The 54,424-nt window shown below is 44.7% G+C and carries 54 protein-coding genes and 1 riboswitch; of the genes, 17 read left to right on the top strand and 37 right to left on the bottom strand.

Going from position 1 to position 54,424, the window contains the following annotated elements:
* The first annotated feature begins 562 nt into the window (after nucleotides 1–562).
* On the top strand, nucleotides 563–1,015 hold the full coding sequence (locus BTO10_RS23060; protein WP_004740566.1) for an RNA recognition motif domain-containing protein: 453 nt from the start codon (nucleotides 563–565) through the stop codon (nucleotides 1,013–1,015).
* Here BTO10_RS23060 and murI read toward each other — a convergent pair.
* The 3 genes from murI to btuB are packed head-to-tail and all read right to left on the bottom strand — an operon-like array spanning nucleotide 978 to nucleotide 4,394.
* Nucleotides 978–1,784, bottom strand: coding sequence for a glutamate racemase (gene murI, locus BTO10_RS23055; protein WP_219846861.1), 807 nt, complete (start codon nucleotides 1,782–1,784; stop codon nucleotides 978–980). The genes BTO10_RS23060 and murI overlap by 38 nt on opposite strands.
* Nucleotides 1,785–1,844: 60 nt before the next feature.
* Nucleotides 1,845–2,510: a Dph6-related ATP pyrophosphatase gene (locus BTO10_RS23050; protein WP_105025917.1), complete on the bottom strand. Its 666-nt coding sequence runs from the start codon at nucleotides 2,508–2,510 to the stop codon at nucleotides 1,845–1,847.
* 48 nt (nucleotides 2,511–2,558) lie between these two features.
* Complete coding sequence (gene btuB / locus BTO10_RS23045) at nucleotides 2,559–4,394, bottom strand: TonB-dependent vitamin B12 receptor (RefSeq protein WP_105025916.1); 1,836 nt, start codon at nucleotides 4,392–4,394, stop codon at nucleotides 2,559–2,561.
* 40 nt (nucleotides 4,395–4,434) lie between these two features.
* Nucleotides 4,435–4,637: riboswitch (cobalamin riboswitch) on the bottom strand.
* A 154-nt stretch (nucleotides 4,638–4,791) separates the two neighbouring features.
* On the opposite strand from btuB, the gene trmA reads away from it, so the two are divergent.
* A complete protein-coding gene (gene trmA / locus BTO10_RS23040; RefSeq protein ID WP_105025915.1) occupies nucleotides 4,792–5,901 on the top strand; it encodes a tRNA (uridine(54)-C5)-methyltransferase TrmA in 1,110 nt (369 codons plus the stop codon).
* A gap of 86 nt (nucleotides 5,902–5,987) precedes the next feature.
* Here the strand turns inward: trmA and BTO10_RS23035 are convergent, their stop codons facing one another.
* Nucleotides 5,988–6,359 carry a YijD family membrane protein gene (locus BTO10_RS23035; RefSeq protein ID WP_004740556.1) on the bottom strand — a complete coding sequence of 124 codons (372 nt, stop codon included), beginning with the start codon at nucleotides 6,357–6,359 and terminating at the stop codon, nucleotides 5,988–5,990.
* Nucleotides 6,359–7,000 (bottom strand): HTH-type transcriptional repressor FabR, encoded by a 642-nt coding sequence (gene fabR, locus BTO10_RS23030; RefSeq protein ID WP_004740554.1) that lies wholly within the window; start codon nucleotides 6,998–7,000, stop codon nucleotides 6,359–6,361. The genes BTO10_RS23035 and fabR overlap by 1 nt, the downstream gene beginning before the upstream one ends.
* A 327-nt stretch (nucleotides 7,001–7,327) precedes the next feature.
* Here fabR and sthA point away from each other — a divergent pair, with 327 nt between their 5' ends.
* Nucleotides 7,328–8,728, top strand: coding sequence for a Si-specific NAD(P)(+) transhydrogenase (gene sthA, locus BTO10_RS23020; RefSeq protein WP_102424011.1), 1,401 nt, complete (start codon nucleotides 7,328–7,330; stop codon nucleotides 8,726–8,728).
* A 171-nt stretch (nucleotides 8,729–8,899) separates the two neighbouring features.
* Here sthA and dinF read toward each other — a convergent pair whose 3' ends face one another.
* From dinF to BTO10_RS22995, 4 genes are all read right to left on the bottom strand, one after another.
* Nucleotides 8,900–10,255 carry an MATE family efflux transporter DinF gene (gene dinF, locus BTO10_RS23015; protein ID WP_181144017.1) on the bottom strand — a complete coding sequence of 452 codons (1,356 nt, stop codon included), beginning with the start codon at nucleotides 10,253–10,255 and terminating at the stop codon, nucleotides 8,900–8,902.
* Nucleotides 10,256–10,374: 119 nt separating this feature from the next.
* Entirely contained in the window at nucleotides 10,375–11,253 is an 879-nt protein-coding gene (locus BTO10_RS23010; protein WP_105025914.1) for a class I SAM-dependent methyltransferase, read from the bottom strand.
* 97 nt (nucleotides 11,254–11,350) lie between these two features.
* The gene (lexA, locus tag BTO10_RS23005) at nucleotides 11,351–11,971 is read right to left on the bottom strand and encodes a transcriptional repressor LexA (RefSeq protein ID WP_004740541.1); all 621 of its coding nucleotides are present in this window, start codon (nucleotides 11,969–11,971) and stop codon (nucleotides 11,351–11,353) included.
* Between the two features lie 94 nt (nucleotides 11,972–12,065).
* Nucleotides 12,066–12,428 carry a diacylglycerol kinase gene (locus tag BTO10_RS22995; protein WP_102424013.1) on the bottom strand — a complete coding sequence of 121 codons (363 nt, stop codon included), beginning with the start codon at nucleotides 12,426–12,428 and terminating at the stop codon, nucleotides 12,066–12,068.
* Nucleotides 12,429–12,649: 221 nt separating this feature from the next.
* Between BTO10_RS22995 and plsB the strand changes: the two genes are divergently transcribed.
* Nucleotides 12,650–15,073, top strand: coding sequence for a glycerol-3-phosphate 1-O-acyltransferase PlsB (plsB, locus tag BTO10_RS22990; protein ID WP_004740539.1), 2,424 nt, complete (start codon nucleotides 12,650–12,652; stop codon nucleotides 15,071–15,073).
* 100 nt (nucleotides 15,074–15,173) lie between these two features.
* Here the strand turns inward: plsB and ubiA are convergent, their stop codons facing one another.
* Both ubiA and BTO10_RS22980 read right to left on the bottom strand, forming a co-directional pair.
* Nucleotides 15,174–16,028 carry a 4-hydroxybenzoate octaprenyltransferase gene (ubiA, locus tag BTO10_RS22985; protein ID WP_008224247.1) on the bottom strand — a complete coding sequence of 285 codons (855 nt, stop codon included), beginning with the start codon at nucleotides 16,026–16,028 and terminating at the stop codon, nucleotides 15,174–15,176.
* Entirely contained in the window at nucleotides 16,029–16,568 is a 540-nt protein-coding gene (locus BTO10_RS22980) for a chorismate lyase (protein ID WP_181144016.1), read from the bottom strand.
* A 161-nt stretch (nucleotides 16,569–16,729) separates the two neighbouring features.
* On the opposite strand from BTO10_RS22980, the gene BTO10_RS22975 reads away from it, so the two are divergent.
* Nucleotides 16,730–17,137: a flagellar basal body-associated protein FliL gene (locus tag BTO10_RS22975; protein WP_004740536.1), complete on the top strand. Its 408-nt coding sequence runs from the start codon at nucleotides 16,730–16,732 to the stop codon at nucleotides 17,135–17,137.
* Nucleotides 17,138–17,208: 71 nt separating this feature from the next.
* On the opposite strand, the gene glpG is transcribed toward BTO10_RS22975, so the two are convergent.
* From glpG to ftsY, 6 genes are all read right to left on the bottom strand, one after another.
* Nucleotides 17,209–18,051, bottom strand: coding sequence for a rhomboid family intramembrane serine protease GlpG (gene glpG, locus BTO10_RS22970; protein WP_105025912.1), 843 nt, complete (start codon nucleotides 18,049–18,051; stop codon nucleotides 17,209–17,211).
* Between the two features lie 48 nt (nucleotides 18,052–18,099).
* On the bottom strand, nucleotides 18,100–18,420 hold the full coding sequence (glpE, locus tag BTO10_RS22965; protein ID WP_004740534.1) for a thiosulfate sulfurtransferase GlpE: 321 nt from the start codon (nucleotides 18,418–18,420) through the stop codon (nucleotides 18,100–18,102).
* A gap of 425 nt (nucleotides 18,421–18,845) precedes the next feature.
* The gene (gene rpoH / locus BTO10_RS22955; protein ID WP_004740532.1) at nucleotides 18,846–19,703 is read right to left on the bottom strand and encodes an RNA polymerase sigma factor RpoH; all 858 of its coding nucleotides are present in this window, start codon (nucleotides 19,701–19,703) and stop codon (nucleotides 18,846–18,848) included.
* A 177-nt stretch (nucleotides 19,704–19,880) separates the two neighbouring features.
* On the bottom strand, nucleotides 19,881–20,849 hold the full coding sequence (ftsX, locus tag BTO10_RS22950) for a permease-like cell division protein FtsX (RefSeq protein WP_105025911.1): 969 nt from the start codon (nucleotides 20,847–20,849) through the stop codon (nucleotides 19,881–19,883).
* Entirely contained in the window at nucleotides 20,839–21,513 is a 675-nt protein-coding gene (gene ftsE / locus BTO10_RS22945; RefSeq protein WP_004740528.1) for a cell division ATP-binding protein FtsE, read from the bottom strand. Before ftsE ends, ftsX begins: the two co-directional genes overlap by 11 nt.
* A gap of 77 nt (nucleotides 21,514–21,590) precedes the next feature.
* Nucleotides 21,591–22,841 carry a signal recognition particle-docking protein FtsY gene (gene ftsY, locus BTO10_RS22940; protein WP_105025910.1) on the bottom strand — a complete coding sequence of 417 codons (1,251 nt, stop codon included), beginning with the start codon at nucleotides 22,839–22,841 and terminating at the stop codon, nucleotides 21,591–21,593.
* Between the two features lie 230 nt (nucleotides 22,842–23,071).
* On the opposite strand from ftsY, the gene rsmD reads away from it, so the two are divergent.
* On the top strand, nucleotides 23,072–23,674 hold the full coding sequence (rsmD, locus tag BTO10_RS22935) for a 16S rRNA (guanine(966)-N(2))-methyltransferase RsmD (protein WP_105025909.1): 603 nt from the start codon (nucleotides 23,072–23,074) through the stop codon (nucleotides 23,672–23,674).
* A gap of 10 nt (nucleotides 23,675–23,684) precedes the next feature.
* Nucleotides 23,685–23,951, top strand: a complete 267-nt coding sequence (locus tag BTO10_RS22930; protein WP_105025908.1) for a DUF1145 domain-containing protein — start codon at nucleotides 23,685–23,687, stop codon at nucleotides 23,949–23,951.
* A gap of 79 nt (nucleotides 23,952–24,030) precedes the next feature.
* On the opposite strand, the gene BTO10_RS22925 is transcribed toward BTO10_RS22930, so the two are convergent.
* From BTO10_RS22925 to BTO10_RS22905, 4 genes are all read right to left on the bottom strand, one after another.
* On the bottom strand, nucleotides 24,031–24,615 hold the full coding sequence (locus tag BTO10_RS22925; protein ID WP_105025907.1) for a YhgN family NAAT transporter: 585 nt from the start codon (nucleotides 24,613–24,615) through the stop codon (nucleotides 24,031–24,033).
* Nucleotides 24,616–24,786: 171 nt separating this feature from the next.
* Nucleotides 24,787–25,023 (bottom strand): YecH family metal-binding protein, encoded by a 237-nt coding sequence (locus BTO10_RS22920; RefSeq protein ID WP_008221868.1) that lies wholly within the window; start codon nucleotides 25,021–25,023, stop codon nucleotides 24,787–24,789.
* 90 nt (nucleotides 25,024–25,113) lie between these two features.
* Nucleotides 25,114–25,734, bottom strand: coding sequence for a lysoplasmalogenase (locus BTO10_RS22915; RefSeq protein ID WP_105025906.1), 621 nt, complete (start codon nucleotides 25,732–25,734; stop codon nucleotides 25,114–25,116).
* Nucleotides 25,735–26,661: 927 nt separating this feature from the next.
* The gene (locus tag BTO10_RS22905) at nucleotides 26,662–27,036 is read right to left on the bottom strand and encodes a hypothetical protein (RefSeq protein WP_004740517.1); all 375 of its coding nucleotides are present in this window, start codon (nucleotides 27,034–27,036) and stop codon (nucleotides 26,662–26,664) included.
* Between the two features lie 244 nt (nucleotides 27,037–27,280).
* Here BTO10_RS22905 and BTO10_RS22900 point away from each other — a divergent pair, with 244 nt between their 5' ends.
* Nucleotides 27,281–27,610, top strand: a complete 330-nt coding sequence (locus tag BTO10_RS22900) for a DUF2500 domain-containing protein (protein ID WP_004740515.1) — start codon at nucleotides 27,281–27,283, stop codon at nucleotides 27,608–27,610.
* A gap of 69 nt (nucleotides 27,611–27,679) precedes the next feature.
* Here BTO10_RS22900 and BTO10_RS22895 read toward each other — a convergent pair whose 3' ends face one another.
* The 7 genes from BTO10_RS22895 to rhtB all read right to left on the bottom strand — a co-directional run bounded on the left by BTO10_RS22895 (nucleotide 27,680) and on the right by rhtB (nucleotide 34,019).
* Nucleotides 27,680–28,693 carry an acyltransferase gene (locus BTO10_RS22895; RefSeq protein ID WP_105025905.1) on the bottom strand — a complete coding sequence of 338 codons (1,014 nt, stop codon included), beginning with the start codon at nucleotides 28,691–28,693 and terminating at the stop codon, nucleotides 27,680–27,682.
* Between the two features lie 124 nt (nucleotides 28,694–28,817).
* On the bottom strand, nucleotides 28,818–30,038 hold the full coding sequence (gene arsJ, locus BTO10_RS22890; protein WP_105025904.1) for an organoarsenical effux MFS transporter ArsJ: 1,221 nt from the start codon (nucleotides 30,036–30,038) through the stop codon (nucleotides 28,818–28,820).
* Nucleotides 30,039–30,134: 96 nt separating this feature from the next.
* Nucleotides 30,135–30,626, bottom strand: a complete 492-nt coding sequence (locus tag BTO10_RS22885; RefSeq protein WP_105025903.1) for a cyclin-dependent kinase inhibitor 3 family protein — start codon at nucleotides 30,624–30,626, stop codon at nucleotides 30,135–30,137.
* A 25-nt stretch (nucleotides 30,627–30,651) separates the two neighbouring features.
* Nucleotides 30,652–31,653, bottom strand: coding sequence for an ArsJ-associated glyceraldehyde-3-phosphate dehydrogenase (locus BTO10_RS22880; protein ID WP_105025902.1), 1,002 nt, complete (start codon nucleotides 31,651–31,653; stop codon nucleotides 30,652–30,654).
* A gap of 41 nt (nucleotides 31,654–31,694) precedes the next feature.
* Nucleotides 31,695–32,036, bottom strand: a complete 342-nt coding sequence (locus BTO10_RS22875; protein WP_004740493.1) for an ArsR/SmtB family transcription factor — start codon at nucleotides 32,034–32,036, stop codon at nucleotides 31,695–31,697.
* Between the two features lie 99 nt (nucleotides 32,037–32,135).
* Nucleotides 32,136–33,356, bottom strand: coding sequence for an EAL and HDOD domain-containing protein (locus BTO10_RS22870; RefSeq protein WP_004740491.1), 1,221 nt, complete (start codon nucleotides 33,354–33,356; stop codon nucleotides 32,136–32,138).
* A gap of 45 nt (nucleotides 33,357–33,401) precedes the next feature.
* On the bottom strand, nucleotides 33,402–34,019 hold the full coding sequence (gene rhtB / locus BTO10_RS22865; RefSeq protein WP_105025901.1) for a homoserine/homoserine lactone efflux protein: 618 nt from the start codon (nucleotides 34,017–34,019) through the stop codon (nucleotides 33,402–33,404).
* An 80-nt stretch (nucleotides 34,020–34,099) separates the two neighbouring features.
* On the opposite strand from rhtB, the gene BTO10_RS22860 reads away from it, so the two are divergent.
* Complete coding sequence (locus tag BTO10_RS22860; protein ID WP_004740487.1) at nucleotides 34,100–35,080, top strand: alpha/beta fold hydrolase; 981 nt, start codon at nucleotides 34,100–34,102, stop codon at nucleotides 35,078–35,080.
* A gap of 187 nt (nucleotides 35,081–35,267) precedes the next feature.
* A complete protein-coding gene (locus BTO10_RS22855) occupies nucleotides 35,268–36,095 on the top strand; it encodes a Cof-type HAD-IIB family hydrolase (protein WP_004740482.1) in 828 nt (275 codons plus the stop codon).
* Nucleotides 36,096–36,161: 66 nt separating this feature from the next.
* Here BTO10_RS22855 and BTO10_RS22850 read toward each other — a convergent pair whose 3' ends face one another.
* Entirely contained in the window at nucleotides 36,162–36,629 is a 468-nt protein-coding gene (locus BTO10_RS22850) for an EVE domain-containing protein (RefSeq protein WP_004740480.1), read from the bottom strand.
* A gap of 39 nt (nucleotides 36,630–36,668) precedes the next feature.
* Between BTO10_RS22850 and BTO10_RS22845 the strand changes: the two genes are divergently transcribed.
* Together BTO10_RS22845 and BTO10_RS22840 are read left to right on the top strand one after the other, a co-directional pair.
* Nucleotides 36,669–38,204 (top strand): COG3650 family protein, encoded by a 1,536-nt coding sequence (locus tag BTO10_RS22845; RefSeq protein ID WP_105025900.1) that lies wholly within the window; start codon nucleotides 36,669–36,671, stop codon nucleotides 38,202–38,204.
* Nucleotides 38,205–38,206: 2 nt separating this feature from the next.
* Nucleotides 38,207–38,803, top strand: a complete 597-nt coding sequence (locus tag BTO10_RS22840) for a tRNA-uridine aminocarboxypropyltransferase (protein ID WP_105025899.1) — start codon at nucleotides 38,207–38,209, stop codon at nucleotides 38,801–38,803.
* Between the two features lie 125 nt (nucleotides 38,804–38,928).
* Here BTO10_RS22840 and BTO10_RS22835 read toward each other — a convergent pair whose 3' ends face one another.
* The 7 genes from BTO10_RS22835 to lptM all read right to left on the bottom strand — a co-directional run bounded on the left by BTO10_RS22835 (nucleotide 38,929) and on the right by lptM (nucleotide 46,206).
* Entirely contained in the window at nucleotides 38,929–41,427 is a 2,499-nt protein-coding gene (locus tag BTO10_RS22835; RefSeq protein ID WP_004740470.1) for a bifunctional diguanylate cyclase/phosphodiesterase, read from the bottom strand.
* Between the two features lie 153 nt (nucleotides 41,428–41,580).
* Nucleotides 41,581–42,297, bottom strand: a complete 717-nt coding sequence (gene yigB / locus BTO10_RS22830) for a 5-amino-6-(5-phospho-D-ribitylamino)uracil phosphatase YigB (protein ID WP_105025898.1) — start codon at nucleotides 42,295–42,297, stop codon at nucleotides 41,581–41,583.
* 10 nt (nucleotides 42,298–42,307) lie between these two features.
* Nucleotides 42,308–43,240 (bottom strand): tyrosine recombinase XerC, encoded by a 933-nt coding sequence (xerC, locus tag BTO10_RS22825; RefSeq protein ID WP_105025897.1) that lies wholly within the window; start codon nucleotides 43,238–43,240, stop codon nucleotides 42,308–42,310.
* Nucleotides 43,209–43,907, bottom strand: coding sequence for a DUF484 family protein (locus BTO10_RS22820; RefSeq protein WP_105025896.1), 699 nt, complete (start codon nucleotides 43,905–43,907; stop codon nucleotides 43,209–43,211). The genes xerC and BTO10_RS22820 overlap by 32 nt, the downstream gene beginning before the upstream one ends.
* 45 nt (nucleotides 43,908–43,952) lie before the next feature.
* Nucleotides 43,953–44,783 (bottom strand): diaminopimelate epimerase, encoded by an 831-nt coding sequence (dapF, locus tag BTO10_RS22815; RefSeq protein WP_105025895.1) that lies wholly within the window; start codon nucleotides 44,781–44,783, stop codon nucleotides 43,953–43,955.
* Between the two features lie 11 nt (nucleotides 44,784–44,794).
* Nucleotides 44,795–46,048, bottom strand: a complete 1,254-nt coding sequence (gene lysA, locus BTO10_RS22810; RefSeq protein ID WP_105025894.1) for a diaminopimelate decarboxylase — start codon at nucleotides 46,046–46,048, stop codon at nucleotides 44,795–44,797.
* A 41-nt stretch (nucleotides 46,049–46,089) separates the two neighbouring features.
* Nucleotides 46,090–46,206, bottom strand: a complete 117-nt coding sequence (gene lptM / locus BTO10_RS23990; protein WP_063524726.1) for an LPS translocon maturation chaperone LptM — start codon at nucleotides 46,204–46,206, stop codon at nucleotides 46,090–46,092.
* 75 nt (nucleotides 46,207–46,281) lie between these two features.
* Between lptM and cyaY the strand changes: the two genes are divergently transcribed.
* Entirely contained in the window at nucleotides 46,282–46,596 is a 315-nt protein-coding gene (cyaY, locus tag BTO10_RS22800) for an iron donor protein CyaY (RefSeq protein ID WP_004740462.1), read from the top strand.
* 70 nt (nucleotides 46,597–46,666) lie between these two features.
* Here cyaY and BTO10_RS22795 read toward each other — a convergent pair whose 3' ends face one another.
* Nucleotides 46,667–49,195 (bottom strand): class I adenylate cyclase, encoded by a 2,529-nt coding sequence (locus BTO10_RS22795; RefSeq protein ID WP_105025893.1) that lies wholly within the window; start codon nucleotides 49,193–49,195, stop codon nucleotides 46,667–46,669.
* 344 nt (nucleotides 49,196–49,539) lie between these two features.
* On the opposite strand from BTO10_RS22795, the gene hemC reads away from it, so the two are divergent.
* Genes hemC through BTO10_RS22775 form a run of 4 tightly spaced genes read left to right on the top strand, consistent with a single transcriptional unit; the run spans nucleotide 49,540 to nucleotide 53,627 of the window.
* Complete coding sequence (gene hemC, locus BTO10_RS22790; protein ID WP_004740458.1) at nucleotides 49,540–50,478, top strand: hydroxymethylbilane synthase; 939 nt, start codon at nucleotides 49,540–49,542, stop codon at nucleotides 50,476–50,478.
* Nucleotides 50,479–50,480: 2 nt separating this feature from the next.
* Complete coding sequence (locus BTO10_RS22785; RefSeq protein WP_105025892.1) at nucleotides 50,481–51,209, top strand: uroporphyrinogen-III synthase; 729 nt, start codon at nucleotides 50,481–50,483, stop codon at nucleotides 51,207–51,209.
* A gap of 19 nt (nucleotides 51,210–51,228) precedes the next feature.
* Entirely contained in the window at nucleotides 51,229–52,446 is a 1,218-nt protein-coding gene (locus tag BTO10_RS22780) for a uroporphyrinogen-III C-methyltransferase (protein WP_105025891.1), read from the top strand.
* The gene (locus BTO10_RS22775) at nucleotides 52,446–53,627 is read left to right on the top strand and encodes a heme biosynthesis protein HemY (RefSeq protein WP_105025890.1); all 1,182 of its coding nucleotides are present in this window, start codon (nucleotides 52,446–52,448) and stop codon (nucleotides 53,625–53,627) included. The genes BTO10_RS22780 and BTO10_RS22775 overlap by 1 nt, the downstream gene beginning before the upstream one ends.
* The last annotated feature ends 797 nt before the right edge of the window (nucleotides 53,628–54,424 follow it).

The following is a 54,424-nucleotide window of genomic DNA, read 5'->3' as shown; positions in this document are numbered from 1 at the left end:
TTTAAGATTTTGTCGACTCAATGAATACTGATTACATTCCCTATTCTTACGAATAGTGACTGTGAATTGACTGTGCCGAATCTTACGATTCGAATTGGTCACTCAGTTCATTGAAATCAAGTTGAAACCGAAGTTTCATTTTTTGATATTCATCAACGAGTGCCCACACAGATTGATAGGTTTAAATTGTTAAAGAACGCTAGCGTTTTGTGATTTGCATCTCAGTCGCTAGGGGTGCGTACTATACTCGCACCGTTTTGAGAGTCAAGGGTTATTTTCAAACTCTTTTTCTCGACCGATTTTGCTGTGTGACTTTCGTCTCACTCCGTGTCGGTGAGGCGGCATTATAGAGAGATTGAGTTAGAGCACAAGGGCTTTTTGAAATAAAAGTTTTATTCGCCTAAAAAGCCACCAGATCCGCATTTTTCGAATAAAAACTAAACATTTGAGACGTATCACAGCAATACATTGGAAAATTGCAAGGCATGAACGTAAGATTCATGTGTCTATTTTGTTAATGGTAGATGCGTCTATTTCGTTTATTAATATGTAGTATTCCGATATGAACTCAAAAAAATCGATGTTGTTAATTGTCGCACTGGCTGTATTAGGCGGCATTGTTTTCTCTCAGGTAGATATATCGCCTGCAATTACCTTTATCCTTGGTGTCTTGGCTTCCGCTTTTGTTGTTAACTTTTCAAGCACCGACTCAAAATCAGATTCAGAAACTAAAGCTTCAACGAAAACGCTTTATGTGGGTAACCTTCCATACAAGGCGAACGAATCGCATGTTCGTGAATTATTCTCAGAACATGGTGAAGTGTTTGCAGTACGCTTAATGAAAGACAAGCGTACTGGTAAAAGAAGAGGCTTTGGATTTGTTGTTATGGCAAGTAATGATGTGAATCATGCAATCTCTGCTCTTAACGACAAAGATTACATGCAACGCACTTTAAAAGTACGTGTTGCAAATGATCCTAAGCACCCTGAAGCGGACGAATCTGAACAGAACTAAACCCTAACTGCTTCAACATACTATTTAGTGCACTTTCTTTATTGGGAAGTGCACTACAAAAAACCTCTCGCACTCCCCCTTCTTCATGACCACTTTCTAAACCCAACAAATCTTGAACTCGTTTAGCTATCGCTTTGCCCGAATCAACCAATACCACGCTTTCGCCTAATACTTGCTGAATCTCAGGCTTTATTAGTGGGAAATGGGTACAGCCTAAAACAGCAACATCAATGACATTAATCATCGGCTGAAGGATTTGCTTGAGCTCTTCTAAGTTAATGGCCTCTCCTCTGAGCTTATCTTCGGCCATATCCACCAGCCGAGTCGAGCCCAAAAGTTCAACCCTCTTATTAATAGAGAAGTTCTTGATCAGTTCATGTGTGTATTCACGGGTGATGGTTGCCGGAGTAGCAATAAGGCCCAAAGCTTTATTCGCTAACAAGGAAGCCGGCTTGATCGCAGGGACTACCCCAACGATTGGAATGACATTATTAGCACGTAGTGTAGGGAGAACAATCGTACTGGCGGTGTTACATGCAATAACGACGATATCAATGGCATAACTCGCCACGAAACTGGCTACAATACTCTGAACCCGACGAATGAGAACCTGCTGATCGAGCTCGCCATACGGGTAAGCTTCGTTGTCGAATACATAGATATAGTTATGATTGGGTAATAGCTGACTTATCTCGTTATAGACAGATAACCCACCTACCCCAGAATCAAAGACCAATATGTTTTTTTGCAGACTATCCGACACAACGATTACCTATATGTAGTTTCGCAGCAATAATACCCCTTCACTTAGTTTTCGCCAATCCTCACGCTATACAATACAAGCTCGATAACGTTGATGTACAAAACGTTCACCTTGCTCTATTACTTCGAGCTCTATATCAAGCTTTCCTTTAAAGCATGGCGCAGAGGTCACTAAGGTATGGAACTCTCCATCTTCACCGCACGGATCAACATGGCTCGGTAAGCTCTCTACTAACTCATCGGTATATTTCAGCCCACAGTAGCTAATATCTAATACGTTACTGTCGACAGTGACGAGATAGGTTTCGATACCTCTATCTATTATCTCTTGTGCTAGCGCCTGACTGCTCTCCCCCATAAGAGGAAACACACACTCCCAGCCTGCGGGTTCAATATAGCTTCTTCGGTAGTCGGCAATACCATTGCAAAACATATCGCCGAATGCGACAGCATCAATCGAGAAACCTGAATCTTTAAGTTCCGAGACAATTGTACTTTGGTAAACCTCGTTGCTTGGGAACACTTCCGGAAGCTCGATGGTGATAAGTGGTAAACCGATTAATTGCGCTTGCATGGCAACCACATCAATAGGAGTGACTTGGAAAGGGACTTCATCTCCAACATAGGTAGTATAAAGAGCAACAACTTCATACCCATTACTCTCAAGCAAACGCTCTAGGGTTAAGGTTGAGTCTTTACCTGATGACCAACTTATGACGACTTTCTTTTTCATTGATATGCCCAATAAGAAAAAACCGCCCGAAGGCGGTTTAGGTGTTAATTAGAATTGGTAAGTAGCATTCACGTAATATGTACGCTCTGGCGATGGGTATCCACCAGCAGTTTCATACTCTTCGTCTGTTAAGTTATCTACTCGACCATTTAAGGTTAGGTTTTCATTCGCATAGTAGTTAACTGAAACATCGAACAAGCTATATGCCGCAAGCTCTTCAGACAAGTCAGGTCGTTCACCTACATATTGGTAACCTAACGAAACATCAACTTCATCGAAACTAGCCACTGCATTATATTTGTAAATCTTCTTAGCTCGGCGTGTCAGCTGCTCACCAAATTGATTTTCTGGATCTTGGAAGTTAGCGCTCACTTGGTGATTGATAAAGCTGGTATCAAATCCAACGACCATTTCCACACCACGCAGTTGGCTTTCGCCATCGGTATTGTAGTACTTGCTTGTCGCATAGTTGTAATCAATTAGGTCTTCGACATTTGTGTCGTAGCCAGTAATCGACCAGTCAACATCCTTGATTAAGCCACCAAAGGTCAGCTCAAATGAATCTGCCTTTTCAGCTTCTAACTGTGCATTACCGTAGTAGCTATATAGTTGATACAAGTTAGGTGCTTTGAAGGATGTACCATAAGCTGCTTTTACAACAAGCCACTCAGCATAACGATAGCCTAGCCCTGTGTTGTAAGTCGTTTCTGTACCGAACTGCTCATTGTCATCAACACGAAGACTCAGCTCTCCGAACACTTTATCCGCATCTGCGTTTAATGCAGCGAAGTACGCAACATTCGTTCTGTCGTATTCAGTATTCGAAGGCTTAACAATATAAGCCTCATCACGCCAATCTACACCGCCACTAAGAGTCAGTGCCGAAGTCAGTTTGTATGAATTCACCCATTGAACATTTAGCTGTTCAAGCTCATCAGATGTTGCTGACGCTGAGTTCTTGCCTAAAGACTGTTCGTAGTTCCAATTATCTTGATTCTGATAGTTAACGAGGAAATCAGACTTAAGCTTACTGCCACTATATTTTACTCCAGCAGCAAAGGTAGAGTTCTGAACTTCTGCCTCTTTGTAAGAATGGACAGGTGCTCCCGTTGTATAATCAACATATGAACCATCATATTGAGAGATAGTCTCGAACATGCGGAAGTTAGCAAAACCACTCCATTGCTGATCAAAATTATGAACATAACCAATTAGAGCATTTCGTGATTCAAAGCCATGTCGGTCACCATCATTGATTCCCGGCATAGGATGAACATTGTATCCCTCATCGGAGTCGTAGCCAACAGATACGTTTAAGTGACCATTTCCACCAACCTTGGTACCACTAACAAAGCTCAGCTCTTCGTAATCTAGACTTCCCAAGCCTGCACTTACCGCCGTTTCTTCATTATCAGAGTTTGCAACGGTAATAATATTGATAACACCGCCGATCGCTTCTGAGCCATACATAGCGGCACGAGCTCCTCGAACATATTCGACACGATCAACGAATGTAATTGGTAACTGGCTAAAATCGACACTACCTTTTGCAGCTCGCGCAAAACGAATGCCATCAATTAGAACAAGAACTTGATCAGAGTTAGCACCACGAACAAAGATCGAAGCCTGCTGACCTCGACCTCCATTTTGTGAAACCTGGATACCCGTCAATCGTCTAAACACATCTGTTAGAGACTTAGCTTGGATTCGATCGATATCTTGGCGTGTTACTACTTCAACTTGAGCGACAACACTTTCCGTGCTTTGCTCAAAACGGTTCGCCGTAACCACCATGGTTTCATCGGCAGATGCTTGTTGGGCGTGTAAATTGGAGATAGGTGAAAGCAGCGATGCTACAGCAACCGCTAAAAGGGATTTGTTCATGTTGTGATCCTAAATCGCGTAAATTCCTACCAAACCACATGTCATGGTTTAGCCGCTGGCAGGTATTCGGACTCAAGAGCACAACCTTATGGTTACCTGATATTCGACTTCCCACAAAAGCTATTTGCAGTGTCTGATGAATACTCGTTCTCTTTTACCGCTGCGCGTCAGTTCTGGATTCACACCAGATTCCCTCTTCAGCCATCTATACATCTAAATGGCACCAGCTTGCCGGAGATAGTATTGACCTATGAATCATTTGTCTAGTCTAAGATAGTTATAAGCTATAGTTTTCATGGTCGATTTACATTGAATGGCGCTCAACACTGGACAAGCGCCTGTGATTGAATAAAATCTGCGCTCTTGATTTAAAAGCACGACAGCAAAAGGCATAACCATGGCGAATTTAGATGTAAACCCGCAACGCTACCAAGAACAACTGGCAGAAAAGACAGAGCGTCTTACTGAAATGTTCTCAGAATATAATGTGCCTGAGCTGGAAGTGTATGAATCTCCAGAGCAACACTACCGCATGCGTGCTGAGTTCCGCGTGTGGCATGAAGGTGACGATATGTATTACGTCATGTTCAATCAAGAGACCAAAGAAAAATATCGTGTAGACCAGTTCCCTGCTGCTAGCCGTCTTATCAATGACTTGATGCCTTTGTTAGTCGATGCAATGAAAGACAACCACTCTCTACGCCATAAACTATTCCAAGTAGACTTCCTATCTACGCTTAGCGGTGAGATTTTGGTGTCTCTGCTTTACCACCGTCAGCTAGGTGAGCAATGGATTCAAGATGCTAAAGCGCTAAAACAGCAATTGAACGATGAAGGTTTTAACCTTAACCTGATTGGTCGTGCTCGTAAGATGAAGATCGTATTAGACTGTGATTACGTTATTGAGAAACTAGACGTAAATGGCGATAGCTACATCTACCAGCAAGTAGAGAACAGCTTTACTCAACCAAACGGTAAAGTGGCTGAGAAAATGTTGGAGTGGGCCGTTGACTGTACTCAAGACAGCAAAGGCGATCTGCTAGAGCTTTACTGTGGTAACGGTAACTTCTCACTAGCACTGGCACAAAACTTCGAGCGTGTATTAGCCACTGAGCTAGCGAAACCATCAGTTGAATCAGCGCAATACAACATTGCAGCCAACAAGATTGATAACGTTCAGATCATCCGTATGTCTGCGGAAGACTTTACGGTAGCGATGGAAGGCAAGCGTGAGTTCCGCCGCCTGCAACAAGCAAACATCGATCTGAAGAGCTACAACTGCAACACTATCTTTGTTGATCCACCACGTTCAGGTATGGATGTAGATACTTGTAAGATGGTTCAAGGCTACGAGCGCATCATGTACATCTCTTGTAACCCTGAAACATTGAAAGAGAACTTGGAAATTTTAAGCGAAACACACGATGTTACTCGTTTTGCTCTATTCGACCAGTTCCCTTACACACACCACATGGAAGCTGGTGTATTCCTAGAGCGTAAAGCGTAATACTCGCCTTCCTAATCTAGGTAAAAGCCAAACTGCTGATACAAAAAAACGAGCCAATCGGCTCGTTTTTTTATTTCTGAGTCAGCTTAAGCGGTTTTACCGATAAAGCCTAACTTCTTACCTACCCAAGCGAGCAGTAACATTGCGACGATAATCGCGAAGAAGTTTGAACCCGCATCTGGGTGTTGTGCTTTCACAAACGCAGAGTGACCAAATGCACCCACGAAGAAACACGCCAAACCTACTAGCGGGATATCTTCCGATACTGGGTTAGTTAAGTACTCCTGGTAAAGCGCTTGTACAGCTAAAACTAAAGCAATCAGTGGGAAGATTGAGAAGCCCACTTCGCTCATTGTTACCCAAGATAAAAGTGCATCGCCACACACACCAGCAATCAGAGCCAGTACCAGTGTTTTTCTTTCTGAGCCACGGTTTACAGTATTATTTTCATTCGACATTATTCTATCCCGCCTTTTAATCGGTTACGTTCACGTTCTTTACGATACCAAAAAGCCCCTTTGGCCATCATTCGCAATTGCATGATCAAGCGCTCAGCCAGTTCGTCTCGCTGACGTCGATCTAAATCTAATGCTTCTGCCCCTGAGTTAAAGACCAATATGACCGAAGCTTCGGCTTGCGTAAAAGCTTCATCTCGTGTCATGCCAGTCGTGATTAGGTATTCGGTTAACTCAGCAGAAAAGTGCTGTATCTCACGAGCCACCGCTGTACGAAACTCAAATGAGGTTCCTGAGCGCTCTCGCAATAACAGTCTGAATACGTTAGGACTGCTTTCAATGAACTCCATAAAGGTTTCAACCGATGTGCGAATAACACTGCCTTCTTTTACTATACGCTGCCTAGCTTGACGCATTAGCTGGCGCAGTAGTAAGCCGCCCTCATCTACCATGGTTAAGCCAAGCTCATCCATGTCTTTGAAGTGACGATAAAAGGAAGTCGGTGCTATTCCAGCCTCACGAGCGACTTCTCTCAAGCTTAGGTTGGAAAAACTACGATCTGCACTGAGTTGGCTAAATGCTGCATCGATTAAGCTGCGACGAGTTTTTTCTTTTTGCTGTGCGCGAATGCCCATTGGTTTCATACTTTATCAATTTCTTCTTTTACAGCCTAAACAGGCATGTCTAATACTCTGTTCAATATAACGCGAATCACTTATTTATATAAGATACTCCAGTTATATAAGACACCAAACACGCCTCTTTGTTCACGTACCGCAGTAAATACGTTCGCAGAAAAAATTTCAATATCCACACCGCCATTTGGAGACATACGACATACCAAATATTATTTTTTCGCTAGCACTGCGTGATCCCGCCGACTCTCTGATGTCCTTTTCATGTACGCAAGAACAGAATCAGTTAAAATCCCGCTACAGCAATGTTAATCAAATATAACAAGGAAGATATCTATGCCACACTCCAACCACTTTGATGTAATCGTAATTGGTAGTGGCCCCGGAGGCGAAGGGGCAGCGATGGGATTAACCAAAGCCGGGTTGAACGTTGCAATCATTGAAAAAGAGAGCAGCGTTGGTGGTGGTTGTACCCACTGGGGAACCATTCCTTCAAAAGCACTGCGTCATGCTGTTAGCCGTATTATCGAATTTAATAACAACCCTCTGTTCTGTCAGAACAACAAAAGCATTCACTCGACGTTTTCCAACATTCTGGGGCATGCGAAATCCGTTATCGATAAACAGACACGACTGCGCCAAGGCTTCTACGATCGTAACCAATGTACACTAGTATTTGGTACAGCGCGTTTTATTGATTCTCACTCTATTTCTGTAATGCAGAGTGATGGTACGGAAGAGCACTACAGTGCTGACAAGTTCGTCATTGCGACGGGTTCTCGCCCTTATCAACCAGAAAACGTCGACTTTCTGCATGAACGTATCTACGACAGCGACTCTATTCTTTCTCTTAAACACGACCCTCAACACATCATCATCTATGGTGCCGGTGTTATCGGTTGTGAGTACGCGTCTATCTTCCGTGGTTTGGGTGTAAAAACCGATCTCATAAATACACGAGACCGTCTGCTGTCATTCCTAGATAATGAAACCTCTGATGCGCTTTCTTACCACTTCTGGAACAGTGGCGTCGTGATTCGTAACGATGAAACCTTCGAGAAAATCGAGGGAACTGATGATGGCGTGATCATTCACCTAGAATCAGGCAAAAAGATGCGTGCGGACTGCTTGCTGTATGCCAATGGCCGAACCGGTAACACTGACAAGCTGAACTTAGGTGCGGTTGGTCTAGAAGCGGACTCTCGTGGTCAGGTATCAGTGAATACCAATTACCAAACCAACGTTGACCATGTATACGCGGTCGGTGATGTGATTGGCTACCCTAGCCTAGCAAGTGCTGCTTATGACCAAGGTCGTTTTGTTGCACAAGCGATTGTTAAAGGTGAAGCAGAAGGCCACTTGATTGAAGATATCCCTACGGGAATCTACACCATCCCTGAAATTAGCTCTGTTGGTAAAACCGAGCAAGAGCTGACAGCAGCGAAAGTACCTTATGAAGTAGGACGTTCTTCATTCAAACACTTAGCTCGTGCCCAAATCGCGGGTAAAGACATCGGTAGCTTGAAGATTCTGTTCCACCGTGAAACCAAAGAGATTCTAGGTATCCACGTATTTGGTGAGCGTGCCGCGGAAATCATCCACATCGGCCAAGCAATCATGGAACAAAAAGGGGAAGCGAATACTATCGAGTACTTCGTTAATACCACCTTTAACTACCCTACAATGGCTGAGGCGTATCGTGTTGCCGCTCTTAACGGCCTTAACCGTTTGTTCTAAATAAAGAACTAATAGGAGCATTTGACCACCCATAGGCCAGATACATAAACAGCAAGCCATGAGCTTGCTGTTTTTATTTAAGCTATTGAAAAATATAGCATAAGGGGTAATTAGATCATGATATTCTAAATACCCTTTGACCTGTACACCTTTTATTTTCATCCATTAAAACTAAGCGAGAAATTCGCCCTTCTTCCACTGCGACACAAATAACACACCAAGGCCAATACCGCGCATTGCCATAAAGCTTAGCATCGCAAGCCACAGAGCATGATTTTCTAAACTGGACGCTAGGAAGAAAATCACAAAGAAGCTGCAGGTCGCGACAAACATGCTATTACGCATGTCCTTACCTTTAGTCGCTCCAACAAAAATACCATCGAGCAAGAAGCACCACATTGAAACCAACGGCATTGCAATCAACCAAGGCAGATACACCTCAGCTTGGCTTTTTACATCTGGGATAGTGGTGATCATATTAATCAGATTAGACCCAGCGATCGCGAACACTAAGGTAAGAACAAAACAAATATTGAAGCTCCAGAAGAAGGTACCAATCAACGACTGATTTAATTCATCTTTGTCTTTCGCTCCTATCGCCTTACCCACCATAGCTTCCATCGCATACGCAAAGCCATCCATTCCGTAAGAGATGATCATCAGGAAACTCATCAATACCGCATTGGCTGCCACGACATCATCACCAAAGCTTGCTCCTTGGAAAGTCATGAAAGTAAACGTGGCTTGCAGACACATAGAACGCAGGAAAATATCGCGATTCAGTTTTACGAAGCGACTTAAACCTTGGCTGGTTTTCTTAATCAAAGCCCGCGGAGATGGCAACTGTCTCTTTAGCCAGATCCGATAAACGCAGATCAGTCCAAACGTTAGACCTGCATAGTCAGCCAATACCGATGCCAGTGCAGCACCTTCTACCTGCCAACCAAAGCCAATCACAAAAACAACGTCTAGCACGATATTGGTGATGTTAGTGATAATCATCATCCACATCGGCGCTTTTGCATTCTGAGTTCCAAGTAGCCAACCCAAAATAACAAAATTCGTCAGCGCTGCAGGTGCACTCCATGCTCGAATTGAGAAATACTGTTGGCCATAATGTTTTACTTGATCACTGGCGCTACTTAATGAAAAAACCAGATCAGCTACTAAGCCATGTAAGAGTAAGAAGGCGCCAGCAAACCCAAGAGCCATAGTCACGCCCTGCACGAAGACCAAACCAAGTTGCTTGCCATCATTTGCACCGTACGATTGTGCGGCAAGGCCAGTTGTCGACATGCGTAAAAAACCGAGTAACCAGAAAGTCACACTGATCATAGTGCCACCTAGCGCCACGCCTCCTAGGTACCAAGAGTGCTCTAAGTGACCGATAACAGCAGCATCCACTAAACCCAGAAGTGGAACAGTAATATTAGAAAGCACCATCGGGATCGCGAGTAAAAGCACTTGTTTGTGCATTGCTTGATTGGATAGCGTTTGGAAAATAGTTTGGGGATTAAATAGCTTCACGATCACCTCTTTGATTAGAGGCGATAGTTTAACCTAGTGAGTGTGCTTTCACTATGTTGTGAAATTTTGGCTTATAACAGATGTGGCTTCGAGTATGTGTAAGTAGTGCCGCTCTGGCGCTACCACTTCACTAATACCAGCTGCGGCGTTAAACGCTTTTTAACCTGGGAAATTTTGCACAATAGTCGCTGCCATAACTTCCAACGATTACATTGCTGCTCTAATGGCGAAAATGCTTTAACCCACTGCGCCCACGGTAGCCAATTAAGAATGCTGTCGACTGGAGAAGATAAGCCATGTGCATAGTCACCAGAGCCTAGCTTCTTACCTAAAGTACTTGAGCTCTTATCGCCCGCTAGCACCACACACGCATGTGCATGAGTAAAGTAACGGCTCAGCGATTGAATAAAGTGCGCAGTTTGCTGCTCATTGCAATCTAGCAGTGCATGTTCACACACCACCATTACCGAAGCTTGCTCCGGAATATTGAGTTCATCTAACCAAGTCAGGTCATCTACTGAACCACACTCCAATCGGTAGCGTTCATTTTTGTGGAACAAACGTTGTCGCCAAAGTAGGTTCTCGGTCACATCCAACTCTACCCAGTGACAGCGGCCATTGTCTAATCGGTAAAAACGGGTGTCGAGGCCCGCTCCCACGTTAATAATCCAAGCATCTGGGTTGTGAGATAGGAACTGCTGAACTTGAGAATCGCAAAGTTGAGTCAATGTAGCATAGAGAAGTTGTTGTTGGTCGAGTTCACCAGTAAGGCATTCTGGCGCTAATTGACAACGCTTACAGGCCTGAGCCGCAATAGGATCATAAACGAGACCATCATCGGCAAGGCTTTCTCGGCTGCGAAACCAAAGGTGTTGAACGAGGTTTGTCGGAACTTGGAGTTCTTGATGTGCAGACGCTTGATCAGCAGAAACCTTTTGATCAGAGGAGCGCGGCTTAGCTATAAGCGGCTTTATTTGAGGCTTGGTTTGGATTGGCATCATCATCTTCCTTGTATCTCGACAAAGAAGATGATAATGAATATCAATTACAATAACAAGTTATTGAGAATAAATATCAATAAGATGTTTGTACTGATTACATCCAGTCCGTGTTGCGAATAATACCAACAGCAAGCCCTTCAATAGACAAGTGTTGAGATTCTAGATCGACACGGATTGGAGAAAACTCTTCGTTTTCAGCGTGTAACAGCACTGTAGAACCTTTACGTTCTAGACGTTTTACCGTTACATCATCATCAACACGAGCAACCACAACCTGACCATCACGGACATCTTGGGTTTTGTGAACAGCAAGTAGGTCACCATCCATAATACCGATGTCTTTCATACTTTCGCCATTTACGCGAAGTAAGAAGTCAGCTTGAGGTTTAAACATGCCTGGATCGACTTGGTAATGCATTTCTACATGCTCTTGAGCCAAGATAGGCTCACCAGCGGCAACCTGACCGATCAGAGGCAGACCTTGCTCTTCGTTCGCTGCATCTTCAAGCAAAATACGAATACCACGAGACGCACCCGGGATAATCTCAATCGCTTCTTTACGAGCAAGAGCTTTCAAATGTTCTTCTGCAGCATTAGCAGAACGGAAGCCTAATTCACGAGCAATTTCAGCACGTGTCGGTGGCATACCGGAATCTTCGATCTTACCTTTGATAAGGTCAAAGACTTGTTGTTGGCGGGGCGTTAACGGCTTCATGATTCACCTGTCTTTTTATACAGTTGACTGTGAGTATATCCAGTAACTGGATAAAAGCAAAGCAATTGGTTGTTTTTAGTTCATTTTTCGCTAATTACAAAACCAAGATCTCGAACCACACATAAGCCGCAAGCGCTAAACAGATAAAAACGGCTGCCGAACCGACATCTTTCGCCATTCCTGAAAGCTCATGATGTTCACTCCCAATACGATCTACAACCGCCTCAATTGCAGTATTAATGAGCTCCACAACCATCACTAGCACGATCGAGGACACCATTAAGATTCGTTCTACATGGCTCACATCGAGGTAAAACGCCAACGGAATCAGCACCGCAGCCATGAAGACTTCTTGTCGAAAGGCCGCCTCGTTTTTAAACGAACTTGTGATGCCTTGCCATGAAAAGCCCGCAGCTTTCACGATACGTTTAAATCCGGTGTTTGATTTTTTGGTCATTTTTAACCCTATACTCAATCAGTCGATGAATGATATTCCACAAACTTAACGGCAATATGACTATTTCCATTAAAAGGTTAGACCAGTTTCTGGTATTCTTGCATCGATTAAATTTACGCCTAGGCTTATCCCTATTTTACTTGAAGGGGTTAACCTCTCTCATCATAGAAATAGAGATACGCTTAAGCACATTGAAATAACTATTGAGGCTGTGAACCTATATGTCTTCTGGACAATCTTTTTCACGTTCATTAATGAAGCTACCTTTATCCGTATTGGTAAAAGGCACATCAATCCCTTCGAACCCAGTTGAAGATTTGAACATTGATTTAGGCAAACCAATTGTATACGCCTTACCGTTTCGCTCAAGCGTCGACCTACTGACGCTACAAAAGCACGCGCTAGAACTGGGTTTACCGGATCCGTTAAGCAAGCTTGAAATCAGTGGTAAATCACTGCCACGCTACGTTTTTATCTCTTCACGCAAAACGCTGCTACAAGATGATGATTACGTCCCAGCCTCTTCTATTGAAGTCTTCTCTGAGCTGCTTGCACTGCATGCTGACGACTCAGAGCTGGATGTGCAAGTTATCCCTGCAACGGTATTGTGGGGCCGTAAGCCTGGTAAAGAGAATAACCAGAAGCCTTACCTACAAGCAATGAACGGCTTAGAGAAATCAATCGCTGTTTTAATTGCTGGCCGCGACTGTCTAGTACGATTCAGCCCTGTGGTATCTCTTCGTTACATGGCAAACTCTCACGGCACCGACAGCACTATCGCACACAAGCTGGCGCGTGTAGCTCGCATTCACTTCTCACGCCAAAAACTGGCAGCCTCTGGTCCTAACCTGCCAAGCCGTCAAGCATTGTTCGATCGCCTACTAAAATCAGAAGCGATCAAGAAGGCTATTGAGGACGAAGCGAAGTCAAAGAACATCTCCATTGAGAAAGCGAGCAAAGAAGCTCAGGACATCATGGATGAGATCGCAGCCAACTTCTCTTACTCACTGATCAAACGTGGCGAGAAGATTCTAGGTTGGTTGTGGAACAAGCTGTACCAAGGCCTACATATCAACAACGCTTCAACTGTTCGTAAGCTGGCACAAGATGGTCACGAGATTGTTTATGTCCCTTGCCACCGCAGCCATATGGACTACTTACTGTTGTCTTACGTGCTTTACCATGAAGGTATGGTTCCTCCGCATATCGCTGCGGGTATCAACTTGAATTTCTTCCCTGCCGGTCCGATTTTCCGTCACGGTGGTGCGTTCTTCATTCGTCGTAGCTTTAAAGGCAATAAGCTGTACTCAACTATCTTCCGTGAGTACCTAGCTGAGCTATTCGCTAAAGGTTACTCAGTAGAATACTTTAGTGAAGGTGGCCGTTCTCGTACGGGTCGTCTGCTACAAGCGAAAACCGGCATGCTAGCGATGACGATTCAGGCAATGCTGCGTGGCATGAACCGCCCAGTAACGTTAGTGCCTGTTTACATCGGCTACGAGCACGTAATGGAAGTAGCGACTTACGCAAAAGAACTACGTGGTAAGCGTAAAGAGAAAGAAAACGCGAGCCTAGTGATTCGTACTATCCGTAAGCTACGTAACTTTGGTAAAGGCTACGTGAACTTCGGTGAACCGATTCAGCTTAACCAATACCTGAATGAACACTCTCCAGAGTGGACGAAAGACATCGATCCAATGGGCACCAGCAAGCCACAGTGGATGACGCCAGTGGTTAATGACCTGGCAACCAAGATGATGACACACATCAACGACGCAGCAGCAACCAACGCACTGACATTATGTGCAACCGCTCTGCTTGCATCACGTCAGCGTGCATTGTCTCGTGACTCTTTGGTTTCTCAGATCAATTGCTACCTGTCGCTACTTAACAATGTGCCTTACTCAGACACATTTACGGTACCGAAAGACAGCGCGGAAGAGTTGGTGAAACATGCAGAGTCTCTGAACAAGTTCTTGATTGAGTCAGACTCAATGGGTGACATTATTTCACTAGACCGTCACCAATCGATTCTAATGACTTACTACCGCAACAACATCATTCACCTGTTTGCGCTGCCATCGTTAATTGCTCAAATGACCATTCGTCAGCACGGCCTAACGATCGATGCGATTCAAAAGAATGTCGCGGCAATCTACCCGTTCTTGAAAAAAGAGCTATTCCTAAGCTACGACGAAGACCAGCTTGAAGGTGTGGTGTCGAACATCATTGATGAATTGGTTAGCCAAGGCATGTTAGTTGTGTCTGATAATCAAGTCACCATCAACCAATCGAACAGCCAAGCGCTAATGCTACTAGGTCGTACGATTTCAGAGACGCTTCAGCGTTACTCGATTGCTCTAAACCTATTGGCAGAGAACCCGGAACTGGATAAATCTGACCTTGAGCAGAAGAGCCAAGACATTGCACAACGCCTTGGTCGCCTGCAAGGCATCAACGCACCTGAGTTCTTCGATAAAGGTGTGTTTGCTTCAATGTTCGCTACGCTCAAGCAACAGCAATACCTGGATAACGACGGTAATTGCGACTTAGAGAAGACTCAGCAGTTCGCTAAGCTTCTTTACTCAATGCTTTACCCAGAAGTTCGCTTGACGATTCAAGAAAGCATCCACCAAGCAGAATAGTTTGTTGGCTGGCACGCTTTAAGCGCTAGGCTGAAAACGATCAAAAAAGGCACCCATTGTGGGTGCCTTTTTATTTGTGCTGTTGTTATCAAACCATCGCTTACCAGAAGGTAATGAACAAACCGATGGTGACGGCCATTCCTACATAGTTGTTATTAAGGAAGGCTTGAAAACATAAATCTCGATCGCGATGACGCATCAGGTGTTGTTGATAGACGAACAAACCACCTGCCACCAACAATGCCCAGTAGAAAGTATCACCTAGGTGGTAATGCATGCCTAACGCAATCAACATCGCTAAAGTCACTAATTGCAGTGAGCCAACAATCAGCTTGTCGAAACGGCCAAACAAAATCGCTGTCGACTTGATGCCAATCTTAAGATCATCGTCTCGGTCAACCATCGCATATTGGGTGTCATAAGCGATGGTCCAAAGCGCATTAATCACGAAGATAAACCAAACGATACTTGGTAGCTCATTGGTTTGTGCAGCCCATGCCATTGGAATAGCCCAGCTAAACGCCAAGCCAAGGAACAACTGTGGAAGATGCGTAAAACGCTTCATGAAAGGATAAATAAACGCTAGACCCACCCCAATAAAAGAGAGCTTAATGGTCAACGGATTCATAGTCAGTACTAGCAAGAATGAGATCACAGCTAGCACTAAAAAAAGGATAACGGCTTCTTTACTCGACACCAAACCAGACGGCAGTGGGCGCTGCTTAGTACGCTTTACATGACCATCCACCTTACGGTCAGCAAAATCATTAATCACGCAGCCTGCTGAACGCATTAGTACGACACCTAATACAAAGACGACTAATACATCCAAGTCTGGCATACCTTGTGCGGCGATAATCAGCGACCATAACGTAGGCCAAAGGAGTAACAAGGTACCAATCGGGCGATTCATTCGCGTTAATTGCCAGTACGCTTTCGCTTTGGTGGCAAGCATTTACACACTCTCCTTAGAGTAAATGGGTGATGTTGGTAAAAACAGTTCAGCTACAAGCATCGGTTTATGGTTCATCCATAATCGAGAGCGGCGTGCGAGTAATCGTTCGTCGCCAGCGATAACCCAACCGACTTGCAGCGCGTCTCGCTCGACGTTCTCCGCACTAAAAACGGTCAACCCTAACGGGACATTACCTTGTTGAGAAAGGTCTGAGTGCTGATCTTCTAATGTCACTCGAGGAATTAAGGTTCGGCCTAATACCCATGGTTCATCATCCCCATTCAAAATTACTTTGCGAAGTAAGCAATCAGACGATGATAAAAGGTGTTGCTCATCTTGTTGCACAACTGAGCGTTCTACAACTTGGTTGTGAAGCAACTCCACAGACAGATGTTGGCAACACTTACCCAACTTACGGGAAAGAGAACCTTGCTCCATCAGCCACTCTTTGGTGGTTTCATTAGGAAAATCAAATGTTTCTGTACTTTGCCAATCTACATTCATTAAAGAATTAAGATACAGCGATATTGGCTGATTCATACTAGTATTCAATAGGTGACTTTACACGTACAATAAAGCTTCAACTTTCGAACAAAATTAAAGCGCCTTCGAATTGTAAACGTATTTAGATTTAGACCGTTCATTGTAACAAGACTAATGCGTTTCGAATATCGCGAATAAACTAAAGAAAAGTCACAAATATGCACAAACGTTATGTAGCCCAAATATTTCTTGCGATTACTCTACTCTTTTCAGCATCAAGTTTCGCAGAAGAGGAATCGGAACCTAAACTAGCCTACTTCACGCTAGAACCAGACCTAACCACCAATTTTTACACTAAAGGTAAAAAATTGGGCTACATTCAAGTTCGTCTCGATATCATGGTGGCGAATAGCAAAGATTTAGCAACCATCGAGCATCACCAACCATTGATTCGTGATGCAGTAATCGAGCTATTGGGCAAACAAAACGAAGAGACGATTAAGTCACTGTCCGGCCGTGAAGATTTAAGAAAGACGCTAGTTGAGCACCTCAACAAGATTTTACTTCCAGAGACGGGCAAAACCCTGATTGCAGATTTGCTGTTTACCAAATACCTCTATCAGTAACAGCGGGTATAAAACGAATCTAAAAAAAGCGGCTCATTTGGCCGCTTTTTGGTTTCTATCGATGCTAGGAACTAACTTCTTGCCGATTTCGGCGCTTTCATTGAGTCAACGAAGCCGATAATCACACCCGCAACTAGGCCTGCTAAGTGAGCAGTATTGGCAATCGCCATAAACGGCTGCATGTACCCGAGTACCAACCACACCAGCATAAAGCCGACGATCTGTCTTGGGATACTCAAACCAAGCTGTGGTGCTTTAGTGCCAACCACCCATAGGTAACCAACCAAAGCATACACAACGCCAGATAAGCCACCGAAGTTGGCCCCTTCAACCCAGTATTGCCCTGCTCCTGACAACGCAGAAGAGACAGCAAAGATCTGAAGTAACTTAAGACCGCCTAACTTTTTCTCAATATCTCCACCCAGTTGCCACCACCACAAAATGTTGAAAGAAATGTGCATAACCGAGAAATGAAGCACGGCATGGCTCAACCAACGCCACAATTGCCACTGCTGTCCGTCCACCGCAGGGAAGTGCAACGCATTGAAAATCGCTTGGCCAAAACCGATCTGCTGCAGTGCAAAAATCACCACACACACCAACATGATGCTGAGTGTCACTGGGCCAGCCTTGGCTTTTATCATCCCCATGAAGCTCGGCGTGTGATAATGGAAGTGACTCTTTCTGGTTTCTGCCATATCCCAAGAAGCCGCTTGGTAGCGCTTATGATTGGGTTCCGACAAGAAGCGGTTGAGCTCCGCTTCAGTTTCAACTTGAAACTGGCCATCAAGCAGCCAAAGAGCAAAGCGCCCCTCTCCCTCAGGTGACATCTGAATAGGGATCTGGCGAGAGGCCATGTAATCAATAAATGCTTGAGCAAGACGTGGATTGTCTAGCACCATCAGTCTAATCATTGTTATTTCCTATTCATGCTATGAGAGATGTTTAAGCGATAAAGGTCATTAGCCAGCAATCACAGGAAGTTCAGCACGGTGCCATGCTTCGAAACCGCCATCTACACTATATACCTCTTCAAAGCCTTGGTTCACTAAATATTGTGCCGCACCTTGGCTACTAATGCCGTGGTAACACATTACCAAGATAGGTTGTTCAAACTCCACCTCATCCATAAACGAGACCATAGTGTCGTTTGTTAGGTGATAAGCGGTTTTTGAGTGAGCAACCGCGAAAGATTGCGGGTCGCGGATATCAACAAGTCGAGCTTGGCCTTGTTCAATAAGGGCCTGAGCACCTTGCACGTCGATATGTTTAAACTGGTCCATGACTTTCTCTTTTTATACTGATTTACTTTGCTGCCATTGTAACCTATCCCAAGGCTAACAATCACATCCACTTAATAAGGTTATCCACCAGCGATCACTTTTACACCATTTGTGGATAAATCTGTGAATTGCGTGAATAAAGTGCCTTTGAAAAAATAGATCCACAACATGTAGTGATGATCCTGATCTAACTGTGGGTTAACTAAAACATATCCCCACTCAAAAAACACGCTCAAAGCCTTACTACACCCTGCTTTTAGACAGCTGACGAATAAAATTGTCACAGAGTTATCCACAAAATCATTTTGCAAATTACGATCGCAAAAGTTGAGAATTCGATCCAAAACAAAAAGGCCGAGATCTCTCGATCTCGGCCTTTTCAAAATTCAGTTATTTGCTAGCTACTATATAGAAAATAAATGCTGTTAGAAATCACCAACGGCTTGTTTCAATTTCTTCATCGCATTCTTTTCTAACTGACGAACACGTTCTGCAGAGATACTGTAGGTATCCGCTAAGTCTTGCAGTGTTGCTTTATTGTCGTCTAACCAACGCGAACGAACAATGTGTTGGCTGCGCTCATCTAAGCTTGCTAGTGCTAGGCCTAAACGATTATTGGTGTGAGACTCCCAGTTAGATGCTTCAACCGTTTCAGCAACGTCTGACGCTTTATCTTCTAGGTAGTAAACCGGAGCTGTGTAAGCAGAGCCGCCGTCATCGTCATCCATTGGTGCTTCAAACGTTGCGTCTTGCGCTGCTAAGCGAGATTCCATCTCACGAACTTCAGAGGGCTCAACACCCAGTTCACGAGCGACAGTCTCAACTTCACCGTTGTTAAACCAACCTAAGCGCTTTTTAGATTTACGAAGGTTAAAGAACAGTTTGCGCTGTGCCTTAGTTGTCGCAATCTTAACGATACGCCAGTTACGCAGAACGTACTCATGAATCTCAGCTTTGATCCAGTGAACTGCGAAAGAAACCAATCGAACGCCAACCTCTGGGTTGAAGCGCTTAACGGCTTTCATTAGACCGATGTTACCTTCTTGAACGAGATCAGCCATAGGCAGCCCGTAGCCAGAGTAACCTCTTGCAACGTGCACCACGAATCGTAGGTGTGAAAGGATCAAGCCTTTCGCAGCGTCGATCTCACCTTTGTAATGTAATCGCTCTGCAAGTCCACGTTCCTCTTCAGGCGTCAACATTGGGTAGCTGTTCGCTGAGCGGATATAGCTGTCTAAACTATCTTGTGTGACTAAAGCCATTTGATACGCTTGGTTTGCCATTCGGTTCCTCATCAATCTCTGATCTGGAGTAGTACATCTATTAAAACCCGACAATCTTGAACCTAAAATGAACAGGTTTCAAGAAGGGGGAAGTAATTATGCATAATCAATTCGTCTATACAAGGCAAAAACTGGTTAAGAAGTGCCTATTTTTCGTCTAAATATGACTCTATTCACCTAAACTGGTTCAATTTCTTTTAGGTGACGCTGTGCAGAAAGCTTCGCAGCCACACTACCTAGCAGGGTTCCAACGATCAAAAGCAGTAAAGATTCATCCCAGCTTAGGCCAATTAAACGGAAGTGGCTGTCGTAAAGCTGAGCCAAGTCATCCACCGCACTGTTCAGTAAGACGGTAATTAATGCCGTCATTACCCACGCGCTAACCGAACCTAATACACCGAACCACATACCAGAATATAGATATGGTCGAAGAATGTAGCTGTCGGTGGCACCAATCAGCTTCATGGTTTGAATCTCTTCTTTATGCGCCAACACATTAAATCGTAGTGTGTTGCCGATAATCAAAAACACAGCGCCTAACATCAATACCGTTAAGGTAATCACAATGACAGCGGCTAGCGCTTTAATCGCGTCTAATCTTGCTAACCAATCTTCGTCCAAACGAACATCGGTCACTAATTCTTGTTTTTTAACTTGGCCTGCCAGCTCTTTGATTTGAGCATCGCTTTGTACTCTTGGTGTTATCACTAACACACCTGGCAGTGAATAATCGTCGAGAATAGTTAGGGCATCATCAAAGCCAGAATACTGGCTGAGGTCAGCAAGCCCTTGTTGAGGCGAAATGTACTCCACCAACTCAACTTGATCCCAACTCTCGATTTCATCTTTAAGCACCATAACTCGAGGCTCGGGAATACCATCCTCTACATAAGCACTAATTTGTGACGGGCTTGTGACATCTTTTGCCACTTCACCTACGTTTTTACCAAGTAGGTACAAACACGCAGGCATTGCTAAAGCCATAGAAATAACTGCAAGCGTCAGTAAGTTGCCCAGTGGACGTTGCCACATCTGAGAGAACGATGATTTGGCTTGCTTCCAATGCACCAGGAAGAAACCATCACTTGAAGTGCGGTTTGCAGCGCGATTAGATTGAGGTTTTTTGATGCGCTTATTAGCGGCCATAGTCTTCAACCTCACTCAAAAAGCCTTGGTTTAATTCAAGATGACGGTATTGGGGGCGAGTGTTCACTAACCCGATATCGTGCGTTGCTAGGATGATCGTCACACCGGCACGGTTAAACTCTTCAAACAGTCGCAACACGCGGTTAGATAACTCTGGGTCTAGGTTACCCGTCGGCTCATCCGCTAGCAGCAGAGTTGGACGGTTTACCACAGCACGGGCAATACCCACACGTTGTTGTTCACCACCAGAAAGCTGGCTTGGCAAACAACGCGCTTTATCTAATAGGCCAGTTTTATCCAACGCAGCACTGACTCGACGTTTTATTTCATTTTCAGAAATAGATTCGATACGCATAGGCAGAGCAACGTTATCGAAGATAGAGCGATCCATCAGTAGACGATGGTCTTGAAAGACAATACCGATATTACGGCGTAAGAATGGAATGTCTTTAGCAGGAATACGAGTGATATCGTGATCGTTGAACCAAACACGCCCATCAGTCGGGCGCTCAATCGCACAAATCAACTTCAGCAAGGTACTTTTACCTGCACCAGAATGCCCGCCTAAAAATGCCATCTCTCCACGTTTGAGATGGAAGTCCACTTTTTGGAGTGCTTGGCGTCCACCTCGGTAGGCTTTGCTCACTTGCTGAAATTTGATCACCGAAAATTCCTCTTACGATCACTAATATCAAATTTAAAACGATAGCAGGTTAAGGATAAACCACTTTGCTACTCGCGTTACTCTTCGCGGCTGAATAGAGCTTCAATGAAGTCTTTTGACTCAAATGGACGCAGATCATCAATACCTTCACCAACACCAATGTAACGAATTGGAATCTGGAACTGGTCAGCAATTGAGAAAATCACACCACCTTTCGCAGTGCCGTCTAACTTAGTTAGCGTAATACCGGTTACTGGTGCAACTTCACTGAACAGTTTCGCTTGGCTGATAGCATTCTGACCTGTACCAGCATCAAGTGTTAGCATGATTTCATGCGGTGCAGAGTCATCAATCTTCTTCATTACACGAACAATCTTGCGTAGCTCTTCCATCAGGTTGCTCTTGTTCTGCAAACGGCCCGCTGTATCGGCAATCACAACATCGACGCCACGAGCTTTCGCAGCTTCAATCGCATCGTAGATAACAGATGCACTGTCTGCGCCCGTGTGTTGAGCGATAACTGGCACATCGTTACGCTGGCCCCAAACCTGAAGTTGCTCAACAGCTGCCGCACGGAAGGTATCACCCGCCGCTAGCATCACTTTCTTGCCTTCATTTTGGAATTGTTTCGCTAGCTTACCGATAGTCGTTGTCTTACCAACACCATTCACACCAACCATTAAGATAACGTAAGGCGTTTTCGTAGTATCAACCACTAATGGCTGTTCCACTTGGCTTAAGATCTCTGCCATCTCTTCTTTCAGCAGACCATAAAGCGCTTCACCGTCTTTTAAGTCATTGCGAGATGCTTTTTCTGTCAGGTTTTCAATGATCTTAACTGTGGTGTTCATACCCACATCCGCGATCAGCAGCTGCTCTTCTAGCTCTTCGAACAGATCATCATCGATTTTCTTACCTTTGAACAAACCAAAGAAACCTGCACCAATGTTTGCTTTAGTGCGGCTTAGGCTACGCTTTAGGCGAGCAAAGAAACTTTCCGTCGGCTTCTCTTGTACTTCTTCAACCTGAGCTTGAGGAGTAACTTCTTGTTCCTGTTCTGCTTCTGCTTCTGCTTCTGCTTCTGCTTCGACAGGCTGCTGCTCATCTTGAGTCTCTTCCAGAGCTTGCTCTGACTCATCAGACTTAGATTCTACTGACTGAGCGGCTTCCGCTTCAGGCGCGACTGGTTCAACAGCCTCGACTTGTGATTCAACTTCAGTTTGATCTTCAACGTTTTCTACGTTCGCTTCATTCTGAGTTTTTGGGCTTTGTTCTTCTTCACCAAAACCAAGCCACGATAATAATCCGCGCTTCTTTTTTTCCGTCATCAGAGGAGTTTCCTAGATCTACTAATTAGCTGTATTGGCTTAATGCACGTCGACTCTTTGCTATTGTTATACAATACAAGCTTGTACAAACGAATAGTAAAGAAAAATGACAAAGCAGTGATAAGTTTGCTTTTAGCTTGATACACTTTGTCATTGCAAATTTATTTAATACTCGAACCAACTTAAATTGGGCTCGGTATAGTATCACTTTATTAGCGGTCAAAAAATCTATGGTAAGACGTCGCCAGCAAAACACATCACAAAAAAAGCCTTCCGGTGGCTTTGTTCGAATTATTAGTGGTTCATGGAGAGGTAGAAAGCTGCCTGTTCATGATTTAGAAGGCTTACGCCCAACCATTGACCGAGTAAAAGAGACACTCTTTAACTGGGTCGCACAAGATATCCCAAATTCGACCTGCTTAGACGTATTTGCAGGTTCTGGTGGTTTAGGTTTTGAAGCAGCTTCTCGCCAAGCAAAAATGGTGACACTGCTCGAAATGAATCAAAAGGCCGCTAAGCAGCTTTCTGATAATGCTAAAGAGCTCAAAGCAGACAACATCAATGTGGTAAATACTGATGCTATCTCTTTCCTCAAGAAGCCAGGAACGCCTTACGATGTGGTATTCCTTGATCCACCATTTCGTAAAGGCTTGCTAGCAGAAACGGTACAGCTACTTGAGAGCAATGGCTGGCTCTCGGACGACGCGATTATTTACGTCGAAACAGAGAAAGAACTCAAGCTAGAAGCGATGCCTGAAAACTGGGAACTGCACCGCGATAAGACAACTGGCCAGTCGAGCTACCGATTGTTCAACCGAATCACTGAAGAATAGGAATGATTGAATGAATATCTTGCTTCCATTAGCCAAAGCCGCTATCGCCTTTGTATGGTTTGTGTTGATCGTCAACATTTTCCATCCGTTCCCTGGTAATGCCGCAATTGCGCTTTACATCATGACAGCGTTCTTGTTCTTTATGCATGGCTTGCAAATGCTGATCTTTATCGGTGCGTTCGGCGATAAAATCGAAATGACGCGTTGGGAAAAATGGGCAATTCTGATTTTTGGAATCTTCGCCTTACTCGATATCCGTCGTAAGTACATGATGTAATCGAAAGCTGTTACCAAGCAACAGATACCAAAACGCCGCTCAGTTGAGCGGCGTTTTTTATTGAATGATGGTAGCAACACTAAGCCATGTAGCCTTTCACACCGTCTAAGAACATCTGTGTCGATAGCATAACAAGCAATAAGCCCATCAGGCGCTCGATCGCTTTCAGCCCTCTCTCACCTAATACACGCAAGAAGAAACCATTGAACATCAAAATGAAGAAGGTAGCGCCCCACGCCAGCATTACAGCGGCTGAAAGCTCAAGCATGTTGTCTGGGTGCTGTGTCGCAAGAAGAATCAATGCTGCAATGACAGATGGACCAGCAATCATAGGGATCGCCATCGGCACGATAAACGGCTCTTCACCTGCAGCAAGCCCTGTAATACTGCCAGCGCTCGGGAAAATCATCTTAATCGCGATGATAAATAGAATGATACCGCCAGAGATACTCAGGGTTTCTGGCTGTACGTGCAGGAAGTTCATGATGCTTTGACCCGCAAACAAGAACAAGAGCAAGATAACCAGCGCGAACATCAGCTCACGAATCAGAACAATACGACGACGCTTCGGATCAATATGCTTAAGGATAGAGAGCACGATTGGCAGGTTGCCAAGCGGGTCCATGATAAGAAACAGCATGGTTGCTGCAGATAAGATTTCCATAAGTTTGTCTCGTAAAGCGAAGGTGCGCGGAGTATAGCAGCCTCAACATTGATTTTCGAACACAGTCATCAGCAGGCTAACTTATGTCATTGCGGTACGTTAACGAGAACAAACAGGCAAGAATAGAAAGAGTGGATACTACAAATGCATCCACTCTCAAATCACTCAAGATTAGTGATTACACACACGCTCGCGATTCGTGCACAGCTTGTCATCAACAAGCACAACCTTTTCCATCTTCAGGAAAAACTTCAGCAAACCATCCAGATCGAGACCATTTAGCTTACAAGTATGGAAACGAGCTTCAGTGCCATACATCTGAGCCAGTTCTTGTGTCAGCTCTTCTCGAGTCAGAGGTTTTTCACTAAGCAGGTTTAAAACGTTGTGTGCGTGAATTTCGGTAGTCATAACTCAATCTCATGTTTAATGAATTACACGTAGAGTACCGAGTTTGAGTAAAGCTGCCTTGATATAGCTCAGGCTTGGAGACGCTCTACCCTAAATGGTCAGAGAGGCGACGATAAGCGCATGGGCGAGAAAGTAGCTACCCGTTACCCAAAAGTAAGCACTTTTGATCGGGCTGCGGTAACAGTTAAGTGCATACGCCAGTGCCGAGAGCAGCAATACGCTACAACCTGCAAATCCAACCGCGTGCGATAACTTAGGGTCAAGCAACCAAACCTCACCAGAAGCCCAAGTTAACTGAATAAGCACAATCCCCATAATCACAACAGGAAAAACAAGTTTATCTAAACGTGGTAGCAGCAAGAAGAAAGCCACTACACAAGCAGCCAAGAGTAAGGCGAACAACCACCAGACCATTTCTCCAGACAGCTGCAACCAAAAGGCTTTGCTATAACAAAGTTGAGCTAGCAGAAAGCAAACAAAATATAGGGGACGTTTTTGAGTGAGGGTGTGAAATACATCTGCGATCGCCGAGATCGCCAGGCCAGCAACGACCCAAAACGTATAGTCAGCAACAACAGACTGAGTTAAAGCAATGATCGCTAATAATACAAAGGTAAATACCTTATACGATAAGGCCTGACCGATATGTCCTTGTTTCGTTCCTGCTACTGCTCCGATACCAGATAAGGAAACCGCTAACCAACTCCACATACCACTTGCCCTATTGCTTTAAATCGTCGCCAGTCTAGGCACACGAATATTGATGTAAAGCCTCAGCCCCTCAAAATTGGATCTTGATTACGCTTCCACTAAAAAGAACACCTTTAGATTGAAGTCATCGCAATTAACGATTCGAGAATGGTGATTCGTTTAAAACTGAAGCAAATCATTATAAAACCCTCTTAAACTTCGCTTAGAGAAGCCAGATCCCATTTTCACCTAGTTATTCTCTTAAGATTTCCTTCTTCGCCCCTAAAAAACGCCCATTATCGACTTTAAAAAGTAAAATAAATCACAGACAAATCATTTATTAACAGATGCTTAGGCATAAAAAATATAGATTAACTGGAAAATAAAAACGTCATTCCAACCTAGACTTATAAAGTGGGAAAGTTAGTTTTCAAATGACAAGTTTTGTCAGTTTTTTTTAAGCCCCATGTAAAAACCACCACAAAAACCAAAGCAAAAACCTTAAAAAGCACCAAACCCCCACCCAAAAAGCACCAAGCCTCATTAATACAATTTAACAACCATTAACAATATAAATCACACAAAACAACCATTACAAAACAACAACTTAAATCAATTTAGAACAAACATAAATCATAACGAACAAAATAAGAACACACCAAAAATCACACTTAAACACTCCAAAAAAAGCCATATGGCAGCACTTTTCTACTACTTTTGGGACTTTCGAAAGTAATTCTTGATCTAAAGCTATAAGTAGTGCTATTCTTTAAAACATAGCGAGAGACAACCAAATTTAGGAGTAGTGTTATGATTTCATCTTCGCAAAGACAAGGACTCGTAATGATCGCGGTAGTTGTTGGTCTAATGACACTACCGATGATGTACTAAGCAAGTTACAGATAAAAAAAGGGACGCCATGAGCGTCCCTTTTTTTGTTCAATTTTTTCATTTCGAAAACAGATGTAGCGTTAACACATCCCAGTTCGCATAATAGAAACCCGCGGCAGCCAAAGTCATTGCCATCATCAGCAAAATCGCAACTCGCCAGATAAAACGACCACTACGTGGAGTCAGCTCCTTCTCGCAGTCGTTACACATCATGATGAACTTATGTTGATCTTCCAACTTGGCATCATGTTCGTTCACTACTTTATTTCGGCACGTCGCGATATAACGCAGCTTGCTTACCATATCGTGCGGTAGCCTTTCTTCACAGCTTGTTACGAGCTCATGCAATCCTTCGCCTTCAGCGTGATATTGAAGTCTCAATAATTTCTCTATATTGCGAGTTCTTGTCACCACTTTTTCAATATCGGTCATCTTGGCCCTCCCACTCCACACTATAATTCTAGTCGAGCATTTCCTTATTCTTATACAAAATCACTGCTATTTACGAGAGAAAGAGACAAGAAATAACAGTGCTTTATCCCAAACTGGCCATTAAATGTGATATCTGCCGAAAAATAATCAGCTTTGCTTACAGCAGTTCACGAATAGCGGCTTTAAACACATATCCCTATTGCCCGAAAGACTAGAATAACCATTACGACTACATGGAGGTTATATGCCTAACTCACTCTTTTTTGCCATCTTTGCACTCGCAGGTCTCGCGGCCTGGGTATTTCTTGTTTTTTATCGAAAGCACATGCAAGGCGAGAACGCACCAGAAAAGAAAGTGAACGTCACGGTATTAGATAAACAATCCATCGACCTTCCTGATGCAGAACCGGGTCAAGAAGACCAGGAGTATTGGATTTATGTTCAACGCGGTGTGGTTGGTCCGAAACGTGAGTTCCAAGTCGGCATTCACTACTTCCACGCTCTTAACCCGGGTGACAAAGGGACCTTAACTTACCAAGGTGATAAGTTCTTACACTTTGCGTTGAAGCGCTAACCCTAGCGCTTCAACCCTTCCTCATCGACATTCAACAATAAACCAATATCGCACTGCCTTGGCGTATCGCTAAGGCAATAGCCAACGTGTCTTTTCTGACTTAGAAACTATCCAGCTCATCCACAGAGCACCTGCTCCGCTGATCACTATCCATAATGGAATAACCCAAGCTGGATGACCTTGGTACCAACCAAACTCTTTCATTGGCCATAAAAAGATTGGATGCAGTAGGTAGATACCTAAACTATGTTTACTGATAAAGCCAACCACTTGATTGCCTTTATCTGACAATCCTTTTCCAAAGTAGCGACACAACATGAACACCATGCTCGCAGCTAATACAGTATTCAGCGTTTTGTAAGAGAACCAACGACCAACCGTGTATTCTTCTGCGGCTAAGCTCGCATCAACCACCATATAAACGGTGGTCAACAGTGCCGCCACGCCGAGCCCAGTACTCACGCTAACGGTAAACTTGTTGAGTGGGACTTTCTTGTACAACAGATAACCCAGTGGCAAGTAGCCAGTGTAAAGCCACAGCTCATGGCTCCAAGGACCATCGATTCTGAGTAAGAACAGTAACGAGGTAAACAACCACACTGCAGTGAAGCTATAAACTGCCTTATCGCCATACTTTCTCACCATGATCTGTAAGAACGGAATCACAAAATAGAGTGGAATGAAGTAATAGAAAAAACCTAAGTGATAATAGGTGTAGTGGTGATAGCTATTAAGCAACACATCCCAGCTGACATCGGCATCAAAGCCCATTGCCGACCAACCAGACAGGTAGGTATAGAAAAGCGACCAGACGATAAAAGGAATCAACACCTTACCTAAACGGCGCTTTAGATAATACTTAGCATCAAATGGACGCTGATCACTGAGCATCAGGGCGCCAGTTATCAATATAAAGACAGGTACCGCCCAACGGCTGAAACCATTGACCGTAACCGCCGTTAGCCATTCACCAAAAGGAATGGTTCCTAGCTCGTTGCGATAAGGTGCCAAAACATGAATCGCGATAACCGCTACGGCCGCGACACATCGTGCTAGATCAAAGAAGAGAATTCGCTGCTTCATGTAAATGCCTGATTAATATTCAATCATTCTACTATAGCAATAAAAAAGCTGACCGGAATAAATACCAAGTCAGCTTATTGTTAAAGGAGAAGCATATCGCGATTTTATTGAATCCGACGGAAGCTTATGTCGCTGAGGTTTGTGGCACCTTAGGCAAGCGCAACGAAAGTACCGTCGTTATCGCTAGGAACGCGAACGAGACCCACAAACAGGCGGATAAGCCACCCATTTGGAATACCAAGCCAGATAGGATTGTGCCAATCAAGCGACCCATTGCATTCGCCATGTAGTAGAAACCCACATCAAGCGACACACCATCGCCTTTCGCGTAACTGACAATCAGGTATGAGTGAAGCGATGAATTAACCGCGAAGATGGCGCCAAACACCATCAAACCACCGATGATCACCAGTTCGGGTTGCCAAGCTATCTGGACCGCATAAGCGATACCCGCCGTTACCAAAGCCAATGCGCCCGCCCATAATAGTGCAGCATGTCCATCTGGCACCTTGCCCTGCGCTTTACCGGTAATCTTAGGCGCTATGCCTTGTACAAAGCCGTAAGCGATGGTCCAAGCTGCTAAAAAACCTCCAACCCATGAGTGATCCCAACCAAATACGCTGCCAAGGTAAATTGGCAGAGCAATCACAAACCACACGTCACGAGCACCAAACAGGAACATACGTGCCGCAGATAGGATATTGATAGATTCAGACTTAGAGAAGATTTGTTTGAACTTAGGCTTGGTTTTCGCCTTACCCATGTCTGCCTCTAAGCGCACTACACTGCCAATGAAGACTAAAGTCAGCACTGCAGCCATCGCAAGCACTGCGTATTGGAAGCCAATCGTTGAAAGCAGCAAACCACCAATAAAGAAGCCTGCACCCTTAAGCGCATTCTTAGATCCAGTCAGAATCGCAATCCACTTATACAAAGCACCTTGCTGCTCATCCGGCACCAAGGTTTTGATTGAACTCTTGGCACTCATCTTATTAAGATCTTTAGCAATACCTGACAGCGCCTGCGCCGCCATTACCCAAGGAATCGTCAACATGGTCGATGGCAAGGCCAACATACCCAAGGCGAAAACTTGCATCCCCAGGCCAATGTTCATGGTCTTATTGAGGCCAAGACGCGCCCCCAGCCAACCACCGATTAAGTTCGTCACCACACCAAAGAATTCATAGAAGAGGAACAGTGAGGCGATTTCTAGCGAGCTGTAACCAAGGTCGTAGAAATACAAAACCACCAGCATACGAAGTGCACCATCGGTAATGGTGAAGTTCCAGTAGTTGAAAGTCACCAACATGTATTGGCGAACGCTCTTACTTAGATTTGAAAACATAATGCTATCTCTGCAATCAAAACAAAAAGAGCTTTTGGATCACGATAAGCTTAACACTCCAGATACCAAAAGCTCCTTGTCTAACACCGGTGACTATTAGCTATTCGCTACGCCATTGATGTACTCAACCTGGATAGGTTTAGTGAAAGCACCTGGACGCAGTGCTTGAACTTCTTGAACGATCTTGTCGAGATCCCAACCTTTTTCTAACAGCAAGTGAGCTGCGAACAAACCTGTACGGCCTGAACCGCCCATGCAGTGCATAGCGACTTTCGCACCGCTATCAACGATTTTGTGCAACTCAGGGCTTGCTGTAGACCATTTCGCCGCAAAGTCAGCACCTGGAGCACAATCGTCTTCGATTTCGATTTGGAACCACTGCATGCCTAGCGCACGAGTTTTCTCGCCAAGTGCTGCCACGTCTTTGCTTGCAAGCTCTGCATCATCGAGCGCAGTCACGATAGCTTTAACGCCCTGCTCTTTCAGTTGTGTCAGAGATGCATCAAGATCAGCCTCTTTAGTACCTGGGCATGGAGTCAGAATCAGCGCACCTTGTTCAAAGTCTAGTTGCCATGTTGGATGTGTCATAGTGTTGTCTCCTAAGTACTCAGGTTTATGCTAAGCCGACAGTACGTACTAACTCTGCGGTACGTGTCGCGTAACCCATTTCGTTGTCGTACCAAGCGTAGATCTTAACCATGCGCTTACCAACCAGCATGGTAGAGAGTGCATCTACGATTGTAGAGCGTTGGTCGCCTTTGTAGTCGATAGACACAAGTGGGCGCTCTTCAAAGCCAAGGATGCCTTTTAGCTCGTTCTCAGATGCTTCTTTCAGCATCGCGTTCACTTCTTCTGCCGTCGTGTCTTGCTTCACTTCGAAGATGATGTCAGTCAGAGACGCGTTCGCTAGTGGTACACGAACCGCGTGACCGTTGATGCGGTTTTCTAGCTCAGGGAAGATCTCAACAATCGCCTTAGCAGAACCTGTCGTGGTAGGGATTAAGCTCATACCACATGCACGTGCACGACGTAGGTCTTTATGTGGCGCATCTAGGATAGTCTGAGTGTTAGTTAGATCGTGAATCGTTGTGAAAGAGGCATTCTCGATACCAAGTTTCTCGTTGATCACTTTAACCACAGGTGCAATACAGTTAGTGGTACAAGACGCTGCCGTTACGATTTTGTGTACTGCTGGGTCGAAGATGTTGTCGTTAACACCAACCACGATGTTTGCGATGCCTTCTTCTTTTACAGGTGCAGAAACTACAACGCGCTTCACGCCCTGCTCTAGGTATTTGTTTAGGAAAGAAGTCTTACGGTGAACACCTGTCGCTTCAATCACAACATCACAACCAGACCAATCGATCGCGTCGATGTCACGCTCTTTAGTGGTTTTGATGTGTTGACCATTGATGATCATCTCGTCGCCTTCAGTTGTTACTTCATGGTTCCAACGACCTTGAACTGAATCGAACTCTAGAAGGTGTGCAAGCGTTGCTGTATCGCCAGCTACATCGTTGATCTTTACAAACTCTAGCTCTTCCCAATCGAAAGCTGCGCGAAGTGCTAGACGGCCGATACGGCCAAAACCATTAATACCTACTTTAACTGTCATTATGTGTTCTCTCAGTCAGTGGTGAATCTAAAAATATTCGATCAAACGCAACATTGAGGGCGTGAAGTCATCGCTTCTAGGCGCTCAATGTCTTGTTGGTATTCAGTTTTCAAACAGTTCGATGCGATAAGGTCATCAATTAACTTTAGCATCCAACCCGGTAAATCATTAGCAAGGCGATAGAACACCCATTGCCCTTGGCGAACGTCAGTCAAAATGCCGTTTGAACGCAGCTGCGCAAGGTGGCGTGATACTTTTGGCTGACTTTCTTGCAATGCCTGAGTCAACTCACCAACTGAAAGGCACTCTTGGCGCACAATCAACATCAAGCAACGCACTCGCGTTTCGTCAGACAGTAATTTAAAAAATTGGTGAGGAAGCATAACTACATACTCATATATGGATATGCGTATATGTTAGTTGTAAAAAAACGCACGTCAAGGCGTGCGTTTTAAATGTCATAAAAGTTTAATAAAGCAACACTATAGCTTATTGGTCACTCTGTGACTCCAGCGACGCGCTTCTGTAAGTTCAGTTTTCACCTGATCCACGCTAAGCCCTAAGTCAGCGCAGTGCTCATCAATCTGCTGCCAATCCGCATGCTCAAAGCTCTCTTCAAGGGCAAGCAAAGTACCGTAAGGGCCTTCCCTACGTAATAGAGCAACCTTGATACTTTTACACAGAGGCAACTGCTCGACTAAGTTCTCTAACGACAAATCCAACAGCGCATCTAACAAGGAGAATAAGCCAATCATAAAGGCCTGCTCTCTATACCCTTCAAATGCCTGATAGCGAGACATACGCTGACAAAACTGGGCACGCTGTAGGGACAGTCCATACAGCTCTTTCGGCTTTTTATCAGAGACATAAGAGGCTACGGCTAACGAAACAAACATTTTCAGTTTCTCTTGCCCTAGATACACCAAAGCCTGACGAAAAGAAGAGATGGTCACTTCGAGGCGCGGCGACATAGTATTCACAAACCGCAGCAGCTTGTATGAGAGCGCCACATCTTTCGCAACAATGCTTTCGACACGTTGAAAGTCCACATCGGGCTTACACACTTCTTGGAACAGCTCCATAGCAATCACTTGCTCAGGGCTAATATACTTACTCTTGATGATTTCCGGTTTATTGAAAAAGTAGCCTTGGAAAAACTTAAAGCCAGCTTCTTTGGCTTGCTGGAATTCTTGCTCGGTCTCAACACGCTCCGCCAAAAAGCTAAACTTCTTCCCTTGGTGTGCCCTAACCAAATCACACGCTTCATCCAAACCCATCTGCATGATATCGAGCTTTACGATATGCGTGTATTTAAGGAAACGTTCCCATTCTGGGGTCGAAGTAAAATCATCTAAGGCGATCATATAACCCGCTTGGTAAAGGTCTTTAACCGCTTCCAACAATTCATCTGTCGGTTTGCAGGTTTCCAGAATCTCTACCACCACTTTATCTTTCGGCAAACTTAAGGGCAGTCGACGAATCAAACTTTGATAAGGAAAGTTAATAAAGCAGCGTGAAGATGGAATGGAAGGGTTAAGACCCACAGACAAGAAGTTCTCAACAATCAGACGATACGTTGCTCGATTAGACTCAATATGCGCTGGGTACGCATTCTTTTCGCCATCGCGAAATAACAACTCATAGCCGAGTGTATTCCTCTTACGATTTAAGATAGGTTGTCGAGCAACGTATGTAGCGGTCATTTCTTGATAACTCTGATTGGTTTAACTATAACTCAGTCGCTTAATCTAAGCTTTCGCGGCAGCTAGCAAAGCACCGCAGCCCATGAACATACCACCAAATATTTTATTTATCTTACCCATTATGCGATCAGAGCGAATAAAACGTCCCATTTGTGATGCTAATGAGGTGTAACCCAACATAACAACGCTATCAATGAATACTGTCGTCACACCTAGCACTAAGAACTGCGGTGCTTGAGGTTGTGTAGGGTCAATAAATTGAGGAAACAGAGCCACCAAAAACACGATGGATTTCGGGTTAGTTAGGTTGATAAGCACAGCGTTTCTCAGCAGTTTGCCACTCGACAGAGTCGAGCTCTCTTCAGATGCCACTAGGCTCGAGCTATCACGCCACTTTTGAATACCTAACCAAACTAAGTAAACCACACCAACCCATTTAATGATGGTGAACGCCAACGCAGACTTAGCAACGAGCGCGCCGATACCCACGCCCACCAGCATAATGTGGAACGCAAGACCAAGCTGTAAACCGACGATTGATGCCAATGACTTTCGAGTGCCATAACTTAACCCATTGCTGATTGAATTTACGGTACCCGAGCCCGGAGCCAAGCTAAACAAAATCGCTGTGACAACATAAGCAAGCCAAACATGAGTATCCATTTGCATTTCCTTACTAGTTCTTTAATCTAACAACATTAGTAGCAATAAAGCTCTCCACGCATCAGTTCAGGTAATTTCCCATGGAAAACCACAGCGAAACCGCCTTCCCTTACACTCAAGAACCTCAGTTCGATCATGCGATTAAACACCCGATCAACGCTCTTTGGCAACAAAGAAAAGAGGGGTATTTAACATCGTCTGGTAAAAAGAAACTGTACTGGTGCAGCCTCACCTCAGAGAAGCACAGCAAAGCTATTGTGATTTCAAATGGCCGTATCGAATGCTGCCAAAAATACCAAGAAATTTTTTATGATTTTTATCAACAAGGCTACGACGTTTATTCATTTGACCATCAAGGTCAAGGCCAGTCGGAACGTATGGTAGCAGACTCTGACATTGGTCACATTCATGAGTTTGATGATTATGCATCTGATATGTCTGACATGATTGCCAGCTTTGACCTCAGCAAGTATGCCAAGCGATACCTGTTAGCCCACTCAATGGGGAGCACTATCGCGACACGCTATCTACAAACCCATCCAGACCACCCATTTGATAAGGTCACCTTGTGCGCCCCAATGTTTGGTATCAACACCGAGTGGTACTTAAAGCCTATCGCGATGATTGTTGGGCAAGTGCTTACCGCGTATCACGCCAAACCGGTTTACGCTCCAGGTCAGCAGGCCTATTACTCGAAACCTTTCGAGAATAACCTCCTGAGCCAAAGCAAGGTTCGTTATCAGTGGTTCCGTCGACTTTACGAAGAGAACCCTTCACTGCAAGTCGGTGGCGCTAGCACTCGCTGGGTATGGCAAGGGTTAATGGCAGCCAAGCAGTCAATCCAACAGACTCGTCAAATCAAGATCCCTCTATTGCTGATTCAAGCTGGTGAAGAGAAGATTGTGAGTAACGATGCTCAGGTGAAATTCATCAACAAGCTGAAGAAAACCAACCCGGATTGCCACTTTAAAGTTATTGAAGGCTCAAGGCATGAAGTGTTGTTTGAGCAAGACAAATACCGTAATCAAACACTGGATGTCATTAATCAGTTCTTTGCTTAGTACTCACATCAACTGCATAAGAAACGAGCCATATGATAGCGAATAAAGAGGAAGAGAAGTAAGTGAGCTTTGCCCTCTTTTCTTGCATGATTTTGGCATACAATTTCTGGGTCGAGATATTGTAGTTCAAACGATACTAGCATTGGCTAGTGTTGATATTGGTTAAGCACTTTGCAATGAGGGTTAAATGACTATTCCTGCACTTAAAGATTCCGTGAAAATCGTTGCCTCTGATTTAGATGGTACGCTACTGGCTCCCAACCATCAGTTGAGCGATTTTACCAAGCTAACGCTAAAGAAGTTACACGAGCAAGGTTATACCTTTATCTTCGCAACGGGTCGCCATCACGTCGATGTAGCTGGGATTCGTCAAATCGCAGGGATTCCGGCATACATGATCACGTCGAACGGTGCTCGCGTGCACGACCAGAATGATCAGCTAATGTATAGCCAAAACGTACCTCAAGAACTCGTTCAACCGGTTATTGATATTGTTCGCCAAGATCCAAACATCTTCATTCACATGTACCAAAATGAAGATTGGTTGCTCGATCGTGAAGATGAAATGCTAGCTAAGTTCCACAGTGAGTCAGGCTTCAGCTACAAGCGCTTTGAAGCAGACAATGCGCCGAGCGACGGCATTGCCAAGGTTTTCTTCACTCACCCAGAGCAAGACCACGAACACCTAGTGACGTTTGAGCAAAAGCTAAAAGAAGCATTTGGAGACAAGTTAAACGTGGCCTTCTCAACACCTTGGTGTCTGGAAGTGATGGCCGCTGAAGTATCTAAAGGTCATGCTTTAGACGCTGTCGCGAAATCTCTGAACCTAACGCTGGATAACTGTGTTGCCTTTGGTGATGGTATGAATGACGCTGAGATGCTGGCAATGGCAGGTAAAGGCCTAATCATGGGCACATCGCACGAGAAAGTGATGCAAGCACTACCAGACAATGAAGTGATTGGTAGCAACGCTGATGATGCCGTTGCGCACTACTTAGAGAAACACCTACTCTAAACAACCCCATCATACAAAAAGGCAGCCAATGGCTGCCTTTTTTGAACCTTACGCTAAAAGCTTCCTCTAACGAGAACCGAGCACTTCTTTGCTTAAGATCGCCTGCCACTCTTGTTCCGTCACAGGCATGATCGATAAACGATTGCCGCGCTTCACCAAAGGCATTTCAGATAGCTCAGGCATGGCTTTAAGAGTCGCTAACGGGATCAAGCGTTCAGTCACTCGAACAAACTCGACATCAACCATTATCCAGCGCGGGTTATCGGGTGAAGATTTAGGGTCGTAGTAATCACTCTCGGGATCGAATTGAAAATGGTCTGGGTAGGCTTCCCTGGTTACTTTTGCGATCCCCGCTACGCCCACTTTTTTACATGATGAGTGGTATATCATCACCAGGTCGCCAAGCTTGACCTCATCACGCATCATATTTCGAGCTTGATAGTTACGAACTCCCTCCCAACAAGAGGTTTTTTGTACTCTCAGCGTCTGAATAGAAAAGGTGTCGGGTTCTGTTTTAAATAACCAATATGCCATAATAAATCCAATTAACGGTTGCTCCGAGGAAGATATAACATGAAGGTAATGAAAAACCCAGTGACATGGCTAGCCGCATTCGCGCTACAAGGCTGTGTAACCGCTCCAGAAACACCGCAACAACCTGAAGTTCCACCAGCAACCTTAGATGAACCTCTGAGTGTTCAACCACAAACCTTCATCATGCGCGGTCAAGTTGTGGTAGGCCATGAAAGCCGCACGTTTACCCCTTGTGGAAGCCAACAACAATACTGGTTAGAGATGTCCCCTGAGCTAGCGTTAGAAGCACAAGGGTTAGCAGCCAGACCTTATCAAGCTCTGTATGGCGAACTGATTGGTCACCTTACCGTACCGAGCCAAACCGGCTACAACGCTGATTTCACAGCACGTTTCGTGGTTGATCAAGTCAATATCTTAACGGCAGAAAACCCTGAACGCTGCGACCAACCACTGCGATCCACACGAGTATTCGGCAACGAACCATTCTGGTCAGCCACCTTTGATAAAGGCCAGCTGACTTATACCAAGATGGGCGAAGCACCTCAGGCTCTCAACATCGAATCAAGCCGCACCACGCCAAGCAGTCGTGATTACCAATTAGAGGGTAAAGCAACGCAAGGCGAGCTCAACCTGAAGAAAGAGAACTGCAGCGACGGCATGAGTGACTCTATCTACGGCTGGGAAGCGAAACTTAACCTCAATGAAAGCAACTACACGGGCTGTGCAACGGTTTCAAACCAAGATCCTACATTGGACTGGAGTGGTACCTATTTCGCTAGCTCAACGCAGAACTCAGGGTTCTCTATTAACCTTGAGCTCAACGATGACCATAGCGCAGTAACAACCTACTCTTACAGCAACGGTGATCCTTCTATTGTTGAGCAAGGCTTCTGGCAGCAACTCAACCAAAACCAAGTTCAGGTCGTCATGACTCGCCACCAGCAGCAATACCTGATATCCGAGCGTATCTTCACACTCGATAACGGTAAGCTAATCGCAGAGAAAGAAAAGGTCGGCAATATCGTCTACCCGATTGCCAACGGCGGTCTAGTACTATTCGAAGCAAAGCCTGTACAAGCGCAAGCCAACACGGTTGATCTAACAGCTAAGCAAGTGAACTCCAGTGATCAATTTGATCCAAAAGTGGACCAAGCGATCCGCGAATATTTTAAGATCAACAACAGCTCGCCTGATGATACTAAATACCGCTGGCTGACCTACGACCTCAACGGTGACGGTAAAGAAGAGCTGTTCGCACAACTCGATTGGTGTGGCTCAGGTGGTTGTACACTGCTGATTTTCGAGAACCATCAAGACAAGTGGCGCTTCAATAGCCGAGTCACACTACTAAAGGGCGATATACGTGTGGGTAAGTCTAAAAGTCACGGTTGGCACGATCTGATCTTCAATGTCAGCGGCGGGGGCGCAATAGCGGCCAAACACGCACTCTCATATACGGGTATCAGCTACCCACTCAACCCAAGTGTTGCACCGGTAGCCGATGATACTGATATCAGCGATGTTGTTTTGTTTGCTAACGACATCTCACCAGTACAAAGCGGAGTTAAGCTATAACCATGAGCGATCAGCAAGCTTGCAGTGGGTGTGGTTTCACTCATCAGTGTATTTGTCATCGAATACCGAATACTGAAAGCCAAATCCACCTAGTTTTACTCACTCACGAGAATGAACTAACACGAGACACCAATACCGGAAAGCTACTGCAACATTCACTCAAGCAATGTCAGTCTTTTATTTGGCAGCGTAAGACGCCTCCAGCCGAACTACTGGCTTTACTTAATGATGAAACTCATCAGCCTTTGCTGTTGTTTCCAAGTGATAAAAGCATTGAATGTCAGCAAGCGGTTTCGGATACAGTGAGTGAACGAACGCCGTTATTCATCATCTTGGATGGCACGTGGCAAGAAGCGAAAAAAATGCTCAACAAAAGCCCTTGGTTACAGACGATTCCGCAAGTGCACCTCGATGTAACCAGTGAATCTTCATATACGTTGCGCCGCAATCAAGACAGTGGACACCTGTGTACCTGTGAGGTTGGTATTGAGCTACTTAAGGCATTAAATGAAGCTCAACCAGCAAAGCTGATAGAGGATTACTATCAGCACTATCTCAAAGTATTCCAAGCAGACAAAAGTGGACACGCTCTCAGATAGAGTAATGCGGAGTGCTTAAGCACCAAAATAAAAAGGGTGAGCCACTAGCTCACCCTTTTCACATCTCGCTTTAATACATTGGACAAAACAGTGTTTCACGTGAAACATCAGACATTTGCCACTCATCAGAACAGCCGTTTAGGCTCTCCAAAGTAGTATCCTTGCAGGTAATCGACGCCCATCTGTTCGGCTATCTCACAAACCTGTTGATTGTGAACAAACTCAGCGACCGTTTTGGCATTAAACACTTGGCACAAGCGCACCAGCTGAGAAGCAATGTTTCTCTGCTTCTGGTCTTTGTCGATATTACGAATCAAACTGCCATCAAGCTTAATTATCTGCGGTTCAAGCTTAATGATCTCATCGATATTGGAGTAACCAGAACCAAAGTCGTCAACAATGATTCTTGCACCTAACGAGCGGAAGTGGTCGCACACCTCAATCATACGGCCATAATCTCGAATCTGCTCAGACTCAAGCACCTCGAGCCCCAATCGAGTAGGATCGTTCATGCCACTAATGGCAGTCTCGAGCACCTCAAGTGTCTTATCACTTAAAAGGTCTTGCGGAGAAAGGTTGATAGAAAACGGGCTCTGTTTATCGGCCATATAACCGATAGTGTTCTTAATCATATGGCGACTAAGACGTGTATAAAGGTGTGTGTCGGCAATCATAGGTAAGAATTTACCTGGTGGCACAATCGTTCCATCAGCTTCCATTATTCTCACCAAACATTCTTGACCAATCAGTTCATGTGTTCTCGCCTCAACAATTGGTTGCGAGTAGGTAATAATATTCTGATCTAAGATTGCTCGGCTAACACAGCTCAACCAACCAATCCGTTCTTTACGCTCTTCTTCACTCACCTGAATATCTTTGGCATTAGTTATGTGGGTGTTGTTACGAACACCATAACGTCGTGCTTCAATCGCTTTTAGAAGGATTTCATCACTATTATCAGTCAAAAAGTCACAGCGACTGGCAAAGCCGCCACATAACGAGACCGATAGGTAGTCAATATCGGTTAAGCCATAAGGTTCGAAGTTAACACGTTCAACTTCATCTGCAAATTCTACAAAGCGCTCCTTTATCCTCGCTCCTATGGCACTGGTATTGAAGATAATCGCCCATTCTCCAACCCCAATACTAAAGAGTTCAACTTTGATCTTAGACCTCTTAACGACTCGAAGCTGCAAACGCTCTACGAGGTGGTTGGAGAGATCTAAGAGTAATTGATCACCAACTTGATACCCATACTTGTCATTCACTTCATGGAAATTAGTCAATTTCAAGGTCAACAAATGTTCAGTAAAGAGAATCGTATTGAGTCGTTCTTTTAGTACTATACGGTTAGGTAGCCCTGTAAGGGAATCAATGCGATAACTCTCCGTTAAACGACGAGCCTGTTGATGGAGTTTCTTCTCCATTTGTGTGTTCATGCTATCAAGATCAGCCACTGCGTTACGCACTAAGTTAAGCAGTGGTGAAACCGTAGAGCCACACTTAAATTCGTCAGCGTGAAACTCATTAATCTCGTCAGACTCTCTCATCGCGATATAAGTCAGACTGTGGTGAAGGATATCTTGTCGCTCTTCAGTTCGATAAAGCTCTCCCATGCAGTAAGCACCACATGCATTTACTATCCCTTCAAATGGCTTGAGCTCTAACTTACTGTCAATGAACTCCAATCGAGAAACGCAGTTATAGATGATCACAGACTCAGGTTGATGCATGGCAAGCATCTCAGCGCCATGACGCACCTTTTCGGCAGTCAGTGATGGGTGGTTATAGCAGAACTGAGCTTCTTCACCGATCTGCCAAGGGCTATCAAACTCGATACTGCCATCGTCATTAATACGAAGTGGTGTTGATATCCCTTTCTTCCTGCCAAGTTCGCGATAAAGCGGAAAACTCATCAGTTGACTGAAAGGAAGGTCTTTACCATCGGCAAGGTAATGTTTAAATACCTCAATCGCCGGCTTGTCATTTAATGCATACAGACGGTTCCCTATCGCATGAGTCACTCGTAGTTTCATCCCTATAGGGTTCCACTCGGAGTAAGCGTCTGACCACACCTTTAAATTAGGGTTCGTCAAGGCAACCGCTACGCAGGCATGTTGGTAAGTTTGCTCGTTGTGCATAACCCAGCGGCCGAACTCATTTTCCTGGCACAAGCCACCAGCCACTGGTAATGCGTAGGAATGATTTTCGAAAGCACCATAAATTGGGTAATCACGTCCTTCAACCTGATCACACAAGCTGATAACAGTTTTGGTGTCTTCCGATAGATCAAGTTGAGATACGAGATCTTGGCTATCTTGGTTAGGGTTACCTGTAAAAGGCTGTACCGCGGAGATTAATAGAGTTTCGTTGAATTCACTAACAATGACTAAGGTGCAAGTACTCTCAAGGCAGTTATCACAAATAACATGACGAGCACTTTGACCAATCAAGGTCGCATGGCTCAAACGATTGAGCGCCACATTAGCAAGTTGGCGAGCCACATCAGGTGATTGCGTAGAGAAAAGTTGAACTAGGTATTGTTTGCTATCACACCATTCGCGCTGAGCAAGTTGAGATGCTAATTGCTCTTCTGTGTTTGCGAGAAATGTATATGTTTGCATGCCAACCCTTGTTCGAAATCTAATGGAATAGAGAACCCGCAACCACCGCTATGATTGAAAATCGCTAATTATCCTAGCCTAAACAGGCCTTTAAACTCGACTAATGTAACAATTCACTATCATAAATGCGACACAATAAGCCTGCAGTGGCCATTAAATTAGTCGCATAAGATCGCTGAGCTGTTCTATTTCAACATCAGGAAGCACATTCACCTTCGAAGATAGGTATAAATTGGAACCAGTGTCATTAAACCAGCATGCTTGGAAGCCATTTTTCTTGGCTCCGTAGACATCCGTCCTTAAATGATCCCCCACATGAAGGATATTACTAGCATCAAAGCCCAAGTGCTGTTGTGCTTTCTCAAACATATCTGGGTAGGGTTTGGCCCTGCCGTCAGGGCCAGCTTTGAGGATTAACTGGAAGTATTGCCCAAGGCCAATTTTATAGGGGTCGACATTACCATTGGTTATCGCCACTAAAGGAACACGCTGGGCAAGTTCCTCCATGACACGGTGGGTTTCTTGAGGAACGTCGACTTGGTTGCGTAGCCATAAGGCATGTTCGATACCGTCACAAGCGGCCTGCTCAGCTTGCTGCTGAGAGTAGCCCAACTGCAACAAACCCGTCTTAATCTGAGTTTCACGCCACAAGGTGACATCATGCTTTAACTCTGGGTTATCCAATGCGACTCGTTGTTTTACAGCTTGCCACTCTTCCAGCGACAAAGAAGCAGACACAGGGTGCTCTTGAAAAAGCCACTGCGTCATCTCTTTCTCAACCTTCATGATCACAGGCCAGTTGTCATATAGAGTGTCATCCAAATCAAAGGTCATGGCTTTGACAGGCTGTAACCCTCGGTAAATTCGCATAGTAAAACCTTTAGTCTTTATTTTTCTTACGGGCTCTTGGGTGAGCTTGATCGTATGCTTGTGCTAGATGCTGGAAATCCAAGTGAGTGTACACTTGGGTGGTCGAGATATTTTCATGGCCCAATAGCTCTTGGACCGCACGAAGGTTTTGGCTCGACTCAAGCACATGCGTTGCAAAGGAGTGACGCAGTTTGTGCGGGCTAATATGGCTCGCTACAGATTGCTTCTTACCCCACTCTTCCATACGTTTTTGCACACTGCGGTGTGAGATGCGTGTTCCCAGCTTGGAAACAAACAGCGCGTCCTCTCCCGGAGAAGCCAATTCACCGCGGACTCGCAGCCACTTATCGACCCACTCTTTGGCTAAGCCCGAAAATGGCGCCTTGCGCTCCTTGTCACCTTTACCGATGACTCGGATTTCTCCTTGGCGGCTCAGCACGTCTTTGAGGTTGATACCAACCAGTTCAGCAAGACGCAAACCAGCACCGTACATCACCTCCATCATCGCTCGATCACGAATCGACAGCGGATCGTCTTCATTCACGTCAAGCAACTGACCGACTTCATCGACATCGAGGTTTTTTGGTAACGGACGCTGCTTACGAGGCGCAGAAACCCCTTTTGCAGGGTTCGCGGTTATTTCGCCCCGTAAGACAAGAAAATCAAAGAAGCTACGCAGTGACGATAAGCGAGTCGCGATGCTGCTTGCCTTCATCCCATCACGCATGCCTTTACTGGCAAGTTGTCTTACCCAAGCAGCATCAATTTGACGCCAATCCTTTAGCCCCAATGTGACTAAGTGTTCGGCCATGGTTTCAAGTTGTTGTTTGTAGTTTCGTTGGGTGTGTAGGCTGAGTCCCTTCTCGCTTCTGAGATATTCATAGAAGCGAGAAAGAGGCTTTTGAAGGCTATTAGGAAGAGGTGTTTTGGGCTCTAGGCTCATTATTTGTCTGCCAAGGTAAGGTGTCCGCCAAATGAGACACGACAAGTGCTAAGTGGCGTAAAAAGAGCGTATCCATATGAGGTTGGAAGTGACCGCCATCTTCACTAGAAAAGGCGAGCAAGCCCAATGGAGACTGCTTAGCAAGTGGTAGTACTACATAAGAGCCTAGCTCTGGAACCGGAAAATCACCAAACAAATCTTGTCTGTCGGCTTTTCTCAAACGCCCGAGGTAGGCATCTTTGCCATTAAAGTGATTAAGTGAAAACTTCGAGTAGCCCTCTTCACTGAGTTGATAGAAACCCGTTTGCGAAAGGATTCGCAAATGAGCCTTCAGCCCAAGGTCGAGTGCCTTTTGCTCAACCGCTTTAATTACCTGCATGAAGTCACTGCATTTCAGCACTTGCGCTTGCAGATCCATAAACTCATAGAAGGTTTTATCGTTATTCGCCGCCAGAGACATCAAGCCAGTGATCTCTTCTTCTAGCTCTTCGATTCTCTGGCGTTGACGTTTAAGCTGAATCTCGACCAGAGAAACGGCACCCTGCTCAACGTTATTAATAGCAAGGCGATCCACCAAATCTTTTCGGTCTTGGAAAAAATCTGGGTTATCACGTAAATATTCCGCGACCACTTCTGCTGTGAGTGCGTCGGCTTCAACGTTAGACAAAACCTATCCTTTATTTTTTATGTATCTATCTGTTATGTATCGTTATCAGCAAGAAAGCTGGCCATCAAACACATGCGTCGCTGGGCCCGTCATATACAGAGCTTTCCCCGGACCTTGCCAGCTAATGTGTAAGTCACCACCTGGTAGGCTAACCTTCACATTCTCAGCCAGTAAGCCTTGAGTAATACCAACCGCAACAGCGCCACAGGCACCGCTACCACAAGCCTGAGTTTCACCTGCACCACGTTCATAAACACGCAAACGTACTTCTTCACGGTTAACCACCTGCATAAAGCCAGCATTAACACGCTCAGGGAAACGCTCATGTGATTCAAGCAGTGGACCTAAGGTGTCCACATCGGCCGTATCGACATCATCAACCACGGTCACCACATGTGGGTTACCCATACTGACTGCACCACAGAATAAAGTATGTACATCGGTTCTTAGGATGTAGGTCTTTTCAGGTTGCTTCGCTTTAAATGGGATCTTGCTTGGTTCGAACTCAGGAATGCCCATATTCACGGTGATCAGGTCATTCTCTTCTATCTTCAGAACCATTTTGCCTTTCTTGGTACTGACGTTGATGCTGTACTTATTCGTTAAGCCTTTCATGCGAACGAATCGTGCAAAACAACGAGCACCATTACCACACTGCTCCACTTCACTGCCATCCGCATTAAATATGCGGTAATGGAAATCAGTTTCTGGATCATAGGGAGCCTCAACCACAAGTAACTGGTCAAAGCCCACACCAGTGTGACGATCCGCCAAACGACGGATCAAATCTGGAGAAAAGAAAATATTTTGAGTAATGCAGTCCACGACCATGAAATCATTGCCCAAACCATGCATTTTAGAAAAGTGGAAGTGCATAACGCTTTAAATTACTCCGGAAGAATGTTTTCAAGTTCCCACAAGCTCGTAAGCTCTTCGCGCTGACGAACTAGATGAGTTTTGTTGCCATCAACCATCACTTCAGCCGCTCGCGAACGAGTGTTGTAGTTAGATGACATTACGAAGCCATAAGCACCGGCAGAACGAACCGCAAGCAAATCGCCTTCTTCAAGTACCAAATCGCGGTCTTTACCTAGGAAGTCACCTGTTTCACAAATAGGGCCAACCAAATCGTACGTTACTGCTTCGCCTTGGCGAGGGTTCACTGGGACAATATCTTGCCACGCTTGGTAAAGCGCAGGACGCATCAGGTCGTTCATTGCTGCATCGATAATGGCAAAATTCTTGTGCTCTGTTGGCTTAAGGAACTCAACTTTCGTCAATAATACACCAGCGTTAGCAGCAATCGCTCTTCCAGGCTCGAAAATCAGCTCTAGATCAGAATGATTGTCTAGACGAGCCAATAGCGCTTTCGCATAATCTGAAGGTTGTGGTGGCAGTTCATCACGATAAACCACACCCAAGCCACCGCCGACATCAAGGTGTTTAATGTTAATACCATCAGCACGCAGTTGGTCGATTAGGGCAAGCAAACGGTCAGTCGCATCAATGAAAGGTTCGATGTCAGTAAGCTGAGAACCGATGTGGCAATCAATACCGTGGATAGACAGGTTTTCTAGTGTTTGTGCAAAAGCGTAAACCGTAGGAGCACGGTCGAAGGCGATACCAAATTTGTTATCACGCAGACCAGTCGAGATATAAGGGTGAGTGTTTGCATCAACATCTGGGTTGATACGCAGTGAAATCGGCGCCTTAACACCCAATTCACCAGCAACTTTGTTCAGTCGCTCTAGCTCTGGCTCAGACTCTACGTTGAAACACTTAATGTTCAACTCAAGCGCACGTTTCATTTCAGCAGCTGTTTTGCCGACACCAGAGAATACAACTTTCGCTGGATCGCCACCTGCAGCGACTACACGCTCTAGCTCACCGCCAGAAACGATATCAAAGCCAGAACCTAATCGTGCCAGAGTATTCAATACGCCAAGGTTCGAGTTCGCTTTAACGGCATAACACACCAAGTGTGGATGCTCGCCAACCGATGAATCGAATGCATTCCAGTGGCGTTCTAATGTAGCGCGAGAATATACATACAGCGGCGTACCATATTGCTCTGCGAGTTGTGAAAGTGCGACGTCCTCAGCCCAAAGCTGGCCATCTTCCTGATAGTTGAAGTAATCCAAAGTTCTTATCCCTTATAAATAACGATTTCTGCGTGTTTCACTTATTGTGATTGTTCAGTCTGCTGAACTTCATCAGGATCGTATAAAGGACCCGTTTGACCACAACCAGAAAGTCCAATAACGGACAGCATAAACAGAGCGGTAATTAATTTTTTCATTTTGCATATCGTGATTATTAACTCAATGCCCCCTATAATCGCACCACACTCAGGAAAAGCAATAGGATAGAAAGGATGAACGAGACTGAATTTCATCAACTAGTCGATATACAGATGCAAAACATCGAAGAAGCTATCGACGATTCAGAGGCAGATATTGATTACGAAGTGACTGGTAACGTGATGACGCTGGAGTTTGAGAACCGCAGCCAAATCATTATTAACCGCCAAGAACCAATGAAAGAAATCTGGTTGGCGTCTAAATCTGGTGGCTTCCACTTTAAATTAATCGACGACAAGTGGACATGTTCTAAGACGGGCATGGAGCTGTTTGAGATGGTTAAAGAAGAATGCGTGAAGCACGCAGGTGAAGAGATCGATTGGGTCTGATCATTTGTAAGCAAAACTAAAAAGGAGTGAATCAACCACTCCTTTTTTAATATCAATCAGTCTAAATAAACTAGATGTTAACTATCTTTGAGCTCCGAGAAGCTAACGTCGCATCGTTACGGTAAGGCACAACATAAGAATTGCCCTCTTCTGGGTGAACGATTTGGTAGTACTGAGGCAAGTTAAAGTTAATCAATTTAGATGACATCTTCGACTCATCTTTTACCGATGTGTAGAAGGTATTCACACTCGCGATCATCTCATCTTTTTCACCACTGTACTGGTGATAAGCTTCAACCTGATTCGACTCGTCCAATACGTAAATATTGAAACCTTTATCGGTATCTTCAAAGAAGAACTGAATTAAGCCTTCACTCGCAAAACCATCCACCACTTCGGGCAGTTGATACTCTTGCTCTTTATCCAGCATCAGTAAAGGTGAACCCTTGAGCTTATTGGTAGAGATACTACGGTAGAAATCAACCGAGTTTTCTAGCATCTGTACCGATACACCGCGGCGCTCAAAGAACAGACCAAACATCTTGTTAGCAAGACGAATAGCCTTAAAGCGGCGACGTTTCTCTGGCTCAATTGGTTTTAGCCTTAACTCGATACACTCAGCAAGCAGCTGATACACCATGTTACGCATCACACCACGCAAGTTTTTGCTGTAACAGAACACATCAACCGATTCTGGCGGTAACGCATCTTGATGCATCTTGCCTAACACCGTCTTCAGAGCATCAAGCATCGCCGTATCACCTTGGAAGTGAAGAGTACGTACTTCATGCCACGAGTTACGGTAAACCAAATCAACACTGCCGACTAAGCTCTTACCTTCTTCACCAAAACTGAAGATATCCGCATTTTTGAGATCCACTTTTAATTCTCGACCACTTAATTCAGAAGTCGGGTCATTTTCAAAGTTGATGAACATCGCCAGCTGGCTAATCTCACATGGGCTCGCCAGTGCCTGCATACTCGGACGGCGCTTACGCAACGAGAAGGTATTACGCAGGTCACTCACCATTTGATAAAACTTATCGATATCAATATGGGCATCACGAACCACAGAATGCAGACGTGTCGACTCAGTGATCAAGCCGTTAAAGAACGACCAAGCCACTAACTTACTTAAGTACTCATGGTGCTCCAGGGACGGTTGACCAAGAATACGATGTGCAATCAGCGGCTGCTTGTACAAGTACCAACCCGCTTTATTCGATTGCCCTTGGCGAACCTCAATAAAGCTCAAATCTGGCTCGTGAAGATCCGGAGAGATTTGCGGATTCAGTAGCGTCACTTTACCTGGCAACACCTCAAACGCCGCATACAGCTTACGCGCCAAGATACTAATATCTTGCGGGCTGATTGCCGACGTGATGTCGTTACGACGTGCAAACTGAATTAGGTTACGATAGCTCAGCATCAAAGCATCAAGCAGTGCATGGTGCACGACTTTGACTTGCTCTACCTTCCAGTTGCGGCGGTTATCGAGCTCTGCAATAGTATCCTGTCCCCAGTTCCAAGATTGGGTCATCTCAGTGAGCGCTTCACGACGCCATGCAACAGAGCCAATGCCCGCCTCACGTGACAACTTCTCGTGGGTCTTCAGATAAAAACAGCGTCTTACCAAGTCCAATCGAGTGTGGTCGTTGATACGTTCTAGGTAGCGAGTCACCTTCTCTAGCATCAGATAATAGCTATCCATGCCGTACAGATCAGGCTCATCCGCGAAGAAGCGGCGCTTGGTATCAATACTCAACAATTGAGTGTTTGGGTATTCCCATGAATAAGCTTCTAGCAAGATCGCCTTTAACACCGATTTATACGGTGAGTCGATACTCTTGTAGAGCTGCCACAGGTTAGAACCGAAGTACTCTTCAGCAGGGATACGATTCAGCTTGCCGAAATCAATCCACTGCGAACAATCAAGATAGCCATCTCGACACAAGCCCTGAACATATTCGTCATAGCACTCTTCCATTTCTGGCGGAATGATCTGCCACAACAGGCGTTGGCCAGCTAAACGAACGGCAGAACGGTAGAACTCATCTAGTAACAGCAAGTGCTGAGAAGAGCCACAGTTATCACCGGTCATCTCTTCAGAATGGTTTGAACGGAAACGCTCTTCATCCATTAAAAAGAAGTTAGCTTCAACACCTAAGGTCTCAGCCCAATCGGTAATCAACAAACATTTATTGGTGAGGCTATCGCGCGCTGGGCCGTCCATATCTGGAGATACACACACCCAGATATCGAGGTCACTTGACGTGCTTTGACCAATAGAAGAGGTACTGCCCATGGTGTACAAACCAAGAATTGCGGGCTCCGCAGACTCGGTTAGCTTGCCACCTAAGGTAAGTTCAGTATCAGAGACAAATTGCTTTTGGAATTCATTAGGCGTGAAGCTACGAATTCCAAAAGGAACTTGTTGGTCGTAATAACCAGGCATCATTGGATGATTGAAATGAAGCAGTGCAGGAATAAGGTTAAAAACTCGTTGGCCTTGCACATTCATCAACGCCAACGCACGATCAATGCGCTGTTGATTAAGATTGTCTAATCGTTGAATCAATGTTTGAGTGTAAGCCTGCAAGGTAAGTCCTTGGTTTGAGATTAAATGCACTTCTGTTTAGTTACTGAACGAATGCAGCAACAAAACGTGATCAATTTAACACTTTTACCCCTAATGGTAAAGCAAAGGAAGCCGCCAGACTGGCCAATTCCTTAATGACAAAAAGTTAAACTCACGGCGCCGTAGTGTCCTCTGTATTGACTATTTCTAATAATAGCCCATGTTTCAAATGAGATACCAATCACACTATTTTGGTGAACTTATGAAAATCTCTCAGCTATCAAAGCATGGAATGATCAAACAGTAAGAATTTTCGCCGCACAATGGTAGGATTAGGCTATTACAGAACCTATATCGGAAACACCATGACAAATTCAGCACCAATCCGTATCGCAACCAGAAAAAGCCCTCTTGCCCTTTGGCAGGCATACTTTGTTAGGGATGCTCTTCAAGCTGCTCACCCTGGTTTAGAGGTTGAGTTGGTAACTATGGTGACCAAAGGTGACATCATCCTAGACACTCCACTTGCTAAAGTGGGTGGTAAAGGTCTGTTCGTAAAAGAACTTGAAGTGGCAATGCTAGAAGGTCGTGCTGACCTTGCGGTTCACTCAATGAAAGATGTGCCAGTCGACTTCCCTGAAGGTCTAGGTCTCGTGACGATTTGTGAACGTGAAGATCCTCGTGACGCATTCGTATCAAACACATACAACAACATTGATGAACTGCCACAAGGTGCTGTCGTAGGTACATGTAGCCTGCGTCGTCAGTGTCAGTTACTGGAATACCGCCCTGATTTGATCATCAAAGAACTGCGCGGCAACGTGGGTACTCGTCTAGGTAAACTCGATGACGGTCAATACGATGCAATCGTTCTAGCGGCAGCTGGTCTTAAGCGTCTAAAACTAGAAGATCGTATCCGTAGCTTTATCGAACCAGAACAATCTCTACCAGCTGTAGGCCAAGGCGCTGTAGGTATTGAATGTCGTCTTGATGATGAACGCCTAATTAAGCTTCTTGAGCCCCTAAACGACAAAGATACTGCAGACCGTGTTCTGTGCGAACGTGCAATGAACTTAACACTAGAAGGCGGTTGTCAGGTGCCTATCGGTAGTTACTCTCTACTAGACGGCGATAACATCTGGCTACGTGCATTGGTTGGTGAGCCAGACGGTTCTAAAATGATTCGTGGTGAGATATCTGGCCCTCGTGAAGAAGCAGAAGCGCTGGGTGTGACTCTGGCTAATCAACTGCTAGATGATGGTGCGAGAGAAATCCTAACCAAGCTATACGCAGACCAAGAATAATCATGACCGTGTTGGTAACTCGTCCCGGTGTAGAGGGACAATCGCTTTGCCAACAACTAGCGGATGAAGGGGTTCAAGCAATCCATCATCCGCTTATCCGTATCATCGACAATCCAGATTCGGCGAACTTAAGCGTCCAACTTAATAACAGCGATATCATCATCGCTGTCAGCCATCATGCCGTGACCGCGGCTCAAAATATTCTTTCTAAAACTTCGTCTGTTTGGCCCACTTCGCCGCTTTATCTTGGCGTTGGTCAAAAAACTGCGCACGTTTTAAGCAAAGTCTGTAAACAAAAAGTAAACTATCCTCAAGTTAGTGATAGTGAACATCTTCTTCAACTTGCTGAACTTAGTGACGTAAAAAATAAATCCATTTTGATACTACGTGGGAATGGTGGGCGAGAGCTCATTCGGGATTCTTTGCTCAACCTTGGTGCACAAGTCTCTTATTGTGAGACCTACCGTAGAGAATATATTCCTATAAACGATCACAATACCTATCAAACATGGATAAACAAAAAAACGTCCAAAGTAGTCGTCACTAGTCAGGAGCAATTGGAGTATCTGTGCTCCATTACCCCTGATGAGTATTCTGCTTGGCTTTCAACGAGACATTTGTTTGTTCCAAGTAAGCGCATAGCACAACGAGCACAACAGCTCGGTTTCTCTAACGTTACGAATACTCAAAGTGCTGCGAACCAAATATTACTGGCTGCTCTCCAGCCCTAGCTAGAAACAGGAAATAAGCATGACAAGCAAAAAAAATAATGAGCATATTGAACCTGAACAGAACCAAGATACTCAGCCAGTAGCGACCAAAGACGAAACCGCTGAATCAAAAGAAACAGAACCAAAGCTTGATGCTCCTGCATCGAATAAGACTCACAATGAGCAGCTTCAAGCCGATCACAAAGAACAAATTGAAAAAGCAGAGAAACAAGGTAAGCGTGGTGTGAAATTTGGCGCTATCGCTATCGCAATTTCTATTGTTTTCAGCGGCGGTATTGCCTTCCAAATGCAGCAAAAGAGTGCTGAATATTCAGATCAAATCGCAGCACTTCAAGCCCAGCTACAAAATACCCAATCTGCTGTAAATAAAGACCTGCAAGCTATCAAGCAAGAGACTATCCAAGAAGCGTCACATGCGGTAGAGAAAACTCAGGTTGTACAATCTCAACAACAAAAGAGCATTCAAAGTCTGCAACTAGCGGTAGCCGATGTGAAAGGTCGTCGTCCAAATGACTGGCTGCTTGCGGAAGCTGATTACTTAGTAAAACTAGCTGGTCGTAAACTATTCCTTGAGCATGATGCGGTTAGCGCAACCAAACTAATGGAAAGTGCCGATCAGCGTATCGCTGCACTCAACGATCCAAGCCTAGTATCATTGCGTCAGTCTATGACTAATGACATCACTAAGCTTCGTACTATCCCTCTGATCGACCGCGATGGCTTAGTCCTACGTATCACGAGCCTTCAGCAACAAGTCGATAAGCTACCTCTGGCGAATGCGATTCTTCCTGAGGCTGAAGTCGTCGAGAAAAAAGCCGTATCTCAAGACATCAATGATTGGCAAAGCAACCTGATGACGTCGATGAAAGACTTCTCAGAAAACTTCATCACTTTCCGTAGCCGAGATGGCGAGGTTATCCCTCTACTATCCCCAGAACAGCACTTCTACCTACGCGAAAACATCAAAGGTAAACTGGAAACCGCAATTCGCGCAGTCTACAAAGAGCAAGGTGAAGTTTATAGCGCAGCTCTAAAGACAGCTAACGAGTGGTCTAAGTCGTACCTAAACCAAGATGACAATTCAGTTATCGAGTTTGAGAAGGCTATCAAACAGCTAAGCGAGCAAAACATCACTGTTAAATACCCAGTGAAACTTGAGTCTCAGAACCAGTTGTCTGATGTGATTCGTGAACGTCTACGCCGTGAGGTGACGGTAATGACCTCGGAGGAGAAATAATGATTCGTTTAATCTTTCTTTTCCTCGTTCTGGGTGCAGGTCTATTTGTCGGCACGCAGTTTTCAGGTCAACAAGGTTATGTGCTGATCTCAATTGCCAATAAGACAATTGAGATGAGTGTAACCACACTGGCGATCTTTGTGATTGCACTTTTAGCGGCACTATTCGGCCTAGAATACCTATTTAAAAAGCTGATTTACGCAAGTTCAACAACTTGGAACTGGTTCAGTGTTCGTAAACTAAAGCGCTCTCGCCGCTACACTAATGAAGGCATCATCAAACTTCTTGAAGGTGATTGGAAAGGTGCAGAGAAGAAAGTCACACGTTGGGCTAACCACCACGACATGCCTCTGCTTTGTTACCTAGTGGCTTCTCAAGCCGCACATGAGCAAGGGAATACCGCTGAACGTGATAAATACATCGAACTAGCTAGCCAACAAGATGATTCGCTACTGGCAGTAGAGCTAACAAAAGCGAAACAGCAAATCAGTGAATCAAACTATGAAGCGGCTTTCGATACTCTTTCTAGCTTAAAAGGTTCACACCCAAACAACACTGCAGTCCTGGGCTTACTAAAAGCGACCTACATGCAGCTTAAGTTATGGCAACCATTGCTGGAACTAACTCCTAAGCTCTCTAAGAACAAGCTTCTAACGGCAGAAGAACAAAGTGAATTAGAGCAGAAAGCACAATGTGGTTTACTTAACGATGTAGCACAACAGCAAGGCAGAGAAGGCTTAATCAGTCACTGGAACAAGCTTCCAAGAAAACAAAAGCAAAGCTCACATCTTGTCTCTTGTTTCGTAAAACAACTGATCGCCCGTAAAGCCGATGCAGAAGCTTTTACAGTTATCAAAGAGAACATTGCTAAAACAGGTTCAAACGAGCTCTACATGCTACTTCCAGAGCTGAATCTTGCTGATCACCACCCAGTGGTTGTTATGTTAGAGCGCGCTATCAGCAAAGATAGCAATAATGCAGAAGCACACAGTGCATTAGCTCAGTTCTACTTAAGAGAACAGAAGTGGGAAGAAGCACAAAACCACTTCGAGAAGGCTCTGGCACTACGCTCAAATGTATCAGATTACGGGTACCTATCAGATGCACTAGAGAAGCAGAACCTAACCAAAGCAGCCCATGAGGTCTCTCGTAAGGCACTCGCTCTAGTTCAACCAGCTTAAATCCCTCTTGCATAATTAAGAAGCCGATGCCCAGCATCGGCTTCTTTGTATCTATAAACTCCCTCTCAACAAGCGCGGCCTCCAATAATCTCTCACCACAGAGCAAAGTCATCTGGACCAATCACGAAACTAAAATCAAAGAACGTTAAGAAATAGCTCTTAAAGCGGCCCCAATAGCGCTTAGTGAAGCTTTAGTGCCAATTCTAATCAGTTAAACAAGCTAAGAAGCAAAGCCTTTAGAGATGATTAGAGGGAGTAAATTTCCACGATAGACTATCAGTCACATCTTCCATTTTAAGATGGAGTGAATAGCGTCCAACCTCAGAGGCATTCGTTACTAGAAACGGCAAAGACAAAGTAACTGTTAAAGCCGAAGCCTTCTAATCAAGATAGATTCAGGCATCATTGAGGTGAAGCACCTTACAAAACTTATTACCAGGACGATAAGATTCTAGTCGCAAGGATTAGACTTATGCTCAATTGTGTAATGAACAAGGCAGTGGGCTGAGCCTTTGCCGAACGCTTTCGAATGAAGCACTAGACACTAAGTTCAGGTACAGGAAAGACGCACTATTTCTAACGAAGCTTCTGAATCAAAGCAGTAACTGTTGAGGTTGTATGCGAGAGGAGATTGTTAGACAAAGAGTAAATGACCGGAACCTAGAAACGACGAAAGCCTAGTCGTAAGACTAGGCTTTCTAAAAGGTGTGATTTAGTTGGGTTGTCATCCTATCTATTCACCATTTGGTTACCGAATATAACCTGATACAACATACACATTTTTGATAGATGTAAAA

It is taken from the genome of Vibrio chagasii (genome assembly GCF_002954585.1).
In the GTDB taxonomy this organism is placed as follows: Bacteria; Pseudomonadota; Gammaproteobacteria; order Enterobacterales; family Vibrionaceae; genus Vibrio; species Vibrio chagasii_A.
Note: the sequence above shows the minus strand (reverse complement) of the source record. Positions and strands in the feature narration are given on the sequence as shown.

Bases quoted from the DNA above. Each gene is read 5' to 3' on its own strand.
- BTO10_RS23060 (WP_004740566.1), top strand. From the start codon at position 563: ATGAACTCAAAAAAATCGATGTTGTTAATTGTCGCACTGGCTGTATTA.
- BTO10_RS23050 (WP_105025917.1), bottom strand. From the start codon at position 2,510: ATGAAAAAGAAAGTCGTCATAAGTTGGTCATCAGGTAAAGACTCAACC.
- btuB (WP_105025916.1), bottom strand. From the start codon at position 4,394: ATGAACAAATCCCTTTTAGCGGTTGCTGTAGCATCGCTGCTTTCACCT.
- trmA (WP_105025915.1), top strand. From the start codon at position 4,792: ATGGCGAATTTAGATGTAAACCCGCAACGCTACCAAGAACAACTGGCA.
- BTO10_RS23035 (WP_004740556.1), bottom strand. From the start codon at position 6,359: ATGTCGAATGAAAATAATACTGTAAACCGTGGCTCAGAAAGAAAAACA.
- fabR (WP_004740554.1), bottom strand. From the start codon at position 7,000: ATGAAACCAATGGGCATTCGCGCACAGCAAAAAGAAAAAACTCGTCGC.
- sthA (WP_102424011.1), top strand. From the start codon at position 7,328: ATGCCACACTCCAACCACTTTGATGTAATCGTAATTGGTAGTGGCCCC.
- BTO10_RS23010 (WP_105025914.1), bottom strand. From the start codon at position 11,253: ATGCCAATCCAAACCAAGCCTCAAATAAAGCCGCTTATAGCTAAGCCG.
- lexA (WP_004740541.1), bottom strand. From the start codon at position 11,971: ATGAAGCCGTTAACGCCCCGCCAACAACAAGTCTTTGACCTTATCAAA.
- BTO10_RS22995 (WP_102424013.1), bottom strand. From the start codon at position 12,428: ATGACCAAAAAATCAAACACCGGATTTAAACGTATCGTGAAAGCTGCG.
- plsB (WP_004740539.1), top strand. From the start codon at position 12,650: ATGTCTTCTGGACAATCTTTTTCACGTTCATTAATGAAGCTACCTTTA.
- ubiA (WP_008224247.1), bottom strand. From the start codon at position 16,028: ATGCTTGCCACCAAAGCGAAAGCGTACTGGCAATTAACGCGAATGAAT.
- BTO10_RS22980 (WP_181144016.1), bottom strand. From the start codon at position 16,568: ATGAATCAGCCAATATCGCTGTATCTTAATTCTTTAATGAATGTAGAT.
- BTO10_RS22975 (WP_004740536.1), top strand. From the start codon at position 16,730: ATGCACAAACGTTATGTAGCCCAAATATTTCTTGCGATTACTCTACTC.
- glpG (WP_105025912.1), bottom strand. From the start codon at position 18,051: ATGATTAGACTGATGGTGCTAGACAATCCACGTCTTGCTCAAGCATTT.
- glpE (WP_004740534.1), bottom strand. From the start codon at position 18,420: ATGGACCAGTTTAAACATATCGACGTGCAAGGTGCTCAGGCCCTTATT.
- rpoH (WP_004740532.1), bottom strand. From the start codon at position 19,703: ATGGCAAACCAAGCGTATCAAATGGCTTTAGTCACACAAGATAGTTTA.
- ftsX (WP_105025911.1), bottom strand. From the start codon at position 20,849: ATGGCCGCTAATAAGCGCATCAAAAAACCTCAATCTAATCGCGCTGCA.
- ftsY (WP_105025910.1), bottom strand. From the start codon at position 22,841: ATGACGGAAAAAAAGAAGCGCGGATTATTATCGTGGCTTGGTTTTGGT.
- rsmD (WP_105025909.1), top strand. From the start codon at position 23,072: ATGGTAAGACGTCGCCAGCAAAACACATCACAAAAAAAGCCTTCCGGT.
- BTO10_RS22930 (WP_105025908.1), top strand. From the start codon at position 23,685: ATGAATATCTTGCTTCCATTAGCCAAAGCCGCTATCGCCTTTGTATGG.
- BTO10_RS22925 (WP_105025907.1), bottom strand. From the start codon at position 24,615: ATGGAAATCTTATCTGCAGCAACCATGCTGTTTCTTATCATGGACCCG.
- BTO10_RS22920 (WP_008221868.1), bottom strand. From the start codon at position 25,023: ATGACTACCGAAATTCACGCACACAACGTTTTAAACCTGCTTAGTGAA.
- BTO10_RS22915 (WP_105025906.1), bottom strand. From the start codon at position 25,734: ATGTGGAGTTGGTTAGCGGTTTCCTTATCTGGTATCGGAGCAGTAGCA.
- BTO10_RS22905 (WP_004740517.1), bottom strand. From the start codon at position 27,036: ATGACCGATATTGAAAAAGTGGTGACAAGAACTCGCAATATAGAGAAA.
- BTO10_RS22900 (WP_004740515.1), top strand. From the start codon at position 27,281: ATGCCTAACTCACTCTTTTTTGCCATCTTTGCACTCGCAGGTCTCGCG.
- BTO10_RS22895 (WP_105025905.1), bottom strand. From the start codon at position 28,693: ATGAAGCAGCGAATTCTCTTCTTTGATCTAGCACGATGTGTCGCGGCC.
- arsJ (WP_105025904.1), bottom strand. From the start codon at position 30,038: ATGTTTTCAAATCTAAGTAAGAGCGTTCGCCAATACATGTTGGTGACT.
- BTO10_RS22885 (WP_105025903.1), bottom strand. From the start codon at position 30,626: ATGACACATCCAACATGGCAACTAGACTTTGAACAAGGTGCGCTGATT.
- BTO10_RS22880 (WP_105025902.1), bottom strand. From the start codon at position 31,653: ATGACAGTTAAAGTAGGTATTAATGGTTTTGGCCGTATCGGCCGTCTA.
- BTO10_RS22875 (WP_004740493.1), bottom strand. From the start codon at position 32,036: ATGCTTCCTCACCAATTTTTTAAATTACTGTCTGACGAAACGCGAGTG.
- BTO10_RS22870 (WP_004740491.1), bottom strand. From the start codon at position 33,356: ATGACCGCTACATACGTTGCTCGACAACCTATCTTAAATCGTAAGAGG.
- rhtB (WP_105025901.1), bottom strand. From the start codon at position 34,019: ATGGATACTCATGTTTGGCTTGCTTATGTTGTCACAGCGATTTTGTTT.
- BTO10_RS22860 (WP_004740487.1), top strand. From the start codon at position 34,100: ATGGAAAACCACAGCGAAACCGCCTTCCCTTACACTCAAGAACCTCAG.
- BTO10_RS22855 (WP_004740482.1), top strand. From the start codon at position 35,268: ATGACTATTCCTGCACTTAAAGATTCCGTGAAAATCGTTGCCTCTGAT.
- BTO10_RS22850 (WP_004740480.1), bottom strand. From the start codon at position 36,629: ATGGCATATTGGTTATTTAAAACAGAACCCGACACCTTTTCTATTCAG.
- BTO10_RS22845 (WP_105025900.1), top strand. From the start codon at position 36,669: ATGAAGGTAATGAAAAACCCAGTGACATGGCTAGCCGCATTCGCGCTA.
- BTO10_RS22840 (WP_105025899.1), top strand. From the start codon at position 38,207: ATGAGCGATCAGCAAGCTTGCAGTGGGTGTGGTTTCACTCATCAGTGT.
- BTO10_RS22835 (WP_004740470.1), bottom strand. From the start codon at position 41,427: ATGCAAACATATACATTTCTCGCAAACACAGAAGAGCAATTAGCATCT.
- yigB (WP_105025898.1), bottom strand. From the start codon at position 42,297: ATGCGAATTTACCGAGGGTTACAGCCTGTCAAAGCCATGACCTTTGAT.
- xerC (WP_105025897.1), bottom strand. From the start codon at position 43,240: ATGAGCCTAGAGCCCAAAACACCTCTTCCTAATAGCCTTCAAAAGCCT.
- dapF (WP_105025895.1), bottom strand. From the start codon at position 44,783: ATGCACTTCCACTTTTCTAAAATGCATGGTTTGGGCAATGATTTCATG.
- lptM (WP_063524726.1), bottom strand. From the start codon at position 46,206: ATGAAAAAATTAATTACCGCTCTGTTTATGCTGTCCGTTATTGGACTT.
- cyaY (WP_004740462.1), top strand. From the start codon at position 46,282: ATGAACGAGACTGAATTTCATCAACTAGTCGATATACAGATGCAAAAC.
- hemC (WP_004740458.1), top strand. From the start codon at position 49,540: ATGACAAATTCAGCACCAATCCGTATCGCAACCAGAAAAAGCCCTCTT.
- BTO10_RS22785 (WP_105025892.1), top strand. From the start codon at position 50,481: ATGACCGTGTTGGTAACTCGTCCCGGTGTAGAGGGACAATCGCTTTGC.
- BTO10_RS22780 (WP_105025891.1), top strand. From the start codon at position 51,229: ATGACAAGCAAAAAAAATAATGAGCATATTGAACCTGAACAGAACCAA.
- BTO10_RS22775 (WP_105025890.1), top strand. From the start codon at position 52,446: ATGATTCGTTTAATCTTTCTTTTCCTCGTTCTGGGTGCAGGTCTATTT.